We start from the raw sequence: 54,293 nt of genomic DNA on the forward strand, positions 1-54,293 counted from the left end.
TTGTAGCCATCTGTCACAGAACCGATGACCACCCGCTGTCCGGCATATTTCTTCGGATTCTTAATTTCCGGCCAATGCTTCACATCAAGGAAAGTGCCCCATTCCTCCTTGTGTCCGGTAAAGCGCTTCATAAAAGAAGCATAGCAATACTTGCAGGCGTGTGTACAGCCTACATATGGATTGACCGAGTAACCGCCTACAGGCAGACTGGACTTGGTCATGATGTTCTTTGTTTCCGCCTCATTAATGAGGATTCCATTTATTACTTCTGCCATGATCTCTGTACCTCCAACACTTTATTGAATTCATCCGGCATTTCCTGAATCATATTTTCATTCCCTATGATAGGGACAAGATCTTCCTTCATAAATACCGGAATGTCAAGCGCATGCGCCTGATCTGTCAGAGACCATGCCCACTCCGGCTCCGTATGAACCTTCCTGCTCTGAACTCCAGTCATGGTGCCGACAACGATCCAGTTGATCCCGGAAAGATCAACTGAACCTGGATTGTCGAATAGCAGCTCAAAGGTAACATGATAGTGTTTTGCTCTGACATTTTCCCGTAGTGCGTCAATACGCCACAGTTCTGCTTTTCTCGTCACCGTAACACCAAACCATGCGTTTTCCAAATCTGTATCAAAATCCAGCAGATCTGGTCGCTTTGTAAGGAACAGGAACTGATGCTGTGGATTTTCACGGATTTTTTCAAATACCTCGTCTCTCCATTCTGACTTCCAGCCGGAAAGATCGCTCATGCCGGTAAGAAGAAAGTTCTGCGGACGTTTCTTTTCCATCATCTTGAGCTTACCCGGAAAGAATTCAGGGTCAGCAAAGTCATCAATCATATGCCAGCGTTTCACATTATTGCGGGCGTAGCAATATGCACACCCCACTGTACATCCGATGACGATATTCATGTTTTGAATCTGATCTTTGATACAAATACTCATGATTTCTGCCACTCCTCAAGATTCTTTCTGATACGGTCGAGGTATTCCTCAAACTGGGTAATTTCTTCCTCCGAAAAACCTTTGTAGTAAATACTGCCCATTTTATCAGATACAGAATCGTATTCGTCCTTTAAGGCATGTGCTTTTTCAGTCAGAAACAGGAGTGTTTTCCTTTTGTCCGTTTCAGACTGAACGCGTCTTATCAGCCCTTTATTTTCCATTCTTTCCAGCATCGTAGTAAGAGAAGTTATCGCTAATCCACATTTAATCGAGAGTGATCTGATTGAGATTCCATCTTCCTGCCACAGCACATAAAGAATACGCCCCTGGGCTCCGTTAAACGCATCAATATTCTTTTCGCTGAGAATCTTCTCAAAGATTCGATCTCCAAGTTATTTTATTTTGGTAACAAGAAATCCGCCATTCATTTTCATACAAAAACTCCTATATAGTATTTTATCAAATAATACTATATAGGAGTTTTGCTGTCAACAGTTTGTATGTCTAAGTAGAAGTAAATTCCGATTGTTCGAGCTTTTCAAATACTAACGTACTTAATTCTGTTCAATAAGTGATTTATAGTAGTTACCAAAGTCAGCAAGTGAATTAACAATTGGAAGCATTTTTGCTCCGAGTTCCGTTAATCCGTATTCAACTCTCGGTGGCTGCTCATGGTAATCGTGGCGATATGCCAGTCCATCACTCATCATTTGTCTTAAACTATCTGTCAAAACCTTTTGTGAAATACCATTTGACCTCCTGCCTTACAGTTCCAATCTTGTAGTACTTTCCCTCATACTCAAGTACATCACCAAAGAGTGCCGGAGTTGTTGTTATCTCCTTAACTCCTGTGACAAATACCTGAGATATTGTTTTCATCATCGACCAGCCATGATCAATGCCCATTACTTCTAATCTGTTATCTGCGATACTGACTTGGATTTTCGGTTTTGATATAACAGCGCTGCCTTATCCCACCGCTAAATTGGTATAAAAATAAGAACTAAATTAGTGCTAACCCCTTGATTTTACTGGGTTTCTCTAACTTTGTCCTTATTATAACATCATCATCCTGGAACGGATGAATCCGCTCAAACTTCACATGAAAGTCCAGAATGTCCTCAAAGGTCTTTTCTTCTTTGGCATTATATTCCATCAGCAATACCTTCATTTTATCGGCAACTTCTTCCGGAAGGGCGGTATCCATACCGCCGACTTCATTCGGAAGTTTCTCATAATCGCCAACCGCATACCAATCTTTTCTGGAATCGCTGGTGCCGTTCTTCAAAACCAAGTGAAGCTCTTTGATGAATTTTTCCGTCAGAGCTGCTTTTGCATGATCAATGATCATGTCAATGCAGCAGAAGTGATTTGCTGTTTCAATCACATCATCCACGTTCAGCACTTCTTTTTCTACACCGATGGTGCTGGTTTCAAAGATATATCGGGGCTGATCGTGGGTCATTCGGCTTCCTTCTATATGGTTGGAATAGTATGTCAAATCAATCTGTGTTTTGTGGTAGATCCCGCCGGAGTATTTACTTGCCTTCTGCTCTTTCAGAATATCCAACAGTGTAACACTTTTTGCCGACATATGAAATGCAATTTCTGGATACAGAACGCCGGACTCCATCGAAAATGAAGTCCGGCAAGGTATTATCTATATACGGTTTCTCTTCAATTTTTTGAAACTTGCTTTTAAGGAGCATATACAGTTTATGCTACAGATGCAGGGCAAATCTGAAAAGCAGCGGTGACGAAACTGAGAGCACGCTTCTCATACAAAGGCATCTGACTCCTATCAGACCCAACCTTAAATATCCTATTAACCTCCGCCCAAAGAGAAACAGGGATTTCATGTATCGAGCAACTCAAATCTCATCCCTATTATATTTCTTAACGTGACCGATGTGCATTCTGTCTTTTCGTCATACCTTAAAATATTTTTGCAGCACATGTGAGTATTTTCCTTGTAATGTACAATGCAGATTTTTCTGCATATTCCCTTAACTGAACCATGCTTTCCGCCATCGAAACCGGCAGCCTGAGCGCAGCGGCGGCAGAACTGATGGAATTTACGCGGAAGGATCTGATTCATGCCTTCGAGTAATCTATACGAACATCCGCTTTTTATACATTATTCGTCCTTCTTCACCTGCCGCAGCACCTCCTCCGGCACCGAATCCAGCAGATAATTTTTATGTCCGCTATGCGGTCGGTGGGTATGCTCACGTGTCTGATTCTTCACACGGTCTACCTCTTCCTCAAAATCCCGCGCCGAATACAGCCCGCAGCCCTGCCCACGGATGATGATCTGTTCCAGACGGTCGGAGGTCGCTACCATCACCGTATATTTCCGCCCATTTTCATGGGCAAATTTCTCGATGTACTGGTCAGCTGTCTCCGCCTCTTTCGTAAAAACTACATGAATGTTGTGGTAATCCGTCACCTCCGTCCGGTGTCCCTGCACCCGGTAAGCATCGAACACCGCTATCACCTCGATACCGCGGCTTCCCTGATAATCGCATAGAATATCCAGCAGCTTACCACGGGCGCTGTCAATGTTGATCTTTGCCAGCTCATTTAACTCGTCCCAGGAGAAAATAATGTTGTAGCCATCTACCAGCAGATATTCCCGAACCGCTGATGCCATTTTTCCTTTGGAGCTGCCAGTTCTGCTGCCCTGTCTGCCACTTTCCGGCGCTTTTCCTGCATGCTCAAATCCCCCTGCATTTCCAGCCACGGAACCTCCTGATTTTCCCACATTTCCAAATGTCGAAGCTCCAGCTGTCCCGGCTTTCGAATCGCTCTTCTGTCTCCGCGCCGTCTCTCCATACACGCCCGCGCCGTACTGCTGCACTGGTCGTTTACTGGTTCCGCCCCAGCGGCGTTTTCCGCCGTCTTCCTTTTTATTGGCATGATAGGTGCGCGCCAGAATCGCATCGACCTCATCCGTTCCAATCCACATCTCCTCGACAGAACCTCCTCCCTGTCCGTCGGAGGAACGTGCGCCTGCTTCAATCGCCTCCATCCGCCGCTTTCCATTGGACGCACCCAGGCAGCTTTCCAGATGCATGTAATCTTTGACCTCGTCCCAGTTGACGACAAATCCGGCTCCGTGTGCACAGAAAACAGATCCGCTCGGGTTTGCCAGATCCGCATCCGGATCATACCCGGCTGCCGCAATGATTTCTTCTTCATTGTGGCATGGTCCGTAGCCATCGAGCGTGCAGATCATCTGTCCCAATCCGCCCGTGTACGCCGTCACCTCCGTCTGATATCCATCGAGCGCCGATACCGGGGCACGTCCGGTTAATATTGCCTCCCCGTCCTCCAGCACCGGTCCCTCAAAAACGGCAAACCGCCGCTCCAGATCGGTCATTGCACGTCCCACCATCTTGTCCGGTATCGTCAGGTGAAAGGCATAAAATGGTTCCAACAGCACCGAATGCGCCTGCATCAGTCCCTGACGGACCGCCCGGTACACGGACTGTCGAAAATCGCCGCCTTCTGTATGTTTCACATGGGCGCGTCCCGATTTCAGCGTAATTTTCATATCCGTGATCGGCGCCCCAATCAGAACTCCCCGGTGTACCTTTTCTTCCAGATGCGTCAGCACCAGCCGCTGCCAGTTTTTACTTAAAATATCTTCACTGCAATCGGTATCAAACACCAGCCCGCTGCCCGGTTCTCCCGGCTCCAGAAGCAGATGTACCTCCGCATAATGGCGGAGTGGCTCAAAATGCCCGACACCCTCGACCGTATCGGTGATCGTTTCTTTATATACAATGCTGCGCCCGCCAAACCGGACATTTACCCCAAAACGCTCTGCAATCAGGCTTTTCAGAATCTCCATCTGGATCTCGCCCATGATCTGGGCGTGAATCTCTTTCTTTTCTTCCTCCCAGACAATATGAAGCTCCGGCTCTTCTTCCTCTAATTGAAGCAGTTTCGGCAGCATCGCCGCCGCATCCACGTCCTCCGGAAGCTCGACGCGATACGTCAAAACCGGCTCCAACACCGGTTCCGCGCCCATTTCACAGACTCCAAGCCCCTCGCCCGGTTTCGTGTGCAAAAGTCCCGTTGCCGCACAAATCATACCCGCCGGTGCCTCGCTTACCGCCTCATACTTATCGCCTGAATACAGGCGGATCTGATTTACCTTTTCCTCGCCGATCCGGTCTTTGACATGCAGCACGCCGCCCGTGATCTTCATATAAGTCAGGCGTTCGCCCTGGCTGTCGCGCACAATTTTAAATATTTTCGCCCCAAATTCGTTCGGATACACTGGTTCCAGCGTATATTCTTCCAAACTGCGCATAAATTCTTCCACGCCCGTATTTTTGAGCGCCGAACCAAAATAACACGGAAACAGATCCCGGCTGGCAATCCGGCTGCGGATCGCATCTTTAGACACCTGTCCCGTCTCCAGAAATTCCTCCAATTCCGCTTCGCCGCTGACTGCTGCCTCTTCATAGAAACTTTCCGTCCCGTCCGCACCAAAATCAACGAAGTTGCCGCCCAGCGACTCTTTTAGATCGCGCAGGACCTCCTGTTCCCGTCCCGGCGCCAGATCCATTTTATTGATAAAAAGGAACGCCGGAATCTGATAGCGCGCCAGCAGCCGCCACAGCGTCCTTGTATGCCCCTGCACGCCGTCTGAACCGCTGATGACCAGCACCGCATAGTCCAGCACCTGAAGCACCCGCTCCATTTCCGCTGAAAAATCCACATGTCCCGGCGTGTCCAAGAGCGTCACATCCATATCATCCCATGCAAGCCGCGCCTGCTTGGAAAAAATCGTGATTCCGCGCTTTTTCTCCAATTCATATGTGTCCAGGAACGCATCGCCCTTGTCCACCCGCCCCAGATGGCGGATCATGCCGCCCGCATAGAGCATCGCCTCTGATAATGTTGTCTTCCCCGCATCTACGTGCGCCAGGATTCCCACCGCCAGTCTCTTCATGTATGTTACCCTCATTTCCGTTCTATATGAAAAAGAATGTGCCTTGGCACATTCGGGCGTCTCGCGCAGTCGCTTGCGACATGTTTCTGCTTCGCGCGAGTGCGCATCCTCGCGAAGTGTTTTTTGTTTCATAGGACGCAATTTCCTATGAAATAAAAATCACTCTACCCGTTATGATACCATGTATGTCACTGATTGTAAAATACCGCGTGCTGACCAGCCCGCTTCTATATCACAAAAAAAAGTGCCTCTATTTTACTTTTTTTCGTGATTTTTCGGATTGCCAATTTTATGTATTTCTTATAAAATCTACTCTCAGAGTTTTATAATCGTTTTTTAGAAAGGATGGTTTTTCCATGAGCCGCTCTTCGCAACGCTCTACCATAAAAGATATGACAAACGGGAGCCCGGCAAAGCTGATTCTGGGCTTTGCGGTTCCGATGCTGATGGGACTTTTATTCCAGCAGTTTTACAGCATGGTCGATACGATCATAGTTGGAAAATTTCTCGGCGTTGATGCGCTGGCTTCGGTCGGTTCCACCTCTGCCATCAACTTTATGATTAACGGTTTCGTCATCGGCGTCTGCACCGGCTTTTCCATTCCGGTTGCACAGCGGTTCGGCGCACAGGATTACAAGGATATGCGCCGTTTCGTCGCCAATGCCGGATGGGTCGCCTCCTGTTTTGCCGTGATCATGACCGTGATCGTCTGCCTGATGACACGCCAGATTCTCGTCTGGATGCAGACGCCGGACAATATCATCGACGGCGCGTACAGCTACATTTTCTTCGTATTTGCAGGCATCCCGGCGACCTACCTGTACAATACGCTGGCGGGCATCATCCGTGCGCTCGGCGACTCCAAAACGCCGGTCTATTTCCTGATTTTATCCAGCCTTTTAAACATTGCGCTGGATCTGCTTTTCATCGTACAGATCGGAACCGGCACCGCCGGAGCTGCCTATGCAACTGTTATCTCTCAGGCAGTATCCGGTATTCTCTGCCTGATCTATATGAAGAAAAAATTTGAAATTCTGCATATGCACCGTGAGGAAACGCGCATCAGCGGCAGACACATTTACATTCTCTGCAAAATGGGTGTGCCGATGGGACTCCAATACTCGATCACCGCGATCGGCTCGGTTGTCATTCAGACTGCCATCAACTCCCTAGGTTCCATCGCAGTTGCCTCCGTCACCGCAGGTCAGAAGATCGGCATGTTCTTCTGCTGCCCGTTTGACGCGCTGGGCGGCACGATGGCAACCTACGCCGGACAGAACGCCGGTGCCGGAAAGGTAGACCGCATCCGCCAGGGCGTCCGGTCCGCAACTCTCATCGGCGGCATCTACTCCATTGCGGCGTGTATCGTGCTGACCGTGTTTGGCGGCGTGATTCCGCTTCTCTTCGTCGATGCCTCGGAAACAGTTGTAATCCATCAGGCGCACCAGTTCCTGACCTTCAACTCTCTGTTCTACATACCTCTGACAATCGTCAATGTATGGCGTTTCACGATTCAGGGAATGGGCTACAGCCTGCTCGCCATCCTGGCAGGTGTCTGCGAAATGATCGCCCGCGCCATGGTCGGCTTCCTGCTGGTGCCGATCTTTGGCTACATCATCATCTGTTTTGCCTCGCCGCTTGCATGGCTGCTCGCCGATGCATTTCTGATTCCGGCATTCTTCTATTGCCAGAAACATTTGCTGTCTGAGAAAGCACGGATGGACTAAAACAAAATAAATAATACAACTCAAAAAAACACCTCAGAAAGCTTTCATTTTGACCACTTTCTGAGGTGTTTTTTGATTGCAGATTCTTATTTTGGGCTTTCGCCAATTTGATTTTCAAAGATTTTTATTGTTCCGTCTATCCTTACACAAGCACAGTTCTATGCAAATGATTTCATTTTTGTATAGGCAGAGTTCACGCATTTTCACTTTCCTCCGACTCATTCTCACTCCACTTATCCTGCATTTCTATCTCTTCTATTTCCCTCTTCTCATCCCGCACGTCCCTATAAAATGCCGCAAATGCCGCCTCCTCATATGGGCGCAGAAACAGATAGCCAATATTGAGCGGTCCCATCAGCCCTGCCAGAAACAGCACTGCCAGAAACAGCACGGTCACACCGCTGAGCCTTCCCTGTGTATACAAAAGAACCGCTGGTATTATATATTGAATGCTGCAGATCAGCCGCCAGCCGATAAAGCTAAAGGTCAGGCAGAATAAATTCCATTTTCTCCCATCCATCAGGCGGCGCGACTCGGTGATTGCCTCGTTGGCGGAATATTCTGGATGTTCCATCAGCACATATGGTGTCATCGCATAGCTGTACGTCTTTATAAACCCCGGAACGAAAAACAGGCAGGTCCAGCAATATATATAAAAGCCGCGCACAAATACCATCGCCACGCCATCTGTGATCCGCGAAAACTGGGAAAATAAATCAGAAAAGGACGCTTCCTTTTTCTCTGCCAGATTCAGATGGAAACGGGCATATCCCATCTGCCCCGCACCTCCAATAATAACCACCATCAAGCCCCAGATAAGCAAAAGCACCCAGGGCAGAAGCATGCTGCGCATCGGAAATACCTGCGTCAGCACATTCTTCACTTCCGGTCGTGCCTGTATCACTTTTTGCAGCTCTGTTATTCCATTTGGCGCCGTATCGGCAATCTCCGCACCGATCAGGGACGCTGCTAATCCCGTTCCCATCGCAAGTTTCCAGTTTCCGCTCAGTGTCTCACGCGCCATTTGCCTAAATTCAGATGCACTTCTCATGCTTTCTCCCCCTTTCTTTCTGAAATCATTGTATCATTTTCCATTTTGACCGTCAATATGCCGCTTCAAACCGTAAATAATTTGTAATAAGGTCGTAATGATTCTACTGTCGTCAAAGGAAATTTCAGAATGCCGGAATCACTCTCCCAGCATTCTGGGAGCTGATTGAGCTGGCGATCCGCTGGCACTTCTCATCTTCCAAATCTGCCCTGCTTCCTACAATCTTCAACTGAAATTTTTAGCCTGCATCACAGACAGGTTGTTTACATTTTTCCCTACTTCATATACCCGCGCAGCTTCACATATTCCTTGATCAGCTCCGCCGTCTCGTCCAGTCCGAGGCGGGTCGTATTGATCGGAAGATCGTAGTTCTTCATGTTTTTCCAGTCATTTCCAGTAAAATATTTATAATAATTCTTCCGCTCATTCTCAATCTTCCGGATGCGCTTCTTCGCTCTTTCTTCACTGATGCAGTCTACTTCCATAACGCGCTGCACGCGGCGCACACGGTCGGCATAGACAAAGATGCGGACCAGATTTTCGATCTCCTCGTCCTGATCCAGCACATAGCCAGCCGCACGGCCCACAAATACGCACGGTTCCTGTTCTGCCAGCTCCCGCATCACCATCGCCTGGAATTTAAACAGGTTATCCGGCGATGTCACATCGCCTTTCAGGGACGGCTTTCCGAACACATCTGCCTTCTTCGCGCCAGCCAGACGGTGAAGCAGGTTGTTTCCCGCTTTCTCATCCGCTAAACGGAAAAATTCCTCTCCGACCGCACTCTTCTCCGACGCCATCTTTAAGATCTCATCGTCGTAGAAATGAAGCCCCAGCTCCTCTGCCAGCTTGCGTCCCACAATACGTCCGCCGCTTCCGTACTCCCTCTCGATTGTGATAATCAAATTTTTATTTCCCATAAATTCCACCGCCTTTCCAGGTCCCAATTTTTAGATGCGCTCGCTCACGCAGATCGCGCCGTGCGGGCGGATGCTCATGCGGTATACATTGCCCTCTCCGATCGCATTTTCAATGTATTCTGTATACTCGTCCACCAGATCGTTCGGAATCATCGCCATGATAACACCGGCAAAGCCGCCGCCATGAACCCGGCACGCGCCGCGTCCTTTTTTCGCGATAAACAATTCCGTCAGCGCAAGTGCAATGCTGATGCCCTGCTCCTGCACGTCTGCAGTCGTGTATACATTCTGAAGCCATTTCCAGGAAGAATTGCCCGAAGCTGTGATTCCCTCCAAAAAGGCAGCAAAATCATTTTCCCGAAGGGCCTTTACTTCCTGCTCCACTCTCTTATTTTCCTCAAAGAAATGGAACGCACGCATCACGGAACGATCTCCCGCAAATGCACGCACTTTCGCCAGGTTTGCGATCACCTCTTCCTCGGAAATCTCCGCGCAGACCTCTTTGCCAAAGTACTGCGCTACTTTTTTCATCTCGTTTGGAACGGAAGAATAATCTGCGCTCAGATCCGCGTGGCCTTTTCCCGTATTTACAATCATCAGGCTGTGATCCTGCGCGCCGAAATCAAAATCAATCTTCTCCACAACCGGCGCTTCCGGATTTTTAAAATCGATCGTAATCAGACCGCCGACCGCGCATGCCATCTGATCGAGCAGACCCGACGCCTTGTTCCAGAACTTGTTTTCTGCATATTTTCCGATGTGGGCGTAGGTGACAACATCCATCTTTCCCTCGTTAAACATCGTATTTAACATAGAGCAGATCAGCATCTCATAGGAAGCCGAAGAGCTGACGCCCGCCGCGCTGATAACATTGCTGGTAATGTATGCGTCAAATCCGCCGACCTTGTATCCTCTCTCCTCAAAGCCCTTTAAAATGCCCTTTGTCAGGTCGATGGTGCCGCTCATACCCGTGCTCGGTTTCAGATCGCTTAAATGGATGCTGAAATTTTGATGAAATGTCTCACTTAATATGCGGATCGTGTCGGTTCCGTTCGGTGCCGCCGCGCCGACGCAGTCCAGGTTGATGCTGCCCGCCAGCACCTTGCCATGATTGTGATCGGTGTGGTTGCCGCTGATCTCCGTCCGTCCCGGGGAAGTAAACAGCTTGATATCACGTTCCCCATATGTTTTCTCAAAGCGCTCTGCCACATAGCGGTAACGCGCCCGGTTCTCCTCCGCTTTCTCTGCCCCGTATAATTCTGCCATCAGCACTTTCGTTTTCTCAGATTCCAGCTGTTTCAGTGTTTCTTTGACTGACATATCCCTTCTCCTTTTCCCCAAATTGTTTGTTACTGTTCACGCATACGTGCCCAGTAACGGAATTTGCCGTGGCTTCGCATTTTAATACGGCAAATTCCTGCTGCCACCACGTTTTCTTACGGCACTTTCGGTTCCAAAAGTGCCTACCCGTGAACAATTGTTTCCTTTATATGATTATGATTTCAGATATTTTGATTCAATCTGACTTCTTGTATGTATTATATCATAACTCACGAACCCGCGCTATCGCGCTCTACCGCCCTGCTTCGCATGGCTGTTCGTTCGTTAATGGCGCAAGAAAAGAATATGTCTGCTTCGCAGCCGCATTCTTTTCTTCTGCGCTCATTATATCATTTTCCTCAAAATGCCTCAATACGATATTCTTTCGTGTGTTTACAAAATGCTGTGGTTCTGGTAAGCTTTCATTTATATAGTAAAACACAGGAGTCCGTATGAAGCAAACTACTCAAACATACCTATCATTACCCGAAACATTCCATCCTGCATCCACCGCCTCCGGCAAACACCCGGATTCCTCCATGCCCCGCTGCTACTCCGACGGTCGTCCCTACTATTCGTTAAATGCATGGCTGAAAGACCAGTTCGGGCAGAAAATCTACAAGCTGGCGCTCGACGGCGGCATGACCTGTCCCAACCGGGACGGTACGCTGGGAACGGGCGGCTGCATTTTCTGCAGCCACGGCGGTTCCGGCGATTTTGCAGAGCCGGCTCACACCTCCGTGACCGAACAGATCGAAGCGGCAAAGGCGCGTGTCGCAAATAAAATAAAGGGTGGAAAATATGTCGCATATTTCCAGTCCTACACAAATACCTATGCGCCTGTCTCCTATCTGGAGCCGCTTTTTTCCGAAGCAATCGCCCACCCGGACGTGGCTGCCCTGTCCATCGGAACCCGCCCGGACTGCCTGCCGCCGGATGTCCTGGAGCTTCTCGCCCGCTTAAACCGTCGAAAACCGGTCTGGGTGGAACTGGGACTTCAGACCATCCATGAGGAAAGTGCCACGCGCATCCAGCGCGGTTATTCCCTCCCGGTCTTTGAAAATGCCGTCCGTGAACTGAAAGCCGCCGGTCTGACCGTCATCGTCCATGTCATTCTGGGGCTGCCTGATGAAACAAAAGCCCAGATGCTCGATACCGTCCGCTATCTGGCCGATTTCCAGCCTGCCATCGACGGCATCAAACTTCAGCTTCTCCACATTTTACGCGGCACGAAGCTGGCAGAGCTCTATGAACAGGCACCTTTTCCGGTCTTTTCAATGGACGAATACATTGAGCTGCTGATCGAATGTATCCGCCTGCTGCCGCCCGATATGGTCATCCACCGGATCAGCGGCGATGGACCGAAAAAATTGCTGGTCGCACCGGAATGGAGTGGAAATAAGCGGACGTTTTTGAATGCGTTTTCCAAGGCACTGCGGGAAAGCGGGTGTTTTCAGGGGCAGGATTTCTAACATTGAATTTGATTTTTATGATTTACTGAATTGATACCCTTCCACTCTCATCAATCTGCACGCCGTCCGAAAGCCCCTGTATCTTCTGGTAAAACGCCTCTTTCTTCCCCACGTCCAGCTCTCTCGTATATCCGGCAGATGAAGTTGCAGGCACAATTGAAAGCGCCGTCTCTCCCTGTGCATCTACCGACGCCTGCACCAGCATTGTCTCCGGAATCGAGCTTCCGAACACAAAATTTCCAAGACTGTACAGAATCCATTTTCCATGATACAGCTCAATCCCCTGCAGCACATGTGGATGGCTGCCAACCACCAGATCAGCGCCCGCGTCGATGTATTGATGTCCCATCTCCCGCTGGTACGCCTCTGGCTGCGTGTTCCGCTCGATACCCCAGTGGACATAGACAACCAGATAATCACACTCTTTCTTTACCTTCTGGATCTCCTGCACGACCGAAGCCGTGTCATACGCCGAAAACATGCCCGGATGCGACGATCCTGCCGCCCATCCGCCCGTCGGAAAGACGCGCGACGCGCCCAGAAAGCCAATCTTTTTTCCATTTTTCTCAATGATCTGCGGCTGTTTCGCCTCTTCCAGATTTTTTCCCGCCCCAACATGCAAAATCCCGGCACTGTCCAGCGTATCGCACGTGTCCAGCAGTGCGTCCGTGCCGTAATCTAGCGCATGGTTGTTCGCCACCGTCACGATGTCTGGTCCGATCTCCTGTAAAATAGACACGCGGGACGGCGATACCCGGAACGTAAACTGTTTATCCGCCGCCTGTGTTCCCCGGTCGCTGAACGGAAATTCCAGGTTTGCCATAAAAATATCAGACTCCGCGATCGTCTCCCGCAAACTCTCTCCGAGGACGCCACCGATACCTCCCACACGGTCGTAGGCATTTAAAACATGGTTGGAAAAATAGATATCTCCGGCAAACAGAAGCGAACACTCATTTGAATCATTTTCTCCCGGTTCTGCCTCAAGTTTGCCAGATTCGTCCTGCCCCTGCATTTCCACCCCCAGTTCCGCGCCATCTATCTGTTCTGACTCCACCTGCCCGTCTATATCTGTTTCCGGATCAAGCGTTTCTTCCGATACCGTTTTGTCTTTTGGCTCCAATGAGATTGTCTCTTTCCATATGGAACCTCCCGCCTGGCATCCGCCAAGCAAAAGCGTCATTCCTGCCAAAATTGTCAAATTTCCAATTCTGGATAAAAGAAATGCCGTCCGGTATCTGAACGGCATTTTCGTGCATTTACTAAAAAATGTATGCTTCATTTTTCCTCAATCAATCGCAGCTGTCCGGCGTTTTCCACCTTTCCAGCTGTCATCACCCACTCTTTCTCCCTACAGTGTCATAATGATTCCACCGTCGCCCGCATACACGGTTGCAACGCCAGCCGTATTCGTGATCACTACCTCACGGAAGTTTGCCCGTTTACACATGATCTCTTTCACGTGCTCAGCACGTTCCGGGTTATTACAGTGTGCGATCACCAGACGTTTGCTTGCGGTATCGCCGCCCTCTTTGCACGCAATCTCCGCCATCCGGTCGAGCGCCCGGGTCATGCCGCGCGCCTGATCAAGCTTGATGATCGTACCGCTGTCCGCGCCCATAACCGGCTTGATATTCAGCGCCGACGCGATAAAAGCCGTCAAACCGGTCAGACGGCCATTTTTCTTTAAGAAATCAAGCGTCTCAATGACGAAATACGTGTTCATCGAATCCCGATATGCCTCCGTCTGCCTGCAGATCTCCTCAAACGGAAGACCTTTCTCGCACAGATCCCGGATGAACAGCGCAATATTTAACTCGCCCGCCGACGCCGACAGGGAATCAATGACTGCAATCTTCTTCCCGTCCGTTCCGTTCTCTTCCTCATAAAGGCGTTTTGCCAAAGCCGCCGAGTTGTAGCAACCGCTCAGATGGTTCGAAAGCGTTACCACGAAAATATATTCTGCCTCGCCCTCAAATGCTTCCTTGAAGCTCTCCGGCGATGGACACGCCGTCTTCGGGCACTCGGAACTTGCCTTTACCTTTGCCAGAAACTCCTTCTGGTTAAATGTCTCATCATCCGTTACCTTGTAATCCCCTATCTGCAGGGTCAGCGGAATCATCTGAAAATGCGGATCCAATTTCAGTTCCTCCGTCAAATCCATGCAGCTGTCACCAATAATTTTATATAACATAACGTCCTCCCGTTACGCAATTCACATCACGTAGTATTCATTACTATTTATTATAGTAATCACACAGTAGGAAGTCAAGCAGAATCCCGTGAAATACACGACACTTTCACTTCCAAAAGTGCCTGCTTGTGAACAGCAACTGACCACCACATCATCTCAACAAGAAAAACGCCATCGTAATCAAACTTACCAGAATAAATGCCACTGTCCCGAGATTCCCATACATTGCCCCACATATATTGCGGAATTTCACACCCTCTGGGAGTGCCCCATCGGACAGCCGGATTTTCCGGAAATTGAAAATCAGCAGAACAAACGCCCCGATGATCGTGCAGCCCATAAACCCGGTCATCAGAAACGTGATAAACAGCGGCAGCAGCGTATCCTGTGTTCCAAGCATCGCTATCACTAACGACCAGCTGTTGATCAAAATATGTAGCAGACAGTTATAACGCATCCGTCCCGTCTTCACCGCCACATATCCCAGAACCACGCCAATCACCGCCGCATAGAGAAACTGCGTCACATTTCCGTGCATCAGACCAAACATCAGCGCCGTGTAGGTGATCGCCGCCTTATCGCCAAAACGGCGCAATCGGTTTAAGAGTTTCCATCGAAAGATATATTCCTCAATAATGGGTCCTAAAAACCCTACATATAAAATCATTACCGGCGAGAGCGAATCCAGCATCTCGTTGACCGGGTTCATCGCGGATGCATCGCCGCCGCTACTTGCCGCCACCGCATCATTGATTGCATTTCCCAGCAGGTTAAAGATAGTTCCAAATCCCTGTGCCAAAATAAAAAACATACAGAACTGCAGGAAACTAATCTTCATTTTCTCTGCCCGTTCTTCCGGGACAAGGCGCAGAATTAAAAATACGAATGGAAGAACCAGCGCATAGATGACCAGCGTGCTTCCGCCGTCCTCATACCACGCTGCATTTACCATCCGGTTCAAAAACGTACTAATCACGCCTCCGTCCGCCCATACGTTGCCAGCCACTTCCAGAAGTATGCTGACAAGTACCGTCATCACACTGAAAAATGCCAGCGCCCAGCCGAGGACATTGCAGACACGGCGCACCTCGCGGCGGCAGGTTTTTCGGATTTGTTTCGGACTCTGAACCGCATTCTGCAGCTCAGGTTCCGTTTGCAGACCATTTTCTTCTGCCTCCCGCTGCCAAAGATCCGATTCGTTCCAGTTTCCCTCTCCCATTTTCTCTCCTTCGTCATTCAGGTCTTTCATTCCCAGAAAATACCTGTTTTATCTTCCGGCGCTTTCTATCACACGGCGCGCCTTTTCCTCCTCTGCTTTCTGCACATAAAACAGATATTCCCGTTCCGATGCCGCATTTTCTCCCGCACTTCCCAGCCTCGCCCGCTGATTGCCGGAAAGCACGCCCGATTTCAGACGGTTCTGCACCTTGACCTGATACTCAATTCCCGCCTGTTCCAGCTGCTCCCGGATCGCCGCCTGCCGTTTCATATCAAACGTCGCGCCAACCTGTTTCCATCCTCCGATTCCAAACATACACGCACCTCCCCGTCAAATCTGAAAAAACCTTGCTAAGTGCTCCTATTCTATCATAAATAGTGAACTACTCGGTAACTAAGTTACCAGAGCATCTGAAATCTGGCGGGATACCGCCTTTTTTCAGGGTGCGTCCATGACACCACTACCGCTTACCTTTCGGCTATACAGCTACTTTTATTATTTCTGGATTCTTTAGTCCGGTTACGGACAGTTCTTTCTGTTTTCCGGATACGGAAAGATGTTTACGCAGGATATTAAATGCTCCTACTGCATCCGCATTATATCTTACTCCATCCGTTATATACATGCCCCGCTCTTTTCTGTTTGATGCTTCTGCATATCTTTTTGATATTTCTGGTGAAAACGGGCTGCACTGGCTGGTATAGCTTTCTTCCTGTTTTGTCAGTGATATTCCATACAGTTTTAGTTTATATTCCAACATGATATAAAGTTTATTATACGGCAGTCCGTGAAACTTCTGGTTTGTCTTGTGCCCTATATCTTTTCCTTTACGGATGTTTCGGATATCTCCTATGATTACACAGTTTATTTCTTCTTTTCTACAGTATTCTGCAAGCCATCTGGTCACCTTATGAAGGTAATCCTTTACTGCGTTCTGTTTTTCCCGATAAAGCCTCTTGATGTGTTTCGATGATCGGGGATATTTTATGCCGTTTTCCACCTGCTGTGCATACCATATTGATTGAACCCTGCTGATTTCTTTGTGAAAGTATCTTTCCAGCGAAAGATATTTTCTTCCTAGAATAAAACTCCTTCCATTTCCGGAATCATAACAGGTCATCAGATTATGAATTCCAAGATCAATTGATAAATAATGGCCATTCAGGGAAAGCGGTTCTGGCTCTTTGACCTCATAGATAACGATAAGGTCACATTTTCCATCTTCCGGTGGATAGATCTGCAGCTGCTTTATGTGATCCATGTTCCTGAAAATCTTATTTTCAAGATATAGAAATTTTTCATGAATCCCGTAAGTTTCTTCCATATAGCTTTTCAGATCCTTTGACAGAGACAGCCGTAATTGGTCGGAACCCTTCTCGTGCCGGATTCCCATCTGCATGTAAGTGATCGGTATATTGTCCTGTTTAAATCGCGGAGGATTTGGCGCTTTGATCCCGCCGGTCTTTTTAAGGGCATAAAATGATTTCCAGGCTTTATCCAGCTGCTTGCAGGTCTCCTGCGCTGTCTGGGACGGAAGCTGTCTATACCACAGATCTCCTTTATGCGCTTTCTTCTGATAATACCAGTCAGGATACTTCTCCAGCCCCAATTCTTTATATCGACGGCGTTCATAGTTGCAGACATTCCAGAGCTTGGAAGCAGCGTAACACATATGCCCTATCATATTAGAATATTCCGGCCGGATATTGACCGATGTTCTGTGCGACAACAGCATTCCCCTTCCCCCTTCAGACAGCCATGCATATGAATGTTTACAATTCACATTGAATTAATACGACTTGCTCTGATGTTCAATATAACGACGAATATTTTCCTCAGATACGGATCCGATCGTTTCCACATAATAGGAATGGTTCCACAGTTCTCCCTTCCACAACTGGTTTCTTATTTCCGGAAAACGTTCGAATAATTTCCTGCCTGTGATCCCCTTCAGATACTTGATAATGGCTGTTATTGACAGCTTTGGTGGAGCTGATACAAAACAGTGAACATGATCAACTTCACCACATTCAAATAAATGAACGGTAAAACCTTTATCGTCAGCTATCTGCTGCACGAGTTCCTGTAGGTATTTCTCAACTTCTGGGGTTAATATCTTCCGTCTGTATTTCACCGACCAAACCATATGGTAGTTAATATTACACACGCAAGTTCTATAATGTATTAGATTTTCTTTCATACATATAGTATATCATATTGAAATGTAATGCGCAACCATTATTCGAACGTATTTTCGCTTTTATTGTATGCCGGTTACGGCATTACTATCAAAGGATGAGAATTATTATACTATTTGCATTGTGCAAATATGCACACTCCTGCGCTTTCATCTCGGTAATTGAATTGCCGAGGATTCCCGCTTATTATCCTAAATTCGTGAAATAGTGAATCCCATTTGCTCTCTTACGACAGGTAATAAAAGAGCTGCCACATTTACGTGCAGCAGCTCCATCATTATATCATATATGATATTTTAACATATTTTCCTATATAAAACAGTCCTAAACCAGACGCCCTTAGTTCAGCATCATACCCATAATCTCATTCGACCGTGCGATAAACTTCGTCATGCGCTCCGGTGTCAGGGAACCGTGGCTAAGCTGTGCCAGGTCGTAGAGCTGTTCGCAGATCTTCGGCGTATTCTCGCCATCCGTGTGCTCTAAGACGTACTGAACGAGCTTGTTGTTCGCGTTGAGTACCAACACCTGACCGCTGCCGCCGAACATCGACGCGTCCATGCCCATGTTGTACATCTTCATCATATCCTGCATACGGCGTGTTTCCTCTGACAGGGTGATCATCGAAGAAATCTCAGCATCCTTCAGCTTCTCAACCTTTACCTGCAGCTTATCATCGCCCAGTGCTTTCTTGAAGGTCTCTGTCAGCGTCTCTTCCTGTTTCTTGAGCGCTTCCTTGTCCTCTTCCTTCACTTCCTCGCGCAGCGTGTCATTGACATCGGCATCAATACGCAGGAATTTCAGGTTCTCATGCTTCTGTTCTTCCTGGCTGATGAATGGATTATCAATGCTGTGAGACATGATGATCGCATCCTGTCCGTTTGCCTTGAACATGTTGATGTACTGGCTCTGCTCTTTCTCATTTGTTACATAGTAGATCTGGTTCTCATGGCCTTCCTCTTTCGCCTTATCCATGCAGTCTTTCAGCGTCAGATATTTTCCGTCCAGATTCTTGTAAATGATGTAGTCATCCATCTTCTCAGCAAATTTCTGATCCTTTAAGCAGCCAAATTTGATAAATGGAGCGATATCGTCCCAATATTTCTCATAGGTCTCCCGGTCAGTCTTGCACATACCGGTCAGCTTGTCCGCTACCTTCTTGGTGATGTAATCGGAAATCTTCTTTACAAATCCATCATTCTGCAGCGCACTTCTCGATACATTTAACGGCAGATCCGGGCAGTCGATCACGCCCTTTAAGAGCATCAGGAACTCCGGAATAACTTCCTTGATATTATCCGCGATAAATACCTGGTTGTTGTACAGCTTGATGGTGCCCTCAATGCTCTCGTACTCCATGTTGATCTTCGGGAAGTACAGAATACCTTTCAGGTTGAACGGATAATCCATGTTCAGATGAATCCAGAACAGCGGTTCCTTGTAATCCATAAATACCTTGCGGTAAAATTCTTTGTATTCTTCCTCGGTACACTCGTTCGGATGCTTGTTCCACAGCGGGTGAATGTCATTCAGTGCCACCGGACGTTTCAGGATCTTATATTTCTCGGTTCTCGGAGATACCTCCACGGTCTCTTTCGTGCCGTCCTCTTTCTCCTTTTCCTCGGTCTTTGCTTCCTCGACCACCGTCTCAACGATGGTGTCCTTGTCGGTCAGCTGATCCTTCTCGATCGTCTCATACTCCGGCTCTGCCGTTGCATTTTTCAGGTAAATCTCAACCGGCATGAAAGAGCAGTACTTCTGGATGACTTCACGTGCGCGATACTCATTGCAGAACTCAGTGCTGTCTTCATTTAAATAAAGGACAATCTTGGTACCATTGCCTTCCTTATCGCCCTTATCCATCGCAAACTCAGTGCCGCCCTCAGACTCCCAGTGAACCGGCTCTGCGTCTTTCTTATAAGAAAGAGTATCGATCGTAACCTTGTCCGCTACCATGAATGCAGAATAGAAACCCAAACCGAAATGACCGATGATCTGGTCTTCGTTTGCTTTGTCCTTATATTTTGCCAGGAAATCCTGTGCACCGGAAAATGCGATCTGGTTAATGTACTCTTCCACTTCCTCGGCAGTCATACCGATACCATTATCCTCGACGGTGATCGTCTTGTCCTCAGAATTAACGGTAACCTGAATCTTATACTCCGTCTCCCCCGGCTCCTCATACTCGCCCATCAGCGCCAGCTTTTTCAGCTTCGTGATCGCGTCGCATCCGTTGGAAATCAGCTCACGATAGAAAATATCATGATCGGAATAAAGCCATTTCTTAATAATCGGGAAAATATTCTCGCTGTTGATTGATAAACTTCCTGTTTTTGCTGCCATATCTATACACTCCTTTTGATTGCAAAATACAGTGGATATCCGCTCCCGGAAATGGAGTCTGGCAGTTTCACTCTGCCGCGTCCAATCCTGCTATCCAGCTACATAAATATACGCTTGTAAAATTCTTTTTTTGTGATTTTCCATCACCGTGACTCTTATTTTAATACCAGCGTTCCAAGATGTCAATAGAAAATTAGCACTCATTTTTGTTGAGTGCTAATAAAATTTTAAAATTCTCCGTCTTGCCAATAAGAAGTCACTTGCGTCCCCCTCCCGCCTGCGATAAAATAGAATCTACGTTATTGTTTCTACATTACACAGAAAATAACGAATTTACCATCTCAGCGAGGACACATATGATTGCCTGCAATATCTGTGATATAAAATTATTTACCAAGAAACTGTTCATCGGAGAGACATTTGACCGCTTTCTGCTCAAGGAAGCGGAGATCGTGACGTTCAACACCTTCTCCATCGACGGACGCGTCCATAAAAGCTTTTATTCCGAAGAAGAGCGTGCCGAGGGGAAGATTGAAGAATATTCAACCTGGAAAACTCTGCGCCCGTTCTGTTTTTCCCTCATAAAAGGGAAAAAGCTTCCGGAGCGCTTCTCCATCATTTTGAAGCTTCCGAAAGCTGCCACCGAACAGTTTCTGACCGCCCGCAAAAGCCAATGGCTCCCGGAGCAGGTCGGCGGACTGTTCTTAAATATTCATTATGAAAACCAGCATTTAAGCTGTGTCACCGGGCTGTCGCTCAACCAATTTACGTTAGACAAGACGCTGGAACGCGAGTGGGACGAGTCGATCCGGACATTTTTGCGAAAAGAAGAGCTGCCGTTTGAGGAATAACGGCAGCCCTGTTTTATCGGGTTTTCAGTTGCACATCTTCGATTAATTCTCCCAGAGAATCAGTCCATTGTCATTCAATGCCTGTTCGATCTTTTCAATATTCTTCGTGGATTCCGGTGCGGTCCGTCTTCCCAGTTCACTCATGAGCGCCTCCGTTACCAGCATCAAAGCAGTATCACCGCTCGGATGGTTCACAGAATTCGTATCAATCACTACATCTGCGATCTTTACCAATGGATTTAAGCTTGTATTTGTGATCAGTATCATCGGGATTCCCAGGTTATGTGCTAACTCTGCCACACGAATCGTCTTTTTCGTACACGGCCAGACCGAATACACTAAAAGCACATCCTTCGGCGTCGTATTGATTGCAATCCGGTCATAGACAAACTCTTCCTCCCGGCTGAGCTGGCGGATATGCGGATAAAAGCGCTCTGCCACATATTCAAAATACAGCGCCAGCGCCTTGCTGGAACGCATTCCCAATATATAGAGCTGATCTGATTCCAGCATCAGCTGGATTGCCGCCTCAAACTGGGAAATGTTTGACGGCGTACAGAGATTTTCAAGCACCTGGATTCCGTCCGCGATCGCCATATGGAACGTATCCCGGCTCGCCGTCTCCGAGGTACGGGAAAATTCCTGCCGCAGGCTGCGGTACGGCGTTGTATTTTTCAAAAGCGATTCCTGTGCCAATGCTTTCTTAAATGTAGTGTAGCTGTCAAAGCCCAGAAGCTGTACCAGACGCATGACCGTCGTGCTTCCCACACCCGCATTTTCCGCCAGCTCCGCCACCGTCATCACGCCGATCTTTTCATAATTCAGCGCCAGATAATTGCAGAGAATTCTCTGTTTTTTCGGTACGGCATCCTTGATTTTTATGATCTGTTCCAATACTTCATTGCCCATCGTTTATCCTCATTCATTCCAAGATTCTCACTCGATTTTCGTTTGGTTTTATTATATACTTTCCTTACAAATTCGTCAATTTGACATTTGTTTTTCGTCAAAGCAGACAAATTTCGGAGGATTTCTTTGTAAAAAAGGTAAATTTTATTCTTTATTATTGTATTTTGGTTGATTTATTCCTTTACAAATTCTATAATCATATCATAAATGTCGTTTATGGAATAAATATTCTATTTTTAGGAAGGGGATACTCAAATGCAACAAACTCGATCACCTTACCAAATCGCCATGATCCAGATGGACTGCGATTTGTTCCATGTTTCTAATAATCTTGACAAAGCAGAGAAACAGATCCGGGAAGCAGCCGCTCACGGGGCAAAATTGATTTGTCTGCCAGAGGTATTTAATGTCGGCTATCTCGGCACCTGCATCCCAGATATGATGAAGCTCGCCGAAATCGAAGATGGACCTTCCCTGACACGGATGCGTCGTCTGGCAAAGGAACTTTCAGTCTTTATTCTGGCTCCGATCCTTTTTTCCACCCCATCTGGAGTCGAAAACTCTGCTTTTTTGATCGATGATACCGGCACGATTCTCGGGCATTATTCAAAAACGCATCCCGTCGGAGACGAACGAACTTATCTGCAGCGCGGCACCCAGTACCCGGTCTTTGAGACAAAGCTCGGAAAGATCGGCGTCGTCATCTGCTACGACGTATGCTTTCCAGAAACCGTCCGCCTGCTGACACTGGCCGGTGCCGAACTGGTTTTAGTCCCGGCCGCATGGCGCGCCAGCTACTATTTCAAAGAATGGTGGGATTTAAACCTTGCGTGCCGTGCCCTGGACAATCTTGTATACATAGCCGCAGTCAACCGCTGTGGATTGTCCGGCGATGAGATCTTCGCAGGAAAAAGCCAGCTGGTAAGTCCTATTGGAGAACGGATTGACAGCTGCGGTGTTCAGGAAGAAGCCATTTTATATGGAAGCGTTGATTTAAACCGGATTGCAAAAGAACGTGATTTCAATACCGTTCTGACCGACCGCCACCCGGAGGACTATCGTCCTATCTGGGATACACCCTACAAGGAGGAATCATAAATGACTGATAAAAATGCTAAAAATGAAAACTCAAAAATTCGCATCATGACCTTTTTCCCGCCATTTATTATTCTGGTCGCGTTCCTTGTTTTAAGCCTTGTCGATCAGGAAACTTTTCTGGGAGTCATCAATAATATCAACAACTGGATCATCAAAAATCTCGGCTGGGCTGCCAGCATTCTCGCCCTTGCAATCGTAATCGTCGCCGTTGTTGCCATGTTTTCCAAATTTGGCGATGTACGAATCGGCGGTGAGGACGCCAAACCAGAACTAAGCAATTTTTCCTGGTTTACTATCGCCCTCACAACAACCATGGCAGCCGGTGTCCTCTTCTGGGGACCGGGGGAGCCGATCGCGCATTACGCGTACCCGCCGACCGAATTATACGGCGTTGAACCTTCTACCAGCGGTTCTCTGAAATTTGCCATGGAAACCATGTTCCTTCACTGGACGATCGTTCCATATTGTATGTATACGGTTCCGGCGGTTGTATTTGCTTTCATGTATTACAACGCGAAAAAGCCGTATTCCATCGCCAGTGAAGTTTCCCCTCTTCTGGGTGACCGCTGCTACCATCCTCGCTGGATGCAGACCATCGACGCAATCACCTTATTTGCCATCGGTGCCGGTATGGCTGGTTCTGTTGCACAGGCATTCATGAATATTTCCGGTGGTATCTCTAAAATGCTTGGACTTCCATCTAATGCCCGCCTCTGGTTTATGGTCGGTATTGTCGTTGCCGCTGTCACGGTTGCTACGGCTGTTTCCGGTATCCAGAAAGCTATGAAGCATGTTTCCAATATCAACGTATACGGCTTTGCTATTTTCCTGATTTTCCTGCTGGTATTTTCAAATGCCTCCTTCCTGTTCAACCTCTCTACCGAGGCATTGGGCGGTTTCGCAGGTACCTTTATTGAACGTATCCTGATTACTGGTGAATCCGTTGGAACCCAGTGGCCGCAGTGGTGGACCACCTTCTACTGGTTCAGCTGGATGGCATGGGCACCTACCTCTGGCGCTTTCATGGGACAGATCGCTTATGGACGCAAGGTAAAACACGTGCTTGGATTATATGTAGGTCTTTGTGCTTCTGTCAGTGCCCTGTGGATGGTTTTAGTCAGCGGTACCTCTCTGTGGGTTCAGACTTCTGGACTGTTCGACCTCGTTGCATCTTATGACCGCGGCGTTGAGAATGTTCCTTATGATATGTTAGGAGCTCTTCCGCTTGGAAATCTGATCATCCCATTATTCGTTGTTCTGATCTTCCTCAGCACCATTACCGCCTGCAACTCCAACTGTATCGCTATGGCAGGCATCTCCACTCAGGGTATCAACCCGGATTCCCCGGACTCCCCGATGTGGTTAAAGCTTGTGTGGTGTGTCGTTCCGATGGCAGTCGGCTACATCATGATCGCAACCGTTGGTGTCAATGGTGTCAAGATCATCGCAAACTTCGGCGGAATGTTCGCCGCCCTCATCATGATCGGCGCCACCGCCAGTCTGGGAATTCTGATTAAAAATTATAAAAAATTTGATAAAACAGGATCTGGCAGTTCCGATAAGGTATAGCTTTTCAAATTAAAAGCGTTCGCACAAAATATAAAAACATATAAAAATTAAAGAAACCTCTGCAATTCTTCCTTGATTACAGAGGTTTCTTTGACATATATTTCCTATATTGAACCATTTATCATATAATCATGTTGAAAGGAACGTCATGAAATTTGCACAAACTAATCCAATCCTAGGAGCTATCCTATACAACTTCTTATTTGGCATTTCTTATTTACCGCTAAAAATCTTAACTGCACGCCTAAATGGAGATACCGCACTACTAATTGCACTTCGTTTTGCAATCTGTCTTGTGCTACTTTACGCCTTAAAACATACCGAACGAATTCATCTACGTTCTCTTCGTGATATGGGCATATGTATTCTTCCTATCTGTATTTTCCAGTTGCTTAATGGCTTTTTTGAAACCACCGGCATGTGCTTCTATCCTTCTGGGAAAGCAAGTGTGATTCTGGCATTAATCCCGCTAATCACCACCTTGCTTGCCATTCCGTTTTTTTACGAAAAGCCCTCTGCAGGACAATTTTTCTTTATTCTTCTTAGCTTTTTAGGTATTTTCATTGTTGCCGGAAATTCTGAGGATAAGGCTGCAACCGTATGGGGCTTTTTCCTGTTGTTAATGGCTGCCTTTATGTCCTCTTCCTTAAATCTATGTATCCGGAAGCTCGGAAAACATCTGACACCTCTGGACATTACCTATGCTATGAGCTTCGCTATGTTCGCCGTTTATGGAAGCATTTCTCTGATAACGCACCTTGTTTCCAACGATCCCATCGAGTTATTTCGTCCGCTCGCGGATCCTGTTATCGTTGGCTGTCTTCTTGCCTTATCCATCGGGTCCTCACTTTATGCTTCAGCACTGCGGAACATAGTTTTTACCCATATGTCCATGGCTACTGCATCCAGCTTCAGCGGCATCTCCACTGTTACAGCTGTATTTACAGGCGTTATTATTCTTAGCGAGCCTTTCGGTTTCCATGAATTTTTCGGTATTGCTCTCGTCCTTCTGGGAATCTGGGGAGTCAATGCACTTCACCATAAAAATGGGAGATTTTCTTTCTCTCATCATTCTCCTCTATTTCACCTACATTAGTCCGAGGCGAACTTTCTATTCAATAAAAAATGTGTGGCTGTTCATTTTCATGTCCAACCACACATTTTTCAGAATATACAAAGACTTATTTACTTATGACCTCTGCTTCACCTTCCCGAAGCTCATTCATCTTCTCATTATGTACACCAAAGCATTTTGCACATATCAGGAAGAGCACCACAGCAATTCCCGTTTCAATCACACCAACTGCAATACATCCCATGGAAACCGTCAAAATTGGCGTAAATGCGATGATAAAGACCTCAATCACGGACTGCAGCGTATACGAATATCCATAGTCATTCAATGTGCCGCTCTTTCCTTCCGGATCTACAATTCGAAGAAGCGTAACACCGATTGCCACCACTCCTGTTGTCCATCCAAATACAAAAATTGATCGTTCAAACCAGAAATTGCGGAACAGCTTCTGTCCAACTACAAATACTAAAAACAGGGATGTCAGCATTCCTAATACACATAAAACTAAAATCGGACCTGCAAATTCAAGTACAATGGAAATCGAAATAGATGCCACACCAAAGCCAACCAGATAATCGGTTACCATCGAACCAATCCGTCCTTCCACATGCTCATCAATACTGTCTTTAAAACGAGTATGCCCTATAATCGTGTTAATAATGACACCAAATATCATTGCCAGGCACATAACCGGTAATTCTACATTCGGTAAGAACTGTTTATAAAAATCGTAGAACTTATAACCACACAGTGTTGCAGTCAGCGTGAGTGCAAGATGAAATGCCAACGGATCCATACTCATTGGATTGATGGTTTCTTCTCCCATCGAATTTCTCTTACCTACTGGAACGATTCCTGTGCGGCACTCTTCCGGAAGAGATTCCGCTTTTTCTACCAGACGTGTTCCTCCATGTCTGGTTGCATAGTTAATACAGGCAATTCCTACAAACAAACCAACTAACAGGCCCACGGTTGCAAACGTCTGCCCCAGTACAACGCCATCTTCACGTCCCAGTGAATTGTTAAGTGCCGTTCCAATCGTTGAAGCATAGCCATGTCCACCGCAAAATCCAGATGGCATCAGCAGGGCAATTTCTGTAAATACATTTGGAAACAAAATTTTCATCAGTGCACCGCCTACCAGCAGTGCAATACCAAAACAGAAAAATTCAGCTCCCATATTGACACAAAAGGAATCGCCCACCTTTGTCAGAATCTGTTTTACATTGGTTTTATCTTTTTTCCCCAGGAACAAACCGCCAAATAATACACATACCAGCATATAAGCATAACTTCCTATTTTACCGCTCCACGGAATCACGTTTAAAAACTGCGGTCCCAGGACAAGTCCCATCAGACCTGCCAGAACAGACGCTGGAATATAAAACATCTGCAAAAATTTTATACGGGAACGCAGGCACTGGGCTATAATCAGCAACAGCGACATAAATGCAAAATCATATAGAAACGACATATTGGTATATTCCATAGATATCCTCCTTCCAGTACACTATATTATCCCTTACCTTCTTAAAAGTACTTCTCGAAAAAAATAAAAAGGTCAAGAATTCTTATAAGTAAACTTATAATTGATTTTTGACCTTTTTATTTTTTCATATTCAATTATCAAATTTACTATAACTCTCCCAGCACCTTCCGGGGCACCGTATGCGTCATCACATAAATCTCATCTTCCGTGATTCCCTCATCCAGCAATGTCTGCATAAACAACTTCATCGCTTCCACCGGGTGTTCTCTTGAAGTCTGCCCCCGATCCGTTACCATAAAACAGTGTTCTGCTCCGACTACCCGGATATGGTCTGCCATCTCCTGCGCCGTGCATTCCTTTTCTGCCACATTATACCAGCATTTTTCAATATAAACGCCCAGAGCTGCCAGCTGTTTCTGCGTTTTTACATCGACACGCGTCCGCGGAAATTCTGGATGTGTCAGAACCATACGGTTTCCCTGCCGGATTCCCTCCTGACACAAGAGAATACTTTCCTCCGGGCTGATGTGCCCGGTCGCGACTGCCGCATCATACTTTCTGGCAATCCTCAAAATCTTCAAAACCTCCGCCCTCAGCTCCCCTGTTTCGGTCAGGATAGAGATTCCAGAGCGGTCAAAGAAATCTCCCGGCATATTCCCGGAACACAAAGAGTTCTTTGCGTCCCGGGTCGGCATCCACACGATACGGCATCCGCGCTTCATCGCATTTTCAACCGCATATGGATTGAGTCCTCCGACTGGCCAGTTTAACACCAGACCGCCATAGGCTTTCGTACACGAAGCACAGTGGATATTAGCCAGAATTGCCCGCGCAATCGTGGACTCATAGTGAGATTTCAGCATAATTCCTGCCATTCCGGCTCTCCCGGCTTCTTCTAACAGCCCGTAATCATCCAAAACTCGATGAAAGGGGGACGGGGCTGCGTGCATATGGAGGTCATACGCTCCCTGCATTAAATATGCAATCTCTTTTTCTCTGTCCATAGATTATTTCTGTAAACCAAACTGGAATGCTTTCAGATTCTCCTTGTAGAATGCTGCCAGCGCGTCAGCCAGTGCCTGGAACTTCGGATCGTCGTCGAACATCCACTCATTGTGCTTGCCATCTACATAGTATAACTGCTTCGGCTCCTGTGCCAGACGGTATGCTTCTTCCGCCTCTACACGCTGATGCAGCTCGTTATAATAGCCATGACCTACAAAGACAGCACGCGGTGCGATTCTCGGAAGCAGGTCTTCTACGTTGAAACGGATGAAGCTCTCGCCGATTGCGGTGCTCATCGGGGTCGGGAACTCCTCGCCATTATCCTTGTTGACAGAATCGCCGATACCGCCGTTGATCTCTTTTAATACATGGTCTGTATAGAAATCGCCGCTCTCTGTGATGTTCGGATAATCGGTGTACGGATGCATCAGAACCGGATCGTTGGTTGTAATTCTCTTGATACGGTCTTCTCTGAGGCGTGCAACGCTCTTTCCAAACTTATCATTTCCCATGCCGTCACGCATCCAGCGCTCGCCATTTACAAAGCTGTTCAGGGTTGCAATCGCTTTTACTTCCTTGTCACGCGCTGCAACGGTTACGCATACAGCACCGCCGACACCCCATCCAAGAAGTCCGCAGCGTTCCGGATCTACTTCCGGCTGAATCTGCATAAAGGTAAATGCGTTTGCCACGTCTTCAACCTCTGTCTCAAGGGTTGTGTACTTCGGCAGGCATGGATGAACATTCTCACTCGGCTTAAATCCTCTGTAATCGAAGCCCATGCATACAAATCCTCTTGCTGTTAAAGCTCTTGCAAACAGTGCCGGATAGCACTTATTAACGCCGGTCCATCCAGAGTTACACAGAACTGCTGGTCTCTTCTCGCCCTCTTTGTAATCATCCGGGAGATAAATATCTCCTACCATCTTTGCGCCTTCGCTGTAGAATACAACTTCTCTTGTTTTCATGTTGAAATCCTCCATTTCATTTAATTTGTTCTTTTTTGTCGGTTATGGAATTTTTGTTCCTTTTGTGATTTTATATTAGATCATGTTGCAGAATTTGTCAACCATATTTTTGAAAAAAGAATGTATTTTCCATTTTGTATAGTTTTAGCTTCCTGTTTTTGTTGATCCGTTCCAAATCTTGAAACAAAAAAGGATGTGCGACCACTTCCAACTCCAGTCGCACATCCTTTTTCTATCTAATCTTCATTTTATTCCATCATCAATGTGTCGCCACATAATATCCCAGCGTTGCCGGGACTGCCTTATTCTGGTTCCAGATCGCCGGATATTCCGAGAAAGATACCGGGCAGGTGGAACGTCCTACCTCGATCGTGATACCAGGGATGCCTACTGCCTGCTGCAGCCAGTCCTTCAAGCCGCCGACGCCCTTGCTTCCAAGAACGGAATAACCATTCAAGGCATGAACAGCGTTTGCCAGCGCCTTGGACTCTGCCGCTTTCTGGTTGTTCTGCGTATCCCAGTAAATCACATTTCCCATCGCATGATAGTTGATAACCGCATTGAATCCCGTTCCCTGAATCAAGTTCGCGATTGCCTGGCTCTCCGGCTCTGACAGTGGGTTGGTTCCCTTATAACCATTTGCAGACGGATGGGTTAAAGACACATTGATTCCCTCCCAGTTTGCTGCAAAGTTATAGTTCAGATCGACACCGCGTGCATTCGCCTTCCAGCGTCTCATATACTCTTCATAGCTGACCGTTGTCCGGCTGGATGCCTTGTCCGCCGCGTACGCCGCCTGCATCGTCTGGCGCAGTTCCTCCGACTGGATACCATTCTCGCCCATCTGGCTGATCGTGACTCCATCCGGATTCAGCATCGGCACAAAATGAAATGCCACCTGTCCCAATATGTTAGAAAGCGGTTGCGTCATATAGGTACCATTATTCGTAAATCCAGCTGCCAGATACTCGAGCTGCTGCATCATCAGCGGTACAACGATATACTCTCTGGCATGAATCGCCCCCTGGAACAGAATCTTCTTGGATGCGTTCGGATTGCCGACAATCACATCGTAGATATCACGTCCGTCCGCCGATTTTCCGATCGATTTCACTGTCACCGTTCCCGGATAACGGCTTGCCAGCGCCGAAATATCGTTTACCATCTGGCTATAGGAATACTTGTCCACCGGATTGACAACCGGATTGGATAACGTCTGATTATAATAGGAATTATCCGCCTGCTGTCCCGCATTCGCGTTCGTGGTTCCCGGACCGCCCGGTCCGATCACTGGTGCTGCCGCTGCCGGATCATCCGCCGGTCCTGCATACGCTGTAACTGCCGATAAGCTGCTGCACACAACTGACAGGGATAAACAAGTTGCCAAAGCGCCTTTTCGCAGCAGGCGCTGAATTTTATTTCGTTGACTCATTCTCATGTCTCCTTCTGGCCCTTTCAAACTCTTACAAACAATGTTTCTATTATAGATTTACCTCTGTCGAATGTCAACGAACTGCATAAAACTGAAAGAAAAAAGAAAGATACTTTTTCCAATTTATATTTTACTTTAACTTACCTAAAATCAGCACCACTGCCGTAATAATCAGGACAACGACGAAAATTCCCGCCATTCCTTTTCCCATAATTGCCAGCGAAATCAAAAAATTATTCCACATCCGATATTTTCCTCCATCTCAATCAGTGCACTGGCTGTCTCTTGATTTTTCATCATTCAAGTGCAGCCTTCCTTTTCCATTTTATCTGCCCGACAGACCTATATTACAAATACTGGCTTACCAGCTTAATAACCAGTCCGCCCGCGATGACCGAGGCGATCTGCCCCGATACATTGGCGCCGACCGCATGCATCAGGATAATATTTCCCTTTTCCTCCTCCATCGCCAGCTTCTGCACCACGCGTGAGGACATCGGGAATGCGGAAATGCCCGCCGCACCGATCATCGGATTGATTTTCGTCTTCAAAAACAGGTTCATAAATTTAGCAAACAGCACACCGCCGATCGTATCAAAGATAAATGCAATCAGACCGATTCCCATAATCAGAAGTGTGTCAACCCGCACAAACGCATCCGCACGCATACTGAACGAAATCGTGATGCCAAGCAGCAGGGTAATCAGGTTTGCCAGCTCGTTCTGTGCCGTCTGGGAAAGTGCCGGAAGCACGCCGCACTCGCGGATCAGGTTTCCAAACATCAGAAATCCGACCAGCGCCACCGATGCCGGAGAAATCAGTCCGACAATGATAGTAACTACAATCGGAAATGCGATCTTGGTCGTTTTGGACACATTTTTCGGACTGTAGGTCATGTGAATCCGGCGTTCTTTTTTCGTCGTCACCAGACGGATCGCAAATGGCTGGATGATTGGCACCAGCGCCATGTAGGAGTACGCCGCCACCGCGATCGCGCCCACATAGTTGGAATGCATGATCTGGGAAACCAGAATGGAAGTCGGTCCATCCGCCGCACCGATGATTCCAATCGATGCCGCATCCCTGAGTTCAAATCCCATCAGCGATGCCGCACAGATCGCAAAGAAAATGCCAAACTGCGCCGCCGCACCAAATAAAAACATGATCGGCTGTGACAGAAGCGGTCCAAAGTCAATCATTGCCCCGATTCCGATAAAGAGCAGAATCGGAAGCGCCTCCGACGCGCTGATCGTCGTCTCAAACAGCCACTGTATAATACCCTGTGTCTCCCCGATGCCCTCCGTCACCTGGTTAATGACGCCGGATAATGGCAGGTTTACCATGATCGCGCCGAATCCCATCGGCAGAAGCAGCGCCGGTTCGTATTCCTTTTTGACCGCCAGCCAGATCAAAAGCCCGCCGATCAGATACATCACAACCTGCTGCGGCGTGATCGCCATGACGCCTTCCCATAAAAATTCCATGTTGTTCCTCCTGTTAATTTTGTTTTCCTTCATAAATATCCTGTTTCCTGGAGCCCCTTGCCAGGATACACCTGCTCTGGCAGCTGTCTTTCTTCGCGCTAGGTATACATCCATGTGAGCGTTTTTGTTTCATAGGACGCTTTTTCCTAATAAAACAAAAAAGACTTTCAGCATACGTTTCATCCACATATGCTAAAAGTCTTGTTCCTCACATTTGAATCATACGGCACACGCTTTTTGTTACAAAAACACACTGCCATCTGACTTACACAAGGCATGTAACCATGAGGTTTACTATCCTCAGGGTCTGTTGGTTACATGGTTATAACTACTCCCTTTTAACGCGATCATCATATCATACGGTTTTTTCCCCGTCAAGGTCAAACTGAGTATTTTGTGTTAAGAAAATGAAAAGCTACGAAAACACGAAACCTGCTATGCTTCCGCCGGCATATTGACACCCGCGATCTTAATATTAACTTCCAGAACCATCAGACCGGTCATATTTTCAATCGCTGTCTTTACTTTGTCCTGCACCTTTTCACTGACTGCCGGGATGCTGTAGCCATATTTCATATTTAAGGACAGATCCACAATCACGTGATCCTCGGTTACGGTCACTTTCACGCCCTTGCTCAAATTTTTCATGCCGAGCTTTCCGACCAGTTCATTTGTGATATTGCCAGCCATCGAATCGACACCGTCTACCTCGGTCGCTGCCAGACCTGCGATGATCGCCACTACCTCATCGGCAATTTTCACTTCTCCAATGCGGTCCTTTTCATATACGATATGTGTGCTTCTATCTTCTGCTTCTCTCGCCATTCCAAATCCCTCCTGACCACTTCCATGTACGCCCGGAATCTTCTCTTCCCACAAAAAACAGATGCTCGAATACTTCCAGAAATACATTTCAATTAAGTGTTTTTATTATACCAAAAATACAGGAGTTTGCAAAGGCATTTCCAGTTCGAATCTTATCCGAATCCCTTCAATCTCCCAGGTTTAAAAGGGAAATCACGATATTTTCCGCCGATATCTCGGTTTTCCGTTTTACAATATCCTCGATCTGCGCGCGCTGCGGATCTGTGATGGATGGCGCGTTGACAACGACATCCACTTTTCCATCCGTGATGCTGACAACCGGATCGGCAAATCCTTTCGCCATCAGAAGCGTTTCCGCTGCATTTTCCTTCTCCGCTATCGCATTGAGTGCCAGCATATCCTGAACGGCTGCCTCTTTTGCCGACGCATCCAGATTTTCATTGTTAATCAGGGCATTCAGCGCTTCGCGGTTCTTGGCGCGGATCTGTTCACGGCTGAGCTGTACATTGGCTATGTACTCTGCCACGCCGGTTCCGCCTGTCAAAACCGCCTCGCCCGGGTTATCGACTGCCGGATTGTCCGCAGATGCCTCCTCTCCGTCCGCCGCCCCCTGCGCTGTGCCCTCCTCACTGCCTGCTGCCAGCGGATCGCCCTCTCCCGGATCGTCAAGACTTGCAATCTCCTCATATTCACCGTCCGCCACGCTTCCGGACACCGCCTGATTTTCCGAATATATATCGCTATCTGAAATCTTGGTCGCCCCCGCTTCATATGTATCCGCCCCCGGCAGATCGGATTTTCCCGCATAGTTGAGATACCCCGCCGCCGCAATCATGATCGCCAGCGTCGTGATGATGATTTGATTTCTCCTGAAAACGCGTTTCATCTTCATTCTCATATTTGCATACTCCTTTATTCCACCCGCTTTAATACTTTTATTTTATGTGCCGGCAGTCCGAATAATGCCTGCATCGCTTCCGAAATTTCCTTCTGTACCGACGCATTTCCTCCTCCCTGTGCGCTGATCACGATACCGGAAATCTCCGGTGCCAGCTCTTTTTCAACTACCGGTTCCCCGCTGCCTGAACTTCCCGTCAGCACGGTGCTCTCCCGCAGCGATTCATCCGCCTGCTGCCGCGTACCACCCGAAGAATCCGTCTCCGAGGTGGACGCCCGGCTTCTCTCCTTATCCACCCGCAGCACCTTTTCCGAAGAAGAAAACAGAGTCAGCATCACATCCACCTCACCCACGCCGTCCACCTTCTTTAAAACGTCCCGGATCCGCTGCTCCAGGCGAAGCTCGTAGAGGCGGTTCGTGTCCTGCTTGGATGCAGTGCCTGGCAGACCTGTTTCGACATCCGAACCACTCTCTTCTGAACTTCCATTTTTGTCCTGCCCTGCTCTATGCCCAGAGTTTGTTTCTGTTTCACTCTCCGCCCATCTTTCCCCTGACTGCCAGACTCCCGTCTCACTCGTCTTCTTCCCAAACGGCGCATATAAGATCAGAATTGCCAGCCCAAGCACCAGCAAAATCAGCCATTTTTCATTTCGTTTGACCCATTCCTTGTCAAGGTTCCATCCTGACTTCCACATGATCCGCCTCCACCTGATAAAACGATGCCAGCCGCTGCTGAAGCTCCCAAATCTTTTCCCCATTCATCCATGAAACTGCCTGCGCGGCGGCGGGTTCTCCCTGCTTCTGCTCCTGTTTAAGTGAAATTTCAATCGGGGGAATTTTTTCTATTTCAATCATCGAACTCTGATTCTCCTCCAGTTCCGCCGCTTCCATCCCCGCTTCCATCCCCGCCTCACTTCCCGCCACATACACCGTCACACTCCGCACCGAGGCAAATTGCTCCGACTCCGGATCTTTTTCCAGCTCTACATCCGCCTTTTCCACGGAAAATCCCGCTTCCGCTGCCACCCGCACCGCCTCCTTGGATGCTTCCGCCTCATACTGGCTCAAAACCATATTTCTGCGCCGCACCTCTATCTCATCCATCTCACGTTTCAGCTCGCCCGCTTCATTTTCAAACGAAAGAGATGTAAACAGATAATTCAGCCGCTCCTCCAGCCGCAGCCCGTCCGTCAGCGGCTTAAGCACAATCAGAAGCAAGATACAGCCCGCAAACAGGCGAATATATTTTTCATACTTATGTGCGGGCAAAAGCCCGGTCAGAACGGTCAGAAACACAAGATAACTGACGATATTCCCCGCCCAGTGAGTAATTACTTCCATCTTCTACCCCGCAAAATAAGCCGCGTTCGTGCTCGCACACACCACCGCGATCGAAAGTGCAAATAACACCAACGCCGAACCAGCTGCTGCCAGCAAAAAATAAAATCCTTTCGCCACTGCGCCGACTGCCTCCACCACCCGACTGTCACTGACCGGCTGCAAAAGCGCCGCGCTTCCCTGGCACCCCAGATAGAGGATTAAAAGTTTCAAAAGCGGCAGAAGCGACACCGCCGCCAACACAAGTACTCCCCCGATGCCCACCGTATTCCGGATCAGGACGCTGCTTCCAAGAAGTACCTGCGACACTGCCGCCGCGCCCTGTCCGATTCCCGGTATCAGGCTGACCGCCCGCCGCAGCGCCGTCTGGCGCATCGAATCTGTATACGGCGCAATCATTCCCTGCAGCACATGAAAGCCCAGCACCACTCCCAAAAGCGCCTTGCTGCCCCAGCGCATCCCCTGTTCCAGCAATTCCAACGCTTTTGAAAACAAATCCTTCGAGCTTAAATGTCCCGCCAGCGACAGCAGGACATACAACTGGGTGCATGGCAGAAACAACTGTAAAAACACCCATTCCGCCACATTGACAGAAGCAAGTGTCCACGCATATCCGGCTGCTGCCGAGGTACTTCCCCCGGAAAAGGAAACAGCCAGAAAAAAAGCAGGAACCAGCACCCGGACAAATTCAAAGAGCTGCTCCAACAGTGTCCGCGTGATCCGCACCCCATTCAAAAAACTGGCGGCAAGCAGTGTAAAAATCAGAAGATACGTGACATAAAAGCCCATCTCCGATACCTGACTGTCGGCAAAGAGACTCGAAAAGCTGGCGAACACCGCCCCTAAAATTCCCAGAAGGATGACCTGCCCCATCCATCTGCCATTTTCTGAAATTTCCCGAAATAGGGCTGTCCGGCAAAAATCCATCAGCATCCGAACCACTCTCTGATAATTGCCAGAGAGAAGCATCGAAAGGATTTCCCGGAATGAAAGCCCCGGGACTGCCGAACCTCCCGCTTCCCTTAAAAATGCTTCGATTCTGCTTAAATCCAGTGAGTTCAGAAGAGAATCCATGTTCTCTCCAGAAACACTGAAATCCGAATCTTCAGATATCTTTTCACCATTTGCCGCCGACACCGTTAAATGATTTCCTGCCATCAAATATACACTCAAGAATATAACGCTCACTGCCCGCACAACCATCTTTGTTCCCACCGTCACCTGCTCTCACCATCTCTCCGCTTTTCTGCACTTACCACTTCCCTACGCCAAAAACTGCTTCACCGTCTCCAACAATGCCAGCAGAATCGGCATACTGACCGCCAGAATGGACAGCTTCGCAAATATCTCAATCTGTGTTCCCAGCGAACCGTACCCGGCATTCTTGCAAATCCCGGAGGCAAATTCGGCAATATAAGTGATTCCCGCCATTTTCAAAAGCGCCGACAAATACACTGGACTGATCCCGATGCAGGATTCCATCGTCCGAAGTGTTTTCAGAATCACTTCCAGCTTTCCCGCCGCATAGAAAAAGAGACACAGCCCCGCCGCCATCACAATGTACGTCCCATACTCGCTGCCTTTTCCCTTGAGCTGGACTGCCAGAAGAACTGCCGTGATCCCAAGAACCGATACGGTTAAAATTGACATTTTTTACCGTCCTTCCCTGCAATGTACTCTCGGAGTCTTTCCTGCACTCGCTTTTGCGGCTGATTTTTCGCCAGCTGCACCCGAATTTCATCAACATACGCCTCAGAAATTTGGGCTCAACTGACAAAAAATCATCTCACAAAATCAAGCACAGAAGGATTCCGAGAGTACATTACAACGCAAACAATTCCTTCATCGTCTCAAACAACTGATAAATATACGGCACCATCCAGAACAGTACCAAAAGAAGACCCGCAAGACTTGTGAGAAATGCCTGTTCCTCCCGCCCGCTGTGTTTGAGAATCTGGCAGAGGACAGAAACCAGGATACCGACTGCCGCAATCCGAAATATTAGATTAACTCCCATTTTCTTCCCCCACTTACATCAACACCACTGCCAGAAACAGCCCGCCTAGTATCCCAAGCCCCCAGCACAGCCGTTTCTTCTCCGGCTCTTCCCGCCGCAGCTGCTCAATCGCCCGTTCCAATTCTTCCAGATACAGTGCCAGCGTCTTTTGCTGCATTTCCAGATCGAGATACCCGATGCTGTTTCCAAACCGGCACATCAGCTCCCATTCCTCTGTTCCTAACATCGGACGAATCCCCTGCTCTTCCAGAACCGCTTCCCAGATACGCCCAAACGGACACTCTGGATTCGCTTCCAGCCGCTCTCCTGCCACCAAAAATAGTTTCCCCGCTTTTCCATCCCCGCGTGCCCCCGCCCGGCACAGTGCCAGAGGAAGAACTGCCTGTGTATACCCAATCTCTCCCTGCAGTCCCGCGGCAATCCGTTTTACTTCCTCCAAAAAACGCCTCCGGCCAATCAGGCGCAATGCCTCACCCCCGCCAATCCCCGCACACGATACACATACAAGGCAGATTCCAAGCAATTTTATCCACATATGAGCTCCTCGCCAGCTGCATCATATACCGCCTCCACCGTTCCCGGTCCGCGTCTATTTCCCAGCACCACATACCGCTCAAACCGTTTTTCTTGCAAAAAAGAGGACAAGCCCGGTTTTTCCCGGATGTCCTCCATCGAATTTCCATGTACGGTTGCCAGAATCCTGCAGCCACAGTTCATCACATAGCGAAGCGCCTCCAAATCATTCTCACCGCCGATCTCGTCCACCGCGACCACCTCCGGTGCCATCGAGCGGATCAGCATCATCATTCCCTCCGCCTTGGGGCAGGCATCCAGCACATCTGTCCGGCAGCCAACATCGTTTTGCGGGATTCCCTGATAACAGGCGGCAATCTCCGAACGCTCATCCACCACCCCGACCGTCTGCGCCCTCACTTTTCCACCATGCTGCTTCCTCATCTCCACCATTTTTCCAGCTTTATTTTCATGTCCTGCACCTGCCTTAGGCCGTTCAAAGCTCCCCGTCAAAGCAGAGCCCCTATCCTTTCCCTCTTCTCCATCCGACACCATCCGGATCAGATCCCGCAGAAGTGTTGTTTTTCCGCATCTCGGCGGCGCAATCAGAAGCGTATTCCGGATACTTCCCGTCCCTGGATCCGTCAAAATCGACCGTATTTTTGCTGCACATCCTATCATCTGATGCGAAAAACGGACATTTAAAAAGGTTATCGGATGAATCGCCTTTATATGTCCGTTTTCCAGTATCGTCCTTCCAGCCACGCCAATCCGGTGTCCGCCCTGCACGGTCAGAAACCCCTGCCGGATTTCCTCCCCGTAAGCATAGAGGGAAGAACGAGCCGCGCATTGCAGCGTCTCGTCCACATCCTCCCGGCTGACCCGGAATCCACTTCCGGCTGTGTACTCTTTATTTTTATATATGTAATACAGCGGCGCGCTAACCCGCAGCCGTACCTCTTCCATTCCATCCGCCTCAAGCGGAAGCGCCAGAAGCTGCTCCCGGATATTCCGGGAGAAAAAATGAAACAGCGCCCTCACATCCTGCTTTGATTGTTCCTCCTTCATCAGCCCGTCCTCCTTACCTCAATATATGAAGGACTGGCTAAAATATACCATCCGCCTATGCATGCACGGACGCACTTTCCATCCGCCGCAGCCGTCTCACCTCCACGCCTGCCATCGCAAGAGCCACCACGCCCGCCACAAAATCCGCGATCGGTCCGGCATACATGATGCCGTCAATGCCGATAAACAGTGGCAGAATCACAATCAGCGGCAGCAAAAAGAGAATCTGGCGCGTCAGGGACAGGAAAATACCCTTTTTCGGTTTTCCAATCGCCGTAAACAGGTTCGACGCAATCGGCTGCACACAGTTTAAGAACGTGAAAAACAGGTAAATCCGGAAATATTTTTCCGCAAACTGGAAATACATCTCCGATCCTTCCCCGAACAGCCCGATGATCGGACGCGGAATCAACTGGAAACACGCAAAGGACACCGCCGACACCGCAAATCCCCACCTGAGCGCCAACCCATACACCTGCCGCACGCGCGCATAATTTTTCGCGCCATAATTGAAACTTGCGATCGGCTGCATGCCCTGCGAAAGACCGATGACGATCGAAAAAAACACCTGATTGACCTTCGTGATAATGCCGGCACACGCCAGCGGAATCGATTCCCCATAGTCCGAATGCGCACCGTAGTAGGTCAAGGATTTATTTAACACGATCTGCACCACCAGCATCGCAAGCTGGTTGAAAAATGCCGCTGCCCCCAATGAGGTAATCATGCTTACATATGTTCTCTGGGGTCGAAGATGCGCCGCTGTCAGCCGTCCGTTTTTGTAACGGCGCAGATACCGGATAATCAGGATTCCTGAAAAAATCTGTCCAATGATCGTCGCCAGCGCAGCACCCGCCATTCCCATATGTAATCCAAAAATAAACAGCGGATCGAGCACTGTATTGATCAGCGCCCCGGATAAATTGTAAAGCATCGCATTAAGCGGGCTTCCGTCCGCCCTCACCAGATGCCCGCCGCCGTTGGTCAGAATCAGAAATGGAAATCCCAGAGCCGTGATACCCGTATACGTTTTGGCATACGCCAGCACATTGTCCGGCGAACCGAAAAAGCGCAGCATCGGCGTCAGGCAAAAAAGCGCCACAGTCCCCAGAATCACACCGCTTCCAAACAGAAGCGTCGCCGCATTTCCAATATAAAATAACGCCTTTTCCCGATCGCCGCCTCCCAGCGTCAGGTTAAAGGACGCCGCACCGCCGATTCCAAACAGAAGCGCCAGCGCCACACAGGAGATCGTCAACGGAAACGCCACGTTCGTCGCTGCATTCCCCAGCTCCCCCACGCTTCTTCCGATAAAAAACTGATCGACGATATTATAAAGGGCGCCTACCAGCATCGCGATAATACTTGGCACCGCAAACTGCCGCAAAAGCCCGCCGATCGGCTCCGTGCCTAGTATATTTTTCTTCTGTACCTGTTCCATGAATCTTGATTCTCCTGTCTACGTTACTGCGAACAATTATCAGTCTACCTCTCGTTACTGATAATTTTTCCTCTTTACATGCCTTCCCCGCGCATGATACACTACCATCAGTTATTAAAACGGAAAGGACTTAATCACATGAATCTTTCATCCTTACTGCAATTTCGGGACGAGTGGGCGCGTTTCAAAGCCCGCCACCCTAAATTTTCCCCTTTTCTGAAAGCCGCCTACACCCGCGCGCTGCGCGAGGACAGCGTCATTTCCCTAAAAGTGACCGCCCCGGACGGAACCGAGGTGGCATCTAACTTAAAGGTCAAAAAAGAGGATCTCGAACTGCTCTCGCGCATTATGAATAGCTAATTTTTAATCACCCATCATGCATTATGTCTACTTATGATACGGTTCTCCTTTTATAATCCGGAAACTCCGGTAAATCTGTTCCAGCAAAATCACGCGCATCAGCTGGTGTGGGAAAGTCAGGCGCGAAAAGCTGATCTTCGTGTCCGCACGGTTTAACACAGCCTGCGACAGCCCCAGCGAACCACCGATGATAAACTGCAGATGGCTCTCACCTCGCACGCCCAGGTCTTCCATCCACGCCGCCATCTCCTCCGAGGAACGCTGCTTTCCATCGATCGCAAGCGCAATCACATACGCGTCCTCCTTGATATGCGCCAGAATCCGCTCGCCTTCCTTGTCGCGGATCTGCGTTTCCTGCAGCTCACTCGCCTTATCCGGCGTTTTTTCATCCGCCACCTGCACGATCTCCAGACGGCAGTAACGCCCCAGCCGCTTGCTGTACTCCGCGATCGCCGCCTCCAGATATTTTTCCTTAATTTTTCCTACTGTCACTAACGTAATCTTCACTTTTTAAGCTCCCGTTTTAAAAATGCCAACAGATTCAGCCGCGCCCGGTCTTCCGTCTCTTTGCGTCTCGTTTTTACCTTTTTCACGACCGTTCCCTCCGGCTCCCGATGAATCCGGTAGATGATCCGTAGATATTCCGCGACCTCTTCCCATGCCTCGCGGCTCTCCGGAATCAGGTCGAGTCCCATCTGAAATACATGGAACATCCCGTCATAGACCGAGCAGCGCACCTTGACGCCCTCGGCGCGCGCCTTTTTCGCTGCCGCCCTCGTATCATCTAAAAGCACCTCATACGCGCCCACCTGCATCAGCATCGGCGGAAATCCTTCAAAATCTCCAAACAGCGGCGACAGATACGGATTTTTCGGATTGGCATTCCCGATGTAGCTGCACTGGTACAACATATTTTCCTTCGAATTACCAAACAGTGGATCGATCGTATAATTTTCCTCATACGATGCCCCGCTCAGACTTACATCCGTCCACGGCGACATCGTGATAATGCCCGCAGGAAGCGGCAGCCCGTGATCTTTCGCATACAGACAGAGCGCCAGCGCCAGGCCGCCGCCCGCCGAATCCCCGGCTACCACGATCTGGGACGGCTGGTATTTCTTCTCTTCCAGAAGCCATCGGTACGCGTACACCGCATCCTCCAGCGCCGCCGGATACGGATGCTCCGGCGCCACCCGGTAGTCCGGCGTCAGAACATCCGCGCCGAAGCTGATCTGCGAATACTTAACCGCAAACCGCCGGTAAATATTTTTCATCGGACCGATATACCCGCCGCCGTGCAGCTGCAAAATGACGCGCCCCGTCACCGCCTGCTTCGGCTTTAAATATTCCATCACAAACTGTTCTGTTTTTACCAGCTCATAAATATATTCCGCCGGACATCTCCACGCCGGTTCGACCGGATTTTTCCGGAATTCGCCGGTCTGGATCGGCTTCTTTAACGATGTCTCCATCACGTCACTCATCATATCACGCGTCAGATTGCCTATCATGCTGACTGTTTTCCGACTCATGCTTCTTCCCTTTCTTTCATCCAAATTTTCAATCTTCGTATTTTTATAGATCGTTCCTTTACTGTGACCGATTTTCCTGCCATCTACACATGAAACCGCCTCTTCAATTCCCGCTTCACACTCCGGTCGCCCAGAATCACCGTCGCCGCCAGCGCTGCCACCGACACACCTGCTGCCAGCACCGTCAGACGCGGATGATGCGTCCACCCGATTTTCCAGAAAATCAACGGCACAAAGCTCAGAAATGTAATTGTGATCTGATACATAAAATAGCTCTGCCAGTTCATCCGGTTGACTAGCATCATCAGAAGAACCGCCGCCACCTCAAACAGTGCGACGCATGGGATCGCGTAGTCCACCGACCACCCCCGAAGCCCTGTAAGCGCGTCAATCAGAAGCAAAATTGCCTGAATTCCCAGGGACTGCCGCACCAGCGTTCCTGCCAAGCTCGCATGCCTCATGACCGAAAACCGCAGCGTCATCGCCACATACGCCGCCGCGCCCGCCGTCAGAAGCGACCATTTAAACGGAATCCGATGATAAGTCGCCAGATTCGTAAGCCCCGCCAGAAGCGATACGAGCACCAATGACACATAAAATCCCCGCACCGCACGGCGCACGCGCTCTCGATCCTGGGCAATCACTGGATAACGTCCTTTATCATGCTTCGTATCCGTGATTCCATTGCTCTCTCGCTCTACCCGGATGCCCTTTTCCTCCAAAAAGTGAAAGAAAAACTCCGGAAGCCGGTTCTCTGCCATCGCGCTCGTAAACGACAGGCATAATTTCCCGTCATACGCCACCGCCCCGCATTTCATCCGCTGCTTCGGCGATGCGCCGACAAGAAGCTGAAAGCCCTCGATCGAATCTTTCAGTTCCTCCCGAACCTGCGCCGGTCCGATGTTGGAAAATGTCATCGTGTGGGCGCGGCTGGTGTGCAGAAAAATCAACTGCATCGCCAGATGTTTGACAAATAGCGGGATCGCCCGCACATACCATTTTTTCTCATTCGACACATTGTAGGAGATCGTCTCCTCCAGCCGCTCCTTCACGATCTGCTCATCCATCTGGCGGCTCACAGACGCAATCACTTCTTCCAATGCCTCCGGTGCCTTTCCCGCCGCCCACGAAATATTCACGACAGCAAAGAAGTTTGCCAGCGTCTCCGACTCAAAAAAACTCCGTAGGTTCACCGGAAGATTGAGCGCCACCGGACGTTTCAGCGTTTTCCCATCCGTCTCCGTCTGGATGATCGCCCAGAGAAGCACCGCCGCCAGATATTTGGTGATGCTGACCCCCACCTTCCTGCATTCCGTCTTCAGTGCCGACACCTCAATCGTCCCCTGCAGCACTGCCATCTGATCAAATGGGAGAAATTCCCCCTGAATCGCAATCGCCGGTCTGCTGTTATAATGCCGATGCGGCAGTTTCCGGTAATGTCGCAGATAATCGTCCTCCCGGAGCGGCGAAAACTCCCGCTCCTGCACCATAACCGGCAATTTTTTCACCAGTTCCAGATAATGTTCTGTAAGACGTGAAGCAAACCGCAGCGCCCCCAGTCCGTCCGTCAACCCGTGAAACACTTCAAAATTGATCCTGCATCCATAGTAGCTCACACGGAACGGGAACCGCGCGCCCCGGTGCGGATCAATGAAACGGCACGGTGCACTCTGTTCTTCTTCCACGCCCGGATTCCGGTTGTTCGTCTCAAAATAATACCAGAAAAATCCCTTCCGCAGCTTCACCCGGAAATTTTCAAACTCCGGAAGTGTCCGCACAAGCGCCCTTTGCAAAAGCTCCGGATCTACTTTTTCTTTCAGAACCGCCGAGATCCGGAATACACTGCTTAAATCCTCGCCCGACACCGCCGCAAAGAGCTTCGCCGTGTTATCCAGCCGCCTCCATGCGGCGCCCTGGATGCGGAGACGCTTTTTCTTTGGTTTTTCCTCTCGTTTCTTCTCCACTTTTTCTGAAACTATCTGTCCCGGCTCTTCCTGCTTCCCTGCAATTTCATCCTTCTGATCCTGTTTTTGGTTTTCCTCGTTCATTCTCTGCCCCATCTGCCTTTGCCACCTAAAGAAAAAGAGCAGCTGCCGGGATACACACTCCCCTGCAGCGCCCCTTTCATCCTCTTCTGAGTTCTTTTCTACATTACCGAATCCGGAAGTAGTACCCCACGCCCCATTTCGTATGTACATATTTCGGATCACTCGGACTCGGCTCGATCTTCTCGCGCAGCCGCCGCACATGAACGTCTACGGTGCGAACATCGCCGCCCGCCGCCGCCCGGTTGCCCCAGACAAAGCGCAGCAGCTCCTCGCGGCTGTAAACCTTGCCCGGATTGCACACCAGGAGCTCCAGAAGGTCAAATTCCTTCGCGGTCAGATTGATCTCGCGGGAAGCGATAAAGACCCGGCGGCTGTCCGAATCCAGCGTCAGATCGCCCGCCTCGATGACTTTCTTTGTCTGCTGCGGCTCCTGTCTCGATTTCTTGGAATTGCGGCGCAGGATCGCCTTGATGCGCGCCTTTACTTCCAAAATGTTAAATGGCTTCGTGATATAATCATCGGCGCCGTATTCCAGCCCCAGAATCTTATCCATATCGTCGCCTTTTGCGGTCAGCATAATGATCGGCATCTCGGAGAACTCCCGGATTGCCTGGCAGACTTCAAATCCGTTCAGCTTCGGCAGCATCACATCCAGAAGAACCATATCATACTCCGTCTCCTTTGCCATCTGAAGCGCTTCCTCCCCGTCATAGGCGCAGGCAACTTCAAATCCATCCTGTTCCAGACTGAAACGGATTCCTTTTACTATTAATTTTTCATCATCTACCACTAATACCTTCGCCATTCTCCACCTCAACCACTATGCTTCTATCTCTCTATACTGTAATCTTATCTTTTATCTTCTGAAATGCCGCGTTCTTGATGCCAGGCACCTTCATAATATCCTCAATCGTCCGGAAACCGCCCTTCTGCTCCCGGTAAGAAAGAATCGCTTCCGCCCGCGCCGCGCCGATACCATTTAAAGTCATCAACTCTTCTTTGGAAGCTGTGTTTAAATTAATCAATGCTGCACTGCTTCCGGATTTCTGCGAAGCTGACTCGCTGCCATTCCCAGCAGCGCCTCCGGCTCCCAGAAGCCCGGAGACATCCTTCCCTGTTTCCTGATATTTCCGAATCTCTTCCCGGCTCGGAATCCGAAGCTGCTGTCCATCCTCGATCGCCTGCGCCAGATTTACAGATTCCTGCGCCGCCTCCGACGTCATCCCGCCCGCCTTTTCAACCGCCTCATACATACGGCTGCCCGCCGGAAGCTCATAGACGCCCGGTGCGGCTACCTCGCCGCAGACGTGGATATATAGGATTCTCGGTTCCGGCGTTTCGGGATTTTCTTTTGATTGCTCCTCAGGCGCAGCGTTCTCTGCTGCTTCATTATCCCCATCCACTGCCCCGCCGTTTGACCGTTTTGCTGGACGTTCGGAGCTTTCCTGCGAATCATCCACTTCTTTTGAAAAACTATTCTGCGTCCCCAGCACCACCGTCTGCTTCTCTCGCCGGCTCTGCACACCAAAACACAAAACAGCCGCCAAAAATACCACGCCGACTGCCCCTGTTCGCATCCATCGTTTCCGATTTACTGTTTGATTTGTCTGTTTCATCTTCTGCACCCCTCTTTTTCCGAGGCGCGTTTTGTCCGTAATTCTATTCTAACCAAAACCCCCTTTAAACACAAGCAGAAAATTTTTATTCCCATCTGAAAATCACAATCCCCGCAATCGCAACCGCCGCCCCGATCGCCTTGCGCCACTCAAATCCCGCTTTCTCCACACCGAACCAGCCAAACACCTCAATCAGGTACGCCACCAGGATCTGCGCCACGACGATCAGAAGCGCTGATTTTGCCGGTCCCAGCGCGTCAAAGCTCTTGATGACCGTGTACGTGATAAATGCCCCGATCACGCCGCCGGTCAGCATATACCGCGGTTCGATCTGCCAAAGCTCCGATACCGCGCCGCGCCCCGTAAAAAGCCACATCAGCAGGCAAACCACAAATGCACTTATCTGCACCCAGCCAGCCGATACCCACATGCTGGTCTGCTTCATCACGGCAGAATTAAACACGCCCTGTATACTCATGAGTGCGCCGGAAACCAGCGCGGTTATCATTCCCCACATAAAAAATAAACCTCCGCATTCTGTTCTACATTCTCATGAAACAGCAGCCGTTTCCGACCATTCATTTCACACTGTTAGTATCCCAGATATGCGAAGGTTTATACAATTTTTACTGAATCGAAAAGGTAGCCGAAACCTCTGCCTCAACATCCACCTGACCCGGCATCAGGTTTCTGCCTGCACCCGCATCTTCCATCGCCATTTCCTTCATCGCCATGCCGCTGCTGTAAGAAGTGTCATAATAGCGCGCCTGCTGCCCGCTGCTGTACTCCTGCACATTCGTCATCGTTCCCAGCTTGCAGCCGCCTGCCTCCGCCATCGCTTCGGCTTTCACGCGCGCCGACTCAATGGCTTTTTTGAGCGCTTCCTGATAAATCTCATCAAAATTGCTGCACTGGTACTGGACCGAATCGATCGAATTGATACCCGCATTGACCGAATCGCTGATGATCGCCCCTGCATCCTCAATCGCAACGTCCGATACAACCACCTCCGTCGTCATCTCATAACCAGTGATCTTCTTGCCATTGTCCCAGTCATAGATCGGATTCAGCCCCAGACCGCTCGTCTGCACCGAGGTATCTGCAATTCCCTTTTCCTTCAAAAGCGCCAGAACCGCATCCAAATCCGTCTGATTCTCCGACTGGCAGGTGCTCGCATCCGCCGCCTGTGAATAGACACTGTAGGTAATTTCCGCAATATCCGGCTCCGCCTTGATTTTCTCCTGGCTCGTCACCGTAATCCCCGTATTTTCCGCCGACTGCACCGTCACCGATGCCGGTGCGGACGTACAACCTGCCAGACCTGCCGCCGACGTCATTGTCATCGTGCCTGCTGCCAGCAGAACTGCCATCCTGTTTCGCATCATCCCCATTTTTCTCATAAAAAATTCCTCCCGTTTTTCTGTTTCATCCGTGAGTTCCACCCCACAATGGGTTCAGACCTTCCGGAACAACTGCTGGTACACTGTCATTCTTACTATAGTTATACCTGAAAACGAGAGGAAATGTATTGCTTTTCTCTTAACTTTCTTTCGCTTATTTATTACTATTTTTTTCCTGTTTCATCCGTGCTGCGCGCACCAGATGCTGTGCCAGAACCGCCGTCGTCACGCCGCCGACACCGCCCGGAACCGGGGTTGCCGCCGAAGCACTTCCTTCCAGATCGGCAAAATCCACATCGCCGCAGAGTTTTCCATTTTCATCTACATTGATCCCAACGTCAATGACAACCGCATCCTTTTTTACATAAGTGTGGTTAATCATCGCTGCTTTTCCCACGCAGGCAGTCAGAATATCCGCCTCCCGGCATACCTCCGGCAGGTTGGCGGTTCTCGAGTGGCAGATGGTCACGGTCGCATTTTCATGCAGAAGCAGCATCGAAAGCGGGCGTCCCACAACCATGCTTCTTCCTACGACTGCCACCCGTTTGCCAGAAAGCGCGATATCGTTCATTTTCAGCATGCATACCACTGCCTCCGCCGTACACGGCGCAAAACCGCTCGTATCGCCGCTGAACACCTTTGCGATATTGACTGGGGAAATACCGTCCAGATCCTTCGCCGGATCGATCATTTTTTCAATATCCTGCTCGTTGATCTGTTTTGGAAGCGGGCGCAGCATTAAAATACCGTCCACCGACGCATCCGCATTGATCGCCGCAAACTCCCTCTTAAATGCCTCGTCCGAGATATCTCCCGGAAATACCTTCGATTCCACCTCAAGCCCGAACGATGTCAGCTTCTTCGTCGCGCCTTTCTCATAGGAAATATCATCCGGATTCTCGCCCACCCGGATAATCGTCAGTTTCGGCACCCATGTCAGGGTTTCCAGCCCTTTTTCCACCTGCTCTTTCAGCTTTGCCGAAACAGCGGCTCCCTTCATTGTAATCATCTTGTCTGCACCTTTCGTTTTTATTTATGATGAATTTCCCGCGCTTTCGCGCATATTCATTTTAAATTTTTCTTAAAATGAAAGCGACGCCAAAAGACCGGCTCCGCCTGCCATCTCAAGCAGGTAAACCGTCACAATCGCCGCGATCGCCACTACCACCAGGCTCTTTCCCTTATATCCCAAAATCACCGCTACGATCGTTCCTCCGACCGCCGAATAGAGATGTCCTGTGGAGGTAAATACATCCGGAAATGTCAATGCTCCCAGCACTGCATACGGCGTATAATCTAAGAAAGCTCGGATAAACTTCGAACGGATCTGTTTCCGGAAAATCGTAACCGGAAGAACACGTGGAATATATGTAACCAGTGCCATCAAAAGGACACAGGTCAGCACGTATTTCATATCGAGTGTTCCGGCTGCTCCTGCTGCCTCTGCTGTATTCATCATTCTGCCCCCTCTTTCTGACTCTCGTCCTGACCGGCTTCTTTACCGTCCGGATCATGCGGGAATTTCCATGCACCGAACGCCGATGCCGCGATCGTAACCAGAATCACCCGGAAACCGGAGGAAATACCGGCAAAAACCGGAACATATTTTAAAATGCACACCATCACAACTGCCAGAATGATGACGCAGCACACCGACCGCGATTTGCGTGCCGCCGGCAGAATCAGTGCAATAAACATCGCGTACAGGGCAATTCCCATCGCATTCTGCAGCGCCTGCGGCAGAACCGCCGAGATCGCGCCTCCCAGCCAGGTTCCAAGATTCCACCCCAGAATCGGCATCGTGATAAGTCCCAGCATATACGACGCTTTCAAAATGCCCGGATGCAGGGAACTGACGACAAACGTCTCATCCGTGATGCCGAATGCCAGTGCCAGGCGCGCCCCGGTTCCCGTCTTTTCATCGAGCTTCTGGGACAGGGACAGTGACATCAGCATATAGCGCAGGTTGATGACAAACGTCGTCAATGCCACCTCAAAGTACCCAGCCCCCGCCAGAATCAGGTTTGTCCCTGCGAACTGTCCGGCGCTCGTTAAGTTCGTCAGCGATATAAAAACTGCTACCCAGACCGGCAGACCGCCCGACACCGCCAGGAAGCCAAACGTAAAGGAGACCGGCAGATACCCCAGTCCAATGGGGATACCGCTCTTTAGCCCCTCATAAAATGTCTTTTTCCAACTCATTCTACTTTTTCACTCTTTCTGTTCACGCAACCGTCTATTTTTCAGGCTTCACATACCGCGCATGCTGCCCGTTCAGCCACTCTACCCCGCTCACAATTCCTTCTTCCGAAAATGGAAATTCCTCGCGGGTCTTCTCCTCTTCCGGCGTTGCGTCGTATCCATATGGTTCCGGCCACGATGTCACAGTCAGGACTGTCTCCTCGACCGTCTCGCCATCTGCGCCGTCTTCTTTCGGTACTTCGCGCTTTGTCATCTCCATCCGGTAGCGCATCCCGGTATCACTTCCGGTAAATTTTTCTTTTTTCAGGAAATTGACCGGCATCACATCTTTTCTCGTTATCATGCCATTTACCCCCGGAATTTATAACGGCGGATCACCGCCTGCAGCGTTTTTCTTCCATTGTACTCATTGATGTCCGGATAATACACGACGTCGATCTCCCGCCGTCCGGCGCGCTCTTCCTCAAACGCCGTTCCGTCACCGAAATATAGCGCCTCGATCGCGTGTCCGTCTGTCTCTTCCAACGTCATTTTTACGACATTCCGGTTGCGCCCCAGTACGCGGCTCGCCCGGATGCGGAGTGATTTCTCTGCAAACAGCGGCTTTTCGTTGCCCTGTCCAAACGGTTCGAGACAGGAAAGCTCCCTCACAAGGCGTTCTGTCACATATCCCACCGGCATCGGCACATCGATCCAGACTTTCGCTTTAAAATCTTCCTCCGTCAGCCCCGCATTTTCATTCAGTCTGCGCCGGAACTCGTCAATGTTCTTCTCTTCCAGCGAAAGCCCGGCTGCCAGCGGATGCCCGCCAAATTTGAGCAGCAGATCGCTGACCTCTGTCAGCTTTTTAAACATATGGTACTCGTCGATGGAACGTCCCGAGCCTTTGACCGCCTCCTCGCCGCGCGTCAGCACGATCGCCGGCTTCTGATAATATTCCCTCAGGCGCCCTGCAATAATGCCCGCCAGCGATTCATGGCATTCCGGCAGAAAGACCACCAGCACCTTGTCCTTCTGGTACCAGCTCTCTACCTGCAGCTTCGCCGCCTCAGTCCCCTGCTCAGTCATATCCTTGCGGGTATCATTTAATTCCTTAAGTTCCTCTGCCAGGCGTTCTGCCTCTTCCTCACTCTGCGCCCGCAGAAGCGCCAGCGCTTCCTTTGCCGTTTTTAATCGTCCGCCCGCATTCAGGCACGGTCCAATGACAAATCCGATATGGTATGCTGTGATCGCCCCCAGATCAAGATTATTTTTCTCCGCCAGTCTGCGAAGCCCTAGATTTTTGGTCTGCGCCATCTTTTTAAGACCGTATTTTACCAGAATCCGGTTCTCATCCTGCAGCTTCATCACATCACCGACCGTCGCAATCGCGGCAAATTCAAGCAAATCCAGCCATTCCATCTGCGGCACGCCCCGGCGGGCATATAAAACCTGCACCAGCTTGTACGCCACCACTGCGCCGCAGATCTCCGGAAATGGGTACGGACAGTCTGCCTGTTTCGGATCGATCACCGCATCCGCCGGGGGAATCTTCTCTTTTTCCCCATCTAAGGGCACCTCATGATGATCCGTGATGACAACCGTCATGCCATATTTCTTCGCCAGCTCCACCTGATGGAACGCGGAAATACCATTGTCACAAGTCAGAATCACCTCCACGCCGTCCGCGTGCGCCTGTTCGATGATCGATTCATTGATTCCGTAGCCATCCTTGATGCGATCCGGTATCTCAAAATCTACATCACTGCCCAGCCGTTCAAATGCCTGCAATAATATGTACGTCGAACAGACGCCGTCAATATCATAATCACCGACGATCCGTATCTTCTTTCCAGTATCCACAGCCTCGCACAGGATGGAAACGGCACGCTCCATATCTTTTAACAGCATCGGATCATACAGATCATCCAGCGTGCCATTTAAATAGCGGTCGATCGCCGCCTCTCCTTCGATCCCACGGTTCCGGATAATACGCGCCGTAACCGGATCGATCCGAAACCGCGCCCCGATCTGCTTAAAATCTGCTTTCTTGGTCTGAAGCATCCAGACTTCTTCTGCCATTTTGTTCCTCCTATTATCTATGTCTGTGCTTCTTTTCTATATCACATACTCCCTAAGCCGCCTGCGCCGTTCCCGCCAGTCCGGCAGTATATTCTCCACCTGCGTCCAGAAACGCGCGGAATGGTTCATTTCCAGCCGGTGTGCCAGCTCATGGACAATCACATAATTCATCAGATCCTCCGGCAAAAGTGCCAGCCGCCAGTTAAAATTTAGGTTTCCAGCTGCGCTGCAGCTTCCCCAACGCGTTTTCTGGTTCCGGATTGTGATTTTTCCATAGGTTACGCCCATGCACGCCGCATATAAAGCAACCCGGTGCATGAGCACCGGGCGCAGCTTTTCTGTGAAATTTCGGATTTCTTCCGCTCCATATGTTTTCCGGTTCCTCTGGCGTTCCACCGCTTCTTTATAATGGACTTCTATCCAGTCGCGGTGCTCCTCGGCAAACCGCATCGCAGCCTGCACCGAAGCCCTCCTCGGAATCCGAAGTACCAGGCGTCCTTCCGCCGTGATCTGGATGGCGATCGTCTTCCGGGAAGACCGAACCACCTCACACGGAATCAATCCTTCTTCCGGCTCATCAGATAACGGAGAATGCCATGGGTTTTGTATCCTCAAGTATTGCATACAATTTCCCGTCTCTTTCATCGATTGTGCGCGCCGCATCTTCCAGTGCGCGTTCCAGACGTTTTTCCAGTTCTTTCTTCTCATCATCCGCCGCTTCATCCCGGATTACTTCCAGGCAGTAATCATCTGCCAGGCGGGCAGCCAGCATCTGTACCAGACCATCCAATGTCTTCTCCGGTGTCTCCAGAATTTTCTTAAACTCCGGATCCTCTGGCTGTTCTTCTGTATCCATCTCATACGGATCCCGCTCGTTCATCTCAATCACATTCATCCATTCCGGTTTTTCATCGGCATTGGTAAAATTCATCTGACCGACCAGGCAGTCGTAAATCTCTGCCTCGCTCGATATCTGCTTCATATCTAACTGAACTAACTGCATCTCTTCTCCTTTCCGCTGTGTCAGAATCCGTGATGCATCTCCCAGCTTCTTCCCAGCCTTTCTATTTTATTCTGCCCACTTAAAACCTACGCGTTCAGCAGCGCCACCGCTGCAAAAAACGGCACCAGCCATTTCGCGACAGAACCAATTTTTATCAGATATTCTGTTTTCATAATTCCTCCACGCGGTCTTTCATAGAAACCGCAAAGCTATCTGCCTTGATAGGGACAGCCCTATTATTATATCGGTCATGCGGTAAAAAGTCAATTCCGGGCTGTCGTAAACGGAATAAAGAATGTGCTCAGGGTTACGGTTCGCACACGTGTGCCCATCAACGGGATTTTGCCGATACTGCACATTCCAAATCGACAAAATCTGTTGCCAGAACTGTATCGTACGGAATTTTCAGTTCAGAAAATTCCTACCTGTGAACAATTGCTGCCTTGACACATTCTCGCGCCGAGCGCGTCACTTGCGACAACCTGCATCTTCGCGCGAGTGCACATCATTGGCACGTTAGTGCATTTTTGTGTAATAGGAAATTCCTTGGAATTCCCTATTATACAAAAAAAGCACCCTCAAAAGGATGCTTTTTGCTCTCTGACAACCAGAGAAATCGACGTGCGTGAGAAGATTCGAACTCCCGACACCTTGGTCCGTAGCCAAGTGCTCTATCCAGCTGAGCTACACACACATACTTTTTATTCTTAACGAACAAGTCATATTATACAACTCATTCTGAAGAATGTCAACTGTTTTTTAGATTTTTTTAAATTTCTTTTATTGTTGATTTATTTCAAATTATATCGATATATCAACCAAAAATTCTTCTTACTTTCCGACAATGAAATGGGGCCTACAGGGCTCGAACCTGTGACCCTCTGCTTGTAAGGCAGATGCTCTCCCAGCTGAGCTAAGACCCCATTACGATACTCTGTCCCTCAATCCGCTTACGCGAACCAATTTATAACAGTCGTATCAAAACGACCCGGATGGGGTTCGAACCCACGACCTCCGCCGTGACAGGGCGGCGCTCTAACCAGCTGAGCCACCGGGCCAAATATTAAATTATTTATTTACCTCATATTGGGTAGAGTGGACCTTCGGGGACTCGAACCCGGGACCGACCGGTTATGAGCCGGTTGCTCTAACCAACTGAGCTAAAGGTCCATAAAGTATATGGATCAAAAAACTCCCCGAGTAGGACTCGAACCTACGACAGCGCGGTTAACAGCCGCGTGCTCTACCGACTGAGCTATCGAGGAATATTGCTTTCCAACAACGTAGATAAGTATAACCGATTATATTTTAAATGTCAACTACTTTTTCAAAAAAATCGAAAAATCTATTCTTTTCATCGGATGTTACCGTCTTCTCGCTGCATGAGCAGCATGACGCATCCTTAAATTTCGGGTTCAGAACTCATATAATCTTGGCAAAAATAGAAAGAGATAGTCTTTCTGACGACGCAGAAACAGCACAGCACTCAAAAAGAGATGTGCAAAACACCAGATACCTCCGCGGCTATAAAAAGCAGAAAACAATGAGTTTTCTGTCAACGCATACGTGCGCATCATTGGCACGTTAGTGCCTTTTTGTGTAATAGGGACTTCCAAGGAATTTCCTATTACACAAAAAACCGTCATACATTTCTGTACAACGGTCTTCTTTATATACCTTCAAAACTGCACACTGAATTTCTTCTACTCTCTATCTTTCATCCTTCAGG

51 protein-coding genes, 5 tRNA genes and 3 pseudogenes are annotated in these 54,293 nt (G+C 49.1%); 7 read left to right on the top strand and 52 right to left on the bottom strand.

Translation table 11 applies throughout. The annotated features are described in order from the left end of the window. From DWY89_RS13105 to DWY89_RS13140, 7 genes and pseudogenes are all read right to left on the bottom strand, one after another. Positions 1-275, bottom strand: a pseudogene (locus DWY89_RS13105) (radical SAM mobile pair protein B); the annotation flags it as partial. Beyond that, on the bottom strand, positions 263-952 hold the full coding sequence (locus DWY89_RS13110; protein WP_118524153.1) for a radical SAM mobile pair protein A: 690 nt from the start codon (positions 950-952) through the stop codon (positions 263-265). The gene DWY89_RS13110 and the pseudogene DWY89_RS13105, both read right to left, overlap by 13 nt. Continuing rightward, entirely contained in the window at positions 949-1,332 is a 384-nt protein-coding gene (locus DWY89_RS13115) for a radical SAM mobile pair system MarR family transcriptional regulator (RefSeq protein WP_243022838.1), read from the bottom strand. The genes DWY89_RS13110 and DWY89_RS13115 overlap by 4 nt, the downstream gene beginning before the upstream one ends. 174 nt (positions 1,333-1,506) lie before the next feature. After that, a pseudogene (locus DWY89_RS13120) lies at positions 1,507-1,704 on the bottom strand (helix-turn-helix domain-containing protein); the annotation flags it as partial. Next, positions 1,703-1,914 (bottom strand): annotated as a pseudogene (locus tag DWY89_RS13125) (plasmid segregation actin-type ATPase ParM); the annotation flags it as partial. The pseudogenes DWY89_RS13125 and DWY89_RS13120, both read right to left, overlap by 2 nt. A 41-nt stretch (positions 1,915-1,955) precedes the next feature. After that, complete coding sequence (locus tag DWY89_RS13130) at positions 1,956-2,546, bottom strand: Fic family protein (RefSeq protein WP_333491456.1); 591 nt, start codon at positions 2,544-2,546, stop codon at positions 1,956-1,958. Between the two features lie 543 nt (positions 2,547-3,089). After that, positions 3,090-5,918: a TetM/TetW/TetO/TetS family tetracycline resistance ribosomal protection protein gene (locus DWY89_RS13140; protein WP_118524154.1), complete on the bottom strand. Its 2,829-nt coding sequence runs from the start codon at positions 5,916-5,918 to the stop codon at positions 3,090-3,092. Between the two features lie 392 nt (positions 5,919-6,310). On the opposite strand from DWY89_RS13140, the gene DWY89_RS13145 reads away from it, so the two are divergent. After that, on the top strand, positions 6,311-7,645 hold the full coding sequence (locus DWY89_RS13145; RefSeq protein ID WP_243022833.1) for an MATE family efflux transporter: 1,335 nt from the start codon (positions 6,311-6,313) through the stop codon (positions 7,643-7,645). Positions 7,646-7,838: 193 nt separating this feature from the next. Here DWY89_RS13145 and DWY89_RS13150 read toward each other — a convergent pair whose 3' ends face one another. The 3 genes from DWY89_RS13150 to DWY89_RS13160 form a co-directional block, all read right to left on the bottom strand. Then, the gene (locus DWY89_RS13150; RefSeq protein ID WP_118524752.1) at positions 7,839-8,696 is read right to left on the bottom strand and encodes a DUF975 family protein; all 858 of its coding nucleotides are present in this window, start codon (positions 8,694-8,696) and stop codon (positions 7,839-7,841) included. 275 nt (positions 8,697-8,971) lie between these two features. Beyond that, the gene (locus DWY89_RS13155; RefSeq protein ID WP_118524157.1) at positions 8,972-9,616 is read right to left on the bottom strand and encodes a cytidylate kinase-like family protein; all 645 of its coding nucleotides are present in this window, start codon (positions 9,614-9,616) and stop codon (positions 8,972-8,974) included. Positions 9,617-9,646: 30 nt separating this feature from the next. Beyond that, a complete protein-coding gene (locus DWY89_RS13160) occupies positions 9,647-10,936 on the bottom strand; it encodes a galactokinase family protein (protein ID WP_022359915.1) in 1,290 nt (429 codons plus the stop codon). A 539-nt stretch (positions 10,937-11,475) separates the two neighbouring features. On the opposite strand from DWY89_RS13160, the gene DWY89_RS13165 reads away from it, so the two are divergent. After that, positions 11,476-12,408 (top strand): TIGR01212 family radical SAM protein, encoded by a 933-nt coding sequence (locus DWY89_RS13165; RefSeq protein WP_118524158.1) that lies wholly within the window; start codon positions 11,476-11,478, stop codon positions 12,406-12,408. 22 nt (positions 12,409-12,430) lie between these two features. On the opposite strand, the gene DWY89_RS13170 is transcribed toward DWY89_RS13165, so the two are convergent. The 7 genes from DWY89_RS13170 to htpG form a co-directional block, all read right to left on the bottom strand. Continuing rightward, the gene (locus tag DWY89_RS13170; protein WP_243022834.1) at positions 12,431-13,690 is read right to left on the bottom strand and encodes a CapA family protein; all 1,260 of its coding nucleotides are present in this window, start codon (positions 13,688-13,690) and stop codon (positions 12,431-12,433) included. A 69-nt stretch (positions 13,691-13,759) separates the two neighbouring features. Beyond that, entirely contained in the window at positions 13,760-14,602 is an 843-nt protein-coding gene (locus tag DWY89_RS13175; protein WP_118524160.1) for a DegV family protein, read from the bottom strand. 151 nt (positions 14,603-14,753) lie between these two features. Continuing rightward, a complete protein-coding gene (locus DWY89_RS13180) occupies positions 14,754-15,821 on the bottom strand; it encodes a type II CAAX endopeptidase family protein (protein ID WP_182434585.1) in 1,068 nt (355 codons plus the stop codon). Positions 15,822-15,869: 48 nt separating this feature from the next. After that, positions 15,870-16,136: a DUF2007 domain-containing protein gene (locus tag DWY89_RS13185; protein WP_118473033.1), complete on the bottom strand. Its 267-nt coding sequence runs from the start codon at positions 16,134-16,136 to the stop codon at positions 15,870-15,872. A 163-nt stretch (positions 16,137-16,299) separates the two neighbouring features. Beyond that, positions 16,300-17,505 carry a transposase gene (locus tag DWY89_RS13190; protein ID WP_243022835.1) on the bottom strand — a complete coding sequence of 402 codons (1,206 nt, stop codon included), beginning with the start codon at positions 17,503-17,505 and terminating at the stop codon, positions 16,300-16,302. A gap of 105 nt (positions 17,506-17,610) precedes the next feature. Then, positions 17,611-18,027, bottom strand: coding sequence for an IS200/IS605 family transposase (tnpA, locus tag DWY89_RS13195; protein WP_118524753.1), 417 nt, complete (start codon positions 18,025-18,027; stop codon positions 17,611-17,613). Between the two features lie 331 nt (positions 18,028-18,358). Then, positions 18,359-20,362, bottom strand: coding sequence for a molecular chaperone HtpG (gene htpG / locus DWY89_RS13200; protein ID WP_118492490.1), 2,004 nt, complete (start codon positions 20,360-20,362; stop codon positions 18,359-18,361). Positions 20,363-20,718: 356 nt separating this feature from the next. On the opposite strand from htpG, the gene DWY89_RS13205 reads away from it, so the two are divergent. After that, entirely contained in the window at positions 20,719-21,213 is a 495-nt protein-coding gene (locus DWY89_RS13205) for a DUF5721 family protein (RefSeq protein ID WP_118524098.1), read from the top strand. Between the two features lie 42 nt (positions 21,214-21,255). On the opposite strand, the gene DWY89_RS13210 is transcribed toward DWY89_RS13205, so the two are convergent. Beyond that, positions 21,256-22,122 (bottom strand): MurR/RpiR family transcriptional regulator, encoded by an 867-nt coding sequence (locus DWY89_RS13210; protein WP_107001331.1) that lies wholly within the window; start codon positions 22,120-22,122, stop codon positions 21,256-21,258. Positions 22,123-22,377: 255 nt separating this feature from the next. Here DWY89_RS13210 and DWY89_RS13215 point away from each other — a divergent pair, with 255 nt between their 5' ends. The 3 genes from DWY89_RS13215 (at position 22,378) to DWY89_RS13225 (ending at position 25,885) form a co-directional block, all read left to right on the top strand. After that, the gene (locus tag DWY89_RS13215) at positions 22,378-23,220 is read left to right on the top strand and encodes a carbon-nitrogen hydrolase family protein (RefSeq protein WP_243022836.1); all 843 of its coding nucleotides are present in this window, start codon (positions 22,378-22,380) and stop codon (positions 23,218-23,220) included. Then, positions 23,221-24,789: a BCCT family transporter gene (locus DWY89_RS13220; protein WP_118468524.1), complete on the top strand. Its 1,569-nt coding sequence runs from the start codon at positions 23,221-23,223 to the stop codon at positions 24,787-24,789. Positions 24,790-24,937: 148 nt separating this feature from the next. Continuing rightward, complete coding sequence (locus DWY89_RS13225; protein ID WP_118524097.1) at positions 24,938-25,885, top strand: DMT family transporter; 948 nt, start codon at positions 24,938-24,940, stop codon at positions 25,883-25,885. Positions 25,886-25,970: 85 nt separating this feature from the next. Here DWY89_RS13225 and DWY89_RS13230 read toward each other — a convergent pair whose 3' ends face one another. The 15 genes from DWY89_RS13230 to DWY89_RS13300 form a co-directional block, all read right to left on the bottom strand. After that, positions 25,971-27,353: a sodium/glutamate symporter gene (locus tag DWY89_RS13230; RefSeq protein ID WP_118524096.1), complete on the bottom strand. Its 1,383-nt coding sequence runs from the start codon at positions 27,351-27,353 to the stop codon at positions 25,971-25,973. 146 nt (positions 27,354-27,499) lie between these two features. Then, complete coding sequence (locus DWY89_RS13235) at positions 27,500-28,357, bottom strand: DUF6282 family protein (RefSeq protein WP_118524095.1); 858 nt, start codon at positions 28,355-28,357, stop codon at positions 27,500-27,502. A gap of 3 nt (positions 28,358-28,360) precedes the next feature. Further along, positions 28,361-29,326, bottom strand: coding sequence for an alpha/beta hydrolase (locus DWY89_RS13240; RefSeq protein ID WP_107001326.1), 966 nt, complete (start codon positions 29,324-29,326; stop codon positions 28,361-28,363). A gap of 259 nt (positions 29,327-29,585) precedes the next feature. Further along, positions 29,586-30,758, bottom strand: coding sequence for a M14 family zinc carboxypeptidase (locus DWY89_RS13245; protein WP_118524094.1), 1,173 nt, complete (start codon positions 30,756-30,758; stop codon positions 29,586-29,588). A 347-nt stretch (positions 30,759-31,105) separates the two neighbouring features. Beyond that, a complete protein-coding gene (locus tag DWY89_RS13250; RefSeq protein ID WP_107001324.1) occupies positions 31,106-32,242 on the bottom strand; it encodes a sodium ion-translocating decarboxylase subunit beta in 1,137 nt (378 codons plus the stop codon). A 435-nt stretch (positions 32,243-32,677) separates the two neighbouring features. Beyond that, entirely contained in the window at positions 32,678-33,067 is a 390-nt protein-coding gene (locus DWY89_RS13255; RefSeq protein WP_107001323.1) for an Asp23/Gls24 family envelope stress response protein, read from the bottom strand. Positions 33,068-33,233: 166 nt separating this feature from the next. After that, entirely contained in the window at positions 33,234-33,959 is a 726-nt protein-coding gene (locus tag DWY89_RS13260; RefSeq protein ID WP_107001501.1) for a SpoIIIAH-like family protein, read from the bottom strand. A 20-nt stretch (positions 33,960-33,979) separates the two neighbouring features. Further along, on the bottom strand, positions 33,980-34,660 hold the full coding sequence (locus DWY89_RS13265; protein WP_118524093.1) for a stage III sporulation protein AG: 681 nt from the start codon (positions 34,658-34,660) through the stop codon (positions 33,980-33,982). Continuing rightward, complete coding sequence (locus DWY89_RS13270) at positions 34,635-35,306, bottom strand: stage III sporulation protein AF (RefSeq protein ID WP_118482587.1); 672 nt, start codon at positions 35,304-35,306, stop codon at positions 34,635-34,637. Before DWY89_RS13270 ends, DWY89_RS13265 begins: the two co-directional genes overlap by 26 nt. Before the next feature lie 3 nt (positions 35,307-35,309). Continuing rightward, entirely contained in the window at positions 35,310-36,518 is a 1,209-nt protein-coding gene (locus DWY89_RS13275) for a stage III sporulation protein AE (protein ID WP_118524754.1), read from the bottom strand. A gap of 48 nt (positions 36,519-36,566) precedes the next feature. Next, entirely contained in the window at positions 36,567-36,953 is a 387-nt protein-coding gene (locus tag DWY89_RS13280) for a SpoIIIAC/SpoIIIAD family protein (protein ID WP_118524755.1), read from the bottom strand. A gap of 172 nt (positions 36,954-37,125) precedes the next feature. Further along, positions 37,126-37,320, bottom strand: coding sequence for a stage III sporulation protein AC (gene spoIIIAC, locus DWY89_RS13285; protein WP_022359269.1), 195 nt, complete (start codon positions 37,318-37,320; stop codon positions 37,126-37,128). Between the two features lie 13 nt (positions 37,321-37,333). Further along, positions 37,334-37,855, bottom strand: coding sequence for a stage III sporulation protein AB (locus DWY89_RS13290; protein ID WP_118524091.1), 522 nt, complete (start codon positions 37,853-37,855; stop codon positions 37,334-37,336). Continuing rightward, complete coding sequence (locus DWY89_RS13295; RefSeq protein WP_118482583.1) at positions 37,846-38,901, bottom strand: stage III sporulation protein AA; 1,056 nt, start codon at positions 38,899-38,901, stop codon at positions 37,846-37,848. Before DWY89_RS13295 ends, DWY89_RS13290 begins: the two co-directional genes overlap by 10 nt. Positions 38,902-38,956: 55 nt before the next feature. Continuing rightward, the gene (locus DWY89_RS13300) at positions 38,957-40,342 is read right to left on the bottom strand and encodes an MATE family efflux transporter (RefSeq protein ID WP_117796871.1); all 1,386 of its coding nucleotides are present in this window, start codon (positions 40,340-40,342) and stop codon (positions 38,957-38,959) included. A gap of 138 nt (positions 40,343-40,480) precedes the next feature. Between DWY89_RS13300 and DWY89_RS13305 the strand changes: the two genes are divergently transcribed. Beyond that, positions 40,481-40,702 carry a hypothetical protein gene (locus DWY89_RS13305; RefSeq protein ID WP_107001315.1) on the top strand — a complete coding sequence of 74 codons (222 nt, stop codon included), beginning with the start codon at positions 40,481-40,483 and terminating at the stop codon, positions 40,700-40,702. Positions 40,703-40,729: 27 nt separating this feature from the next. Here the strand turns inward: DWY89_RS13305 and rlmH are convergent, their stop codons facing one another. From rlmH to DWY89_RS13400, 19 genes are all read right to left on the bottom strand, one after another. Next, complete coding sequence (gene rlmH, locus DWY89_RS13310; protein WP_118524089.1) at positions 40,730-41,209, bottom strand: 23S rRNA (pseudouridine(1915)-N(3))-methyltransferase RlmH; 480 nt, start codon at positions 41,207-41,209, stop codon at positions 40,730-40,732. Then, the gene (locus DWY89_RS13315) at positions 41,206-42,234 is read right to left on the bottom strand and encodes an alpha/beta hydrolase (protein WP_107001314.1); all 1,029 of its coding nucleotides are present in this window, start codon (positions 42,232-42,234) and stop codon (positions 41,206-41,208) included. The genes rlmH and DWY89_RS13315 overlap by 4 nt, the downstream gene beginning before the upstream one ends. Positions 42,235-42,317: 83 nt before the next feature. Continuing rightward, the gene (locus DWY89_RS13320) at positions 42,318-44,294 is read right to left on the bottom strand and encodes a DUF6320 domain-containing protein (protein WP_243022530.1); all 1,977 of its coding nucleotides are present in this window, start codon (positions 44,292-44,294) and stop codon (positions 42,318-42,320) included. A gap of 91 nt (positions 44,295-44,385) precedes the next feature. Continuing rightward, entirely contained in the window at positions 44,386-45,087 is a 702-nt protein-coding gene (locus tag DWY89_RS13325) for a response regulator transcription factor (protein ID WP_022359279.1), read from the bottom strand. 31 nt (positions 45,088-45,118) lie between these two features. Next, positions 45,119-45,898 carry a helix-hairpin-helix domain-containing protein gene (locus DWY89_RS13330; protein WP_118524088.1) on the bottom strand — a complete coding sequence of 260 codons (780 nt, stop codon included), beginning with the start codon at positions 45,896-45,898 and terminating at the stop codon, positions 45,119-45,121. Between the two features lie 85 nt (positions 45,899-45,983). Beyond that, complete coding sequence (locus DWY89_RS13335) at positions 45,984-46,415, bottom strand: DMT family transporter (RefSeq protein WP_022359281.1); 432 nt, start codon at positions 46,413-46,415, stop codon at positions 45,984-45,986. A gap of 109 nt (positions 46,416-46,524) precedes the next feature. Further along, positions 46,525-47,298, bottom strand: coding sequence for an SIMPL domain-containing protein (locus DWY89_RS13340; RefSeq protein ID WP_243022837.1), 774 nt, complete (start codon positions 47,296-47,298; stop codon positions 46,525-46,527). 154 nt (positions 47,299-47,452) lie between these two features. Continuing rightward, positions 47,453-48,307 carry a bifunctional 5,10-methylenetetrahydrofolate dehydrogenase/5,10-methenyltetrahydrofolate cyclohydrolase gene (locus DWY89_RS13345; RefSeq protein WP_118524086.1) on the bottom strand — a complete coding sequence of 285 codons (855 nt, stop codon included), beginning with the start codon at positions 48,305-48,307 and terminating at the stop codon, positions 47,453-47,455. Positions 48,308-48,379: 72 nt separating this feature from the next. Next, on the bottom strand, positions 48,380-48,712 hold the full coding sequence (locus tag DWY89_RS13350) for an AzlD domain-containing protein (protein ID WP_118524759.1): 333 nt from the start codon (positions 48,710-48,712) through the stop codon (positions 48,380-48,382). A 41-nt stretch (positions 48,713-48,753) separates the two neighbouring features. Then, entirely contained in the window at positions 48,754-49,500 is a 747-nt protein-coding gene (locus tag DWY89_RS13355; RefSeq protein ID WP_117796867.1) for an AzlC family ABC transporter permease, read from the bottom strand. 34 nt (positions 49,501-49,534) lie between these two features. Then, a complete protein-coding gene (locus DWY89_RS13360) occupies positions 49,535-49,843 on the bottom strand; it encodes a hypothetical protein (protein ID WP_107001309.1) in 309 nt (102 codons plus the stop codon). Positions 49,844-49,848: 5 nt separating this feature from the next. Continuing rightward, positions 49,849-51,561 carry a single-stranded-DNA-specific exonuclease RecJ gene (gene recJ / locus DWY89_RS13365; protein WP_118492520.1) on the bottom strand — a complete coding sequence of 571 codons (1,713 nt, stop codon included), beginning with the start codon at positions 51,559-51,561 and terminating at the stop codon, positions 49,849-49,851. 36 nt (positions 51,562-51,597) lie between these two features. Then, a complete protein-coding gene (locus DWY89_RS13370; RefSeq protein WP_107001307.1) occupies positions 51,598-52,185 on the bottom strand; it encodes a M48 family metallopeptidase in 588 nt (195 codons plus the stop codon). Continuing rightward, positions 52,139-52,564 (bottom strand): hypothetical protein, encoded by a 426-nt coding sequence (locus DWY89_RS13375; protein WP_022358685.1) that lies wholly within the window; start codon positions 52,562-52,564, stop codon positions 52,139-52,141. Before DWY89_RS13375 ends, DWY89_RS13370 begins: the two co-directional genes overlap by 47 nt. A gap of 620 nt (positions 52,565-53,184) precedes the next feature. Continuing rightward, a tRNA-Arg gene (locus DWY89_RS13380) sits at positions 53,185-53,258 on the bottom strand. A 156-nt stretch (positions 53,259-53,414) separates the two neighbouring features. Continuing rightward, positions 53,415-53,487: transfer RNA gene (locus tag DWY89_RS13385), tRNA-Val, on the bottom strand. Between the two features lie 61 nt (positions 53,488-53,548). Further along, positions 53,549-53,622: transfer RNA gene (locus DWY89_RS13390), tRNA-Asp, on the bottom strand. Between the two features lie 38 nt (positions 53,623-53,660). Further along, positions 53,661-53,734: transfer RNA gene (locus DWY89_RS13395), tRNA-Ile, on the bottom strand. 22 nt (positions 53,735-53,756) lie between these two features. Then, a tRNA-Asn gene (locus tag DWY89_RS13400) sits at positions 53,757-53,829 on the bottom strand. Positions 53,830-54,293 lie beyond the last annotated feature (464 nt).

Source organism: Clostridium sp. AF27-5AA, from assembly GCF_003478415.1.
Classification (GTDB): domain Bacteria; phylum Bacillota; class Clostridia; order Lachnospirales; family Lachnospiraceae; genus Otoolea; species Otoolea fessa.

Bases quoted from the DNA above. Each gene is read 5' to 3' on its own strand.
- DWY89_RS13110 (WP_118524153.1), bottom strand. From the start codon at position 952: ATGAGTATTTGTATCAAAGATCAGATTCAAAACATGAATATCGTCATC.
- DWY89_RS13130 (WP_333491456.1), bottom strand. From the start codon at position 2,546: ATGTCGGCAAAAAGTGTTACACTGTTGGATATTCTGAAAGAGCAGAAG.
- DWY89_RS13140 (WP_118524154.1), bottom strand. From the start codon at position 5,918: ATGAAGAGACTGGCGGTGGGAATCCTGGCGCACGTAGATGCGGGGAAG.
- DWY89_RS13145 (WP_243022833.1), top strand. From the start codon at position 6,311: ATGACAAACGGGAGCCCGGCAAAGCTGATTCTGGGCTTTGCGGTTCCG.
- DWY89_RS13150 (WP_118524752.1), bottom strand. From the start codon at position 8,696: ATGAGAAGTGCATCTGAATTTAGGCAAATGGCGCGTGAGACACTGAGC.
- DWY89_RS13155 (WP_118524157.1), bottom strand. From the start codon at position 9,616: ATGGGAAATAAAAATTTGATTATCACAATCGAGAGGGAGTACGGAAGC.
- DWY89_RS13160 (WP_022359915.1), bottom strand. From the start codon at position 10,936: ATGTCAGTCAAAGAAACACTGAAACAGCTGGAATCTGAGAAAACGAAA.
- DWY89_RS13165 (WP_118524158.1), top strand. From the start codon at position 11,476: ATGCCCCGCTGCTACTCCGACGGTCGTCCCTACTATTCGTTAAATGCA.
- DWY89_RS13170 (WP_243022834.1), bottom strand. From the start codon at position 13,690: ATGAAGCATACATTTTTTAGTAAATGCACGAAAATGCCGTTCAGATAC.
- DWY89_RS13175 (WP_118524160.1), bottom strand. From the start codon at position 14,602: ATGTTATATAAAATTATTGGTGACAGCTGCATGGATTTGACGGAGGAA.
- DWY89_RS13180 (WP_182434585.1), bottom strand. From the start codon at position 15,821: ATGGGAGAGGGAAACTGGAACGAATCGGATCTTTGGCAGCGGGAGGCA.
- DWY89_RS13185 (WP_118473033.1), bottom strand. From the start codon at position 16,136: ATGTTTGGAATCGGAGGATGGAAACAGGTTGGCGCGACGTTTGATATG.
- DWY89_RS13190 (WP_243022835.1), bottom strand. From the start codon at position 17,505: ATGATAGGGCATATGTGTTACGCTGCTTCCAAGCTCTGGAATGTCTGC.
- htpG (WP_118492490.1), bottom strand. From the start codon at position 20,362: ATGGCAGCAAAAACAGGAAGTTTATCAATCAACAGCGAGAATATTTTC.
- DWY89_RS13205 (WP_118524098.1), top strand. From the start codon at position 20,719: ATGATTGCCTGCAATATCTGTGATATAAAATTATTTACCAAGAAACTG.
- DWY89_RS13210 (WP_107001331.1), bottom strand. From the start codon at position 22,122: ATGGGCAATGAAGTATTGGAACAGATCATAAAAATCAAGGATGCCGTA.
- DWY89_RS13215 (WP_243022836.1), top strand. From the start codon at position 22,378: ATGCAACAAACTCGATCACCTTACCAAATCGCCATGATCCAGATGGAC.
- DWY89_RS13220 (WP_118468524.1), top strand. From the start codon at position 23,221: ATGACTGATAAAAATGCTAAAAATGAAAACTCAAAAATTCGCATCATG.
- DWY89_RS13225 (WP_118524097.1), top strand. From the start codon at position 24,938: ATGAAATTTGCACAAACTAATCCAATCCTAGGAGCTATCCTATACAAC.
- DWY89_RS13230 (WP_118524096.1), bottom strand. From the start codon at position 27,353: ATGGAATATACCAATATGTCGTTTCTATATGATTTTGCATTTATGTCG.
- DWY89_RS13235 (WP_118524095.1), bottom strand. From the start codon at position 28,357: ATGGACAGAGAAAAAGAGATTGCATATTTAATGCAGGGAGCGTATGAC.
- DWY89_RS13240 (WP_107001326.1), bottom strand. From the start codon at position 29,326: ATGAAAACAAGAGAAGTTGTATTCTACAGCGAAGGCGCAAAGATGGTA.
- DWY89_RS13245 (WP_118524094.1), bottom strand. From the start codon at position 30,758: ATGAGTCAACGAAATAAAATTCAGCGCCTGCTGCGAAAAGGCGCTTTG.
- DWY89_RS13250 (WP_107001324.1), bottom strand. From the start codon at position 32,242: ATGGAATTTTTATGGGAAGGCGTCATGGCGATCACGCCGCAGCAGGTT.
- DWY89_RS13255 (WP_107001323.1), bottom strand. From the start codon at position 33,067: ATGGCGAGAGAAGCAGAAGATAGAAGCACACATATCGTATATGAAAAG.
- DWY89_RS13260 (WP_107001501.1), bottom strand. From the start codon at position 33,959: ATGAAGATGAAACGCGTTTTCAGGAGAAATCAAATCATCATCACGACG.
- DWY89_RS13265 (WP_118524093.1), bottom strand. From the start codon at position 34,660: ATGTGGAAGTCAGGATGGAACCTTGACAAGGAATGGGTCAAACGAAAT.
- DWY89_RS13270 (WP_118482587.1), bottom strand. From the start codon at position 35,306: ATGGAAGTAATTACTCACTGGGCGGGGAATATCGTCAGTTATCTTGTG.
- DWY89_RS13280 (WP_118524755.1), bottom strand. From the start codon at position 36,953: ATGTCAATTTTAACCGTATCGGTTCTTGGGATCACGGCAGTTCTTCTG.
- spoIIIAC (WP_022359269.1), bottom strand. From the start codon at position 37,320: ATGGGAGTTAATCTAATATTTCGGATTGCGGCAGTCGGTATCCTGGTT.
- DWY89_RS13290 (WP_118524091.1), bottom strand. From the start codon at position 37,855: ATGTGGATAAAATTGCTTGGAATCTGCCTTGTATGTGTATCGTGTGCG.
- DWY89_RS13295 (WP_118482583.1), bottom strand. From the start codon at position 38,901: ATGAAGGAGGAACAATCAAAGCAGGATGTGAGGGCGCTGTTTCATTTT.
- DWY89_RS13300 (WP_117796871.1), bottom strand. From the start codon at position 40,342: ATGGAACAGGTACAGAAGAAAAATATACTAGGCACGGAGCCGATCGGC.
- DWY89_RS13305 (WP_107001315.1), top strand. From the start codon at position 40,481: ATGAATCTTTCATCCTTACTGCAATTTCGGGACGAGTGGGCGCGTTTC.
- DWY89_RS13315 (WP_107001314.1), bottom strand. From the start codon at position 42,234: ATGAGTCGGAAAACAGTCAGCATGATAGGCAATCTGACGCGTGATATG.
- DWY89_RS13320 (WP_243022530.1), bottom strand. From the start codon at position 44,294: ATGGGGCAGAGAATGAACGAGGAAAACCAAAAACAGGATCAGAAGGAT.
- DWY89_RS13325 (WP_022359279.1), bottom strand. From the start codon at position 45,087: ATGGCGAAGGTATTAGTGGTAGATGATGAAAAATTAATAGTAAAAGGA.
- DWY89_RS13330 (WP_118524088.1), bottom strand. From the start codon at position 45,898: ATGAAACAGACAAATCAAACAGTAAATCGGAAACGATGGATGCGAACA.
- DWY89_RS13335 (WP_022359281.1), bottom strand. From the start codon at position 46,415: ATGTGGGGAATGATAACCGCGCTGGTTTCCGGCGCACTCATGAGTATA.
- DWY89_RS13340 (WP_243022837.1), bottom strand. From the start codon at position 47,298: ATGAGAAAAATGGGGATGATGCGAAACAGGATGGCAGTTCTGCTGGCA.
- DWY89_RS13345 (WP_118524086.1), bottom strand. From the start codon at position 48,307: ATGATTACAATGAAGGGAGCCGCTGTTTCGGCAAAGCTGAAAGAGCAG.
- DWY89_RS13350 (WP_118524759.1), bottom strand. From the start codon at position 48,712: ATGAAATACGTGCTGACCTGTGTCCTTTTGATGGCACTGGTTACATAT.
- DWY89_RS13355 (WP_117796867.1), bottom strand. From the start codon at position 49,500: ATGAGTTGGAAAAAGACATTTTATGAGGGGCTAAAGAGCGGTATCCCC.
- DWY89_RS13360 (WP_107001309.1), bottom strand. From the start codon at position 49,843: ATGATAACGAGAAAAGATGTGATGCCGGTCAATTTCCTGAAAAAAGAA.
- recJ (WP_118492520.1), bottom strand. From the start codon at position 51,561: ATGGCAGAAGAAGTCTGGATGCTTCAGACCAAGAAAGCAGATTTTAAG.
- DWY89_RS13370 (WP_107001307.1), bottom strand. From the start codon at position 52,185: ATGCAATACTTGAGGATACAAAACCCATGGCATTCTCCGTTATCTGAT.
- DWY89_RS13375 (WP_022358685.1), bottom strand. From the start codon at position 52,564: ATGCAGTTAGTTCAGTTAGATATGAAGCAGATATCGAGCGAGGCAGAG.